This window comes from Stenotrophomonas sp. FR024, assembly GCF_047500745.2.
GTDB lineage: Bacteria > Pseudomonadota > Gammaproteobacteria > Xanthomonadales > Xanthomonadaceae > Stenotrophomonas > Stenotrophomonas maltophilia_A.
Genome location: NZ_JAXAXM020000025.1, coordinates 1 through 54,956 on the forward strand (window position 1 = coordinate 1; position 54,956 = coordinate 54,956).

Annotated in this window: 44 protein-coding genes; 25 read left to right on the plus strand and 19 right to left on the minus strand. The window is 66.0% G+C overall.

Translation table 11 applies throughout. The features are described from left to right. The first annotated feature begins 212 nt into the window (after positions 1–212). From ACMZ91_RS19680 to ACMZ91_RS19690, 3 genes are all read left to right on the plus strand, one after another. The gene (locus ACMZ91_RS19680; RefSeq protein WP_164080550.1) at positions 213–1,133 is read left to right on the plus strand and encodes a DMT family transporter; all 921 of its coding nucleotides are present in this window, start codon (positions 213–215) and stop codon (positions 1,131–1,133) included. Continuing rightward, positions 1,040–1,468 (plus strand): MGMT family protein, encoded by a 429-nt coding sequence (locus ACMZ91_RS19685; protein WP_414578300.1) that lies wholly within the window; start codon positions 1,040–1,042, stop codon positions 1,466–1,468. Before ACMZ91_RS19680 ends, ACMZ91_RS19685 begins: the two co-directional genes overlap by 94 nt. A gap of 93 nt (positions 1,469–1,561) precedes the next feature. Then, complete coding sequence (locus ACMZ91_RS19690) at positions 1,562–2,236, plus strand: rhomboid family intramembrane serine protease (RefSeq protein WP_005410509.1); 675 nt, start codon at positions 1,562–1,564, stop codon at positions 2,234–2,236. Positions 2,237–2,427: 191 nt separating this feature from the next. On the opposite strand, the gene ACMZ91_RS19695 is transcribed toward ACMZ91_RS19690, so the two are convergent. The 8 genes from ACMZ91_RS19695 to ACMZ91_RS19730 all read right to left on the minus strand — a co-directional run bounded on the left by ACMZ91_RS19695 (position 2,428) and on the right by ACMZ91_RS19730 (position 20,425). Continuing rightward, positions 2,428–4,011 (minus strand): phytoene desaturase family protein, encoded by a 1,584-nt coding sequence (locus ACMZ91_RS19695; protein WP_414578298.1) that lies wholly within the window; start codon positions 4,009–4,011, stop codon positions 2,428–2,430. A gap of 77 nt (positions 4,012–4,088) precedes the next feature. After that, on the minus strand, positions 4,089–4,583 hold the full coding sequence (locus ACMZ91_RS19700) for a VOC family protein (protein ID WP_032128230.1): 495 nt from the start codon (positions 4,581–4,583) through the stop codon (positions 4,089–4,091). A gap of 126 nt (positions 4,584–4,709) precedes the next feature. Continuing rightward, positions 4,710–6,716 (minus strand): M13 family metallopeptidase, encoded by a 2,007-nt coding sequence (locus ACMZ91_RS19705; RefSeq protein ID WP_049460715.1) that lies wholly within the window; start codon positions 6,714–6,716, stop codon positions 4,710–4,712. A gap of 241 nt (positions 6,717–6,957) precedes the next feature. Further along, positions 6,958–9,060 carry a M13 family metallopeptidase gene (locus tag ACMZ91_RS19710; protein ID WP_049398732.1) on the minus strand — a complete coding sequence of 701 codons (2,103 nt, stop codon included), beginning with the start codon at positions 9,058–9,060 and terminating at the stop codon, positions 6,958–6,960. 190 nt (positions 9,061–9,250) lie between these two features. Then, the gene (locus ACMZ91_RS19715; RefSeq protein ID WP_071228723.1) at positions 9,251–12,103 is read right to left on the minus strand and encodes a TonB-dependent receptor plug domain-containing protein; all 2,853 of its coding nucleotides are present in this window, start codon (positions 12,101–12,103) and stop codon (positions 9,251–9,253) included. Between the two features lie 186 nt (positions 12,104–12,289). Beyond that, positions 12,290–14,317: an alpha/beta hydrolase family protein gene (locus ACMZ91_RS19720; protein ID WP_107431283.1), complete on the minus strand. Its 2,028-nt coding sequence runs from the start codon at positions 14,315–14,317 to the stop codon at positions 12,290–12,292. Between the two features lie 168 nt (positions 14,318–14,485). Continuing rightward, entirely contained in the window at positions 14,486–17,293 is a 2,808-nt protein-coding gene (locus ACMZ91_RS19725; RefSeq protein ID WP_049460709.1) for a TonB-dependent receptor domain-containing protein, read from the minus strand. Between the two features lie 342 nt (positions 17,294–17,635). Next, a complete protein-coding gene (locus tag ACMZ91_RS19730) occupies positions 17,636–20,425 on the minus strand; it encodes a TonB-dependent receptor plug domain-containing protein (protein WP_049460707.1) in 2,790 nt (929 codons plus the stop codon). A 214-nt stretch (positions 20,426–20,639) separates the two neighbouring features. On the opposite strand from ACMZ91_RS19730, the gene apbC reads away from it, so the two are divergent. Together apbC and dcd are read left to right on the plus strand one after the other, a co-directional pair. After that, positions 20,640–21,494, plus strand: coding sequence for an iron-sulfur cluster carrier protein ApbC (gene apbC, locus ACMZ91_RS19735; protein ID WP_026347084.1), 855 nt, complete (start codon positions 20,640–20,642; stop codon positions 21,492–21,494). Between the two features lie 77 nt (positions 21,495–21,571). Further along, positions 21,572–22,144 (plus strand): dCTP deaminase, encoded by a 573-nt coding sequence (gene dcd, locus ACMZ91_RS19740; protein WP_010483020.1) that lies wholly within the window; start codon positions 21,572–21,574, stop codon positions 22,142–22,144. Positions 22,145–22,240: 96 nt separating this feature from the next. On the opposite strand, the gene ACMZ91_RS19745 is transcribed toward dcd, so the two are convergent. From ACMZ91_RS19745 to ACMZ91_RS19755, 3 genes are read right to left on the minus strand one after another with little or no spacing between them, the layout of a single operon-like run. Then, complete coding sequence (locus ACMZ91_RS19745) at positions 22,241–22,408, minus strand: LiaI-LiaF-like domain-containing protein (protein WP_005418011.1); 168 nt, start codon at positions 22,406–22,408, stop codon at positions 22,241–22,243. A 15-nt stretch (positions 22,409–22,423) separates the two neighbouring features. After that, on the minus strand, positions 22,424–22,846 hold the full coding sequence (locus ACMZ91_RS19750; RefSeq protein WP_414578294.1) for an HIT domain-containing protein: 423 nt from the start codon (positions 22,844–22,846) through the stop codon (positions 22,424–22,426). After that, the gene (locus ACMZ91_RS19755) at positions 22,843–23,514 is read right to left on the minus strand and encodes a dienelactone hydrolase family protein (RefSeq protein ID WP_414578292.1); all 672 of its coding nucleotides are present in this window, start codon (positions 23,512–23,514) and stop codon (positions 22,843–22,845) included. The genes ACMZ91_RS19750 and ACMZ91_RS19755 overlap by 4 nt, the downstream gene beginning before the upstream one ends. Positions 23,515–23,719: 205 nt before the next feature. On the opposite strand from ACMZ91_RS19755, the gene rimO reads away from it, so the two are divergent. After that, positions 23,720–25,081, plus strand: coding sequence for a 30S ribosomal protein S12 methylthiotransferase RimO (gene rimO, locus ACMZ91_RS19760; protein WP_049398716.1), 1,362 nt, complete (start codon positions 23,720–23,722; stop codon positions 25,079–25,081). Further along, positions 25,078–25,914: a DUF3025 domain-containing protein gene (locus ACMZ91_RS19765; RefSeq protein ID WP_414578597.1), complete on the plus strand. Its 837-nt coding sequence runs from the start codon at positions 25,078–25,080 to the stop codon at positions 25,912–25,914. Before rimO ends, ACMZ91_RS19765 begins: the two co-directional genes overlap by 4 nt. 158 nt (positions 25,915–26,072) lie before the next feature. Here ACMZ91_RS19765 and greB read toward each other — a convergent pair whose 3' ends face one another. Together greB and ACMZ91_RS19775 are read right to left on the minus strand one after the other, a co-directional pair. Then, the gene (gene greB, locus ACMZ91_RS19770; protein WP_032128239.1) at positions 26,073–26,579 is read right to left on the minus strand and encodes a transcription elongation factor GreB; all 507 of its coding nucleotides are present in this window, start codon (positions 26,577–26,579) and stop codon (positions 26,073–26,075) included. 78 nt (positions 26,580–26,657) lie between these two features. Beyond that, positions 26,658–28,163, minus strand: a complete 1,506-nt coding sequence (locus ACMZ91_RS19775) for a helicase HerA-like domain-containing protein (RefSeq protein ID WP_279912817.1) — start codon at positions 28,161–28,163, stop codon at positions 26,658–26,660. A 122-nt stretch (positions 28,164–28,285) separates the two neighbouring features. On the opposite strand from ACMZ91_RS19775, the gene ACMZ91_RS19780 reads away from it, so the two are divergent. Both ACMZ91_RS19780 and ACMZ91_RS19785 read left to right on the plus strand, forming a co-directional pair. Further along, the gene (locus tag ACMZ91_RS19780) at positions 28,286–29,890 is read left to right on the plus strand and encodes a transglycosylase SLT domain-containing protein (RefSeq protein WP_414578595.1); all 1,605 of its coding nucleotides are present in this window, start codon (positions 28,286–28,288) and stop codon (positions 29,888–29,890) included. Between the two features lie 22 nt (positions 29,891–29,912). After that, a complete protein-coding gene (locus tag ACMZ91_RS19785) occupies positions 29,913–30,260 on the plus strand; it encodes a ribonuclease E inhibitor RraB (RefSeq protein ID WP_107433337.1) in 348 nt (115 codons plus the stop codon). A 112-nt stretch (positions 30,261–30,372) separates the two neighbouring features. On the opposite strand, the gene asd is transcribed toward ACMZ91_RS19785, so the two are convergent. Continuing rightward, entirely contained in the window at positions 30,373–31,215 is an 843-nt protein-coding gene (gene asd / locus ACMZ91_RS19790) for an archaetidylserine decarboxylase (protein WP_125895651.1), read from the minus strand. Then, positions 31,212–31,862 (minus strand): SCO family protein, encoded by a 651-nt coding sequence (locus tag ACMZ91_RS19795; RefSeq protein WP_006381470.1) that lies wholly within the window; start codon positions 31,860–31,862, stop codon positions 31,212–31,214. Before ACMZ91_RS19795 ends, asd begins: the two co-directional genes overlap by 4 nt. Before the next feature lie 122 nt (positions 31,863–31,984). Between ACMZ91_RS19795 and prmB the strand changes: the two genes are divergently transcribed. The 10 genes from prmB (at position 31,985) to ACMZ91_RS19845 (ending at position 43,062) form a co-directional block, all read left to right on the plus strand. Beyond that, positions 31,985–32,914, plus strand: a complete 930-nt coding sequence (prmB, locus tag ACMZ91_RS19800) for a 50S ribosomal protein L3 N(5)-glutamine methyltransferase (protein WP_414578083.1) — start codon at positions 31,985–31,987, stop codon at positions 32,912–32,914. After that, the gene (aroC, locus tag ACMZ91_RS19805) at positions 32,911–34,014 is read left to right on the plus strand and encodes a chorismate synthase (protein WP_005410486.1); all 1,104 of its coding nucleotides are present in this window, start codon (positions 32,911–32,913) and stop codon (positions 34,012–34,014) included. Before prmB ends, aroC begins: the two co-directional genes overlap by 4 nt. Further along, positions 34,007–35,044 carry a 2-hydroxyacid dehydrogenase gene (locus tag ACMZ91_RS19810; protein WP_049460694.1) on the plus strand — a complete coding sequence of 346 codons (1,038 nt, stop codon included), beginning with the start codon at positions 34,007–34,009 and terminating at the stop codon, positions 35,042–35,044. Before aroC ends, ACMZ91_RS19810 begins: the two co-directional genes overlap by 8 nt. A gap of 93 nt (positions 35,045–35,137) precedes the next feature. After that, positions 35,138–36,166 carry an aspartate-semialdehyde dehydrogenase gene (locus tag ACMZ91_RS19815; protein WP_012511725.1) on the plus strand — a complete coding sequence of 343 codons (1,029 nt, stop codon included), beginning with the start codon at positions 35,138–35,140 and terminating at the stop codon, positions 36,164–36,166. A gap of 148 nt (positions 36,167–36,314) precedes the next feature. Beyond that, entirely contained in the window at positions 36,315–38,369 is a 2,055-nt protein-coding gene (locus tag ACMZ91_RS19820) for a FimV/HubP family polar landmark protein (RefSeq protein WP_414578080.1), read from the plus strand. 26 nt (positions 38,370–38,395) lie between these two features. Then, positions 38,396–38,758, plus strand: coding sequence for a VOC family protein (locus ACMZ91_RS19825; RefSeq protein WP_032128247.1), 363 nt, complete (start codon positions 38,396–38,398; stop codon positions 38,756–38,758). 32 nt (positions 38,759–38,790) lie between these two features. Further along, complete coding sequence (gene truA / locus ACMZ91_RS19830) at positions 38,791–39,561, plus strand: tRNA pseudouridine(38-40) synthase TruA (protein ID WP_049398724.1); 771 nt, start codon at positions 38,791–38,793, stop codon at positions 39,559–39,561. Continuing rightward, entirely contained in the window at positions 39,558–40,214 is a 657-nt protein-coding gene (locus ACMZ91_RS19835) for a phosphoribosylanthranilate isomerase (protein ID WP_019660598.1), read from the plus strand. Before truA ends, ACMZ91_RS19835 begins: the two co-directional genes overlap by 4 nt. A gap of 253 nt (positions 40,215–40,467) precedes the next feature. Next, positions 40,468–41,157, plus strand: coding sequence for a hypothetical protein (locus ACMZ91_RS19840; RefSeq protein ID WP_132810546.1), 690 nt, complete (start codon positions 40,468–40,470; stop codon positions 41,155–41,157). Positions 41,158–41,205: 48 nt separating this feature from the next. Beyond that, positions 41,206–43,062, plus strand: coding sequence for a C40 family peptidase (locus ACMZ91_RS19845; RefSeq protein ID WP_180845121.1), 1,857 nt, complete (start codon positions 41,206–41,208; stop codon positions 43,060–43,062). 48 nt (positions 43,063–43,110) lie between these two features. On the opposite strand, the gene ACMZ91_RS19850 is transcribed toward ACMZ91_RS19845, so the two are convergent. Beyond that, positions 43,111–43,998: a LysR family transcriptional regulator gene (locus ACMZ91_RS19850; protein WP_062606178.1), complete on the minus strand. Its 888-nt coding sequence runs from the start codon at positions 43,996–43,998 to the stop codon at positions 43,111–43,113. 96 nt (positions 43,999–44,094) lie between these two features. Here ACMZ91_RS19850 and trpB point away from each other — a divergent pair, with 96 nt between their 5' ends. The 5 genes from trpB to glmM all read left to right on the plus strand — a co-directional run bounded on the left by trpB (position 44,095) and on the right by glmM (position 49,255). Then, entirely contained in the window at positions 44,095–45,312 is a 1,218-nt protein-coding gene (gene trpB, locus ACMZ91_RS19855; RefSeq protein WP_134951963.1) for a tryptophan synthase subunit beta, read from the plus strand. Continuing rightward, on the plus strand, positions 45,309–45,989 hold the full coding sequence (locus ACMZ91_RS19860; protein ID WP_134951964.1) for a hypothetical protein: 681 nt from the start codon (positions 45,309–45,311) through the stop codon (positions 45,987–45,989). The genes trpB and ACMZ91_RS19860 overlap by 4 nt, the downstream gene beginning before the upstream one ends. A 1-nt stretch (position 45,990) precedes the next feature. After that, a complete protein-coding gene (trpA, locus tag ACMZ91_RS19865; RefSeq protein WP_277779268.1) occupies positions 45,991–46,800 on the plus strand; it encodes a tryptophan synthase subunit alpha in 810 nt (269 codons plus the stop codon). Positions 46,801–47,018: 218 nt separating this feature from the next. Next, a complete protein-coding gene (accD, locus tag ACMZ91_RS19870) occupies positions 47,019–47,894 on the plus strand; it encodes an acetyl-CoA carboxylase, carboxyltransferase subunit beta (RefSeq protein WP_005410473.1) in 876 nt (291 codons plus the stop codon). After that, positions 47,894–49,255, plus strand: a complete 1,362-nt coding sequence (gene glmM, locus ACMZ91_RS19875) for a phosphoglucosamine mutase (RefSeq protein ID WP_414578582.1) — start codon at positions 47,894–47,896, stop codon at positions 49,253–49,255. The genes accD and glmM overlap by 1 nt, the downstream gene beginning before the upstream one ends. An 81-nt stretch (positions 49,256–49,336) precedes the next feature. On the opposite strand, the gene ACMZ91_RS19880 is transcribed toward glmM, so the two are convergent. Genes ACMZ91_RS19880 through ACMZ91_RS19890 form a run of 3 tightly spaced genes read right to left on the minus strand, consistent with a single transcriptional unit; the run spans position 49,337 to position 53,239 of the window. Beyond that, positions 49,337–50,194, minus strand: a complete 858-nt coding sequence (locus ACMZ91_RS19880; RefSeq protein ID WP_032128254.1) for a polysaccharide deacetylase family protein — start codon at positions 50,192–50,194, stop codon at positions 49,337–49,339. Further along, the gene (locus ACMZ91_RS19885) at positions 50,187–51,332 is read right to left on the minus strand and encodes a glycosyltransferase family 4 protein (RefSeq protein WP_032128255.1); all 1,146 of its coding nucleotides are present in this window, start codon (positions 51,330–51,332) and stop codon (positions 50,187–50,189) included. The genes ACMZ91_RS19880 and ACMZ91_RS19885 overlap by 8 nt, the downstream gene beginning before the upstream one ends. Before the next feature lie 20 nt (positions 51,333–51,352). Further along, positions 51,353–53,239 (minus strand): DUF3413 domain-containing protein, encoded by a 1,887-nt coding sequence (locus tag ACMZ91_RS19890; protein WP_414578584.1) that lies wholly within the window; start codon positions 53,237–53,239, stop codon positions 51,353–51,355. A gap of 195 nt (positions 53,240–53,434) precedes the next feature. Between ACMZ91_RS19890 and ACMZ91_RS19895 the strand changes: the two genes are divergently transcribed. Continuing rightward, positions 53,435–54,370 carry a 2-oxoglutarate and iron-dependent oxygenase domain-containing protein gene (locus ACMZ91_RS19895; protein WP_495497673.1) on the plus strand — a complete coding sequence of 312 codons (936 nt, stop codon included), beginning with the start codon at positions 53,435–53,437 and terminating at the stop codon, positions 54,368–54,370. Positions 54,371–54,956 lie beyond the last annotated feature (586 nt).

The following is a 54,956-nucleotide window of genomic DNA, read 5'->3' on the forward strand; positions in this document are numbered from 1 at the left end:
CTAGTATCCGCAGATGCATGCTTGACGGTCCCTCCACCCTGGCTCCTACATACCGCGTAGGAGCCGGGAGGAACATACAAGCCATGCTCGACTGCGGTGGAAAGACAGTCGAGCATGGCTCGACTCTACAAGGCGGGCACCGGACGCCCCCGTGCGACAATGGGCGCCCCCACGCTTTCCCGGGCCGCTCCGAGCGGCCCGCCGTCGTCCTGATGTCCAATCCCGCTTCCCGTATCGCCACCGCCTCCCCACGCATTGCGCTGGGGGGGATCGGCCTGGCCGCGATCGGCGCCATCGCTGCTTCCGGCAAGGCGATCATTGTCAAGCTCGGCCTGCGTCACGGCGTGGATGCCACCACGCTGCTTGCCCTGCGCATGCTGATGGCGCTGCCGCTGTTCGTACTGATGGCGCTGTGGGCCGCGCGCCGGGCCGAACCACTGTCCTGGGCCGACCGTGCCCGCGTGCTGTGGCTGGGTTTCACCGGCTACTACCTGTCCAGCCTGCTCGACTTCCAGGGCCTGCAGTACATCAGCGTGACGCTGGAACGGCTGATCCTGTACTTGAACCCGACCCTGGTGCTGCTGATCAACGTGCTGCTGGCGCGCCAGCGGCCGGGCCGATGGCAGATCGGCGCGCTGGTGCTGAGTTATCTGGGCGTGCTGCTGGCGTTCGGCCATGACCTGCAGCGCGAGGGTGGGCAGATCATCGTTGGCAGCCTGCTGGTGCTGGGCAGTGCGCTCAGCTATGCGCTGTACCTGTTCGGCAGCGGGCAGGTGGTCGCGCGTATCGGAGCGGTGCGGCTGACCGCTTACGCCAGCTGCGTGGCCAGCGTGCTGGTGCTGCTGCATTTCGCGGTGACCCATCCGCTGCCGTTGTTGTGGCAGGCGCCTGCGGCGGTGCAGTGGTTGTCGCTGGTCAATGCCACCGTGTGCACGGTGCTGCCAGTGCTGGCGATCATGCTGGCGGTGCAGCGCGTGGGTTCGTCGCTGGCCGCGCAGGTCGGTATGCTGGGCCCTGTTTCCACCATCGTGATGAGCCTATGGCTGCTCGACGAACCGATGGGGCCGGCGCAGATCGCCGGCACCGTGCTGGTGCTGATCGGCGTTCTGCTGGTAACCCGCCTGCGGCGCTGACGCCTGAGCAGGCGCGCGCGCGCATCCTGGCGGTGATCCGCGCGATCCCGGCGGGGCAGGTGATGGGCTATGGGCAGGTGGCGCTGCGCGCGGGCCTGCCCGGGCGTGCGCGCCTGACCGCGCGCATCCTGGGCCAGAACGACGACCCGGACCTGCCCTGGCATCGCGTGCTGCGCTCGGATGGGCGCATTGCCATGGAGGAAGGTTCGGCTGGTTGGCGCGAGCAGTCACAGCGGTTGCGCGCGGAGGGCGTGGTGGTGGAGAACGGCCGGGTGCGGATGACGGCGACTGATCCGGCGGCAGCACTGGATGCCGCTGTGTGGGGTCCGGGCTGAGCACCGCTGGCGACTGAACAGGCCGCGCCTGCCGGTCGCCAACAAGACACGGTGCTGCGGCTATGATGGAGGCCGTTCCATGCCGGTGCTCCCATGTTCCCGCGACTGCCAACCGTCACCAAGGCCCTGCTGATCGCCAACGCGATCCTGTTCCTGCTGCAGCAGCCGTTCCTGCTCGGCATGCAGACCTTCGAGCCGTTCATGCTGCAACCCCTTCAGCAGGGCTTCGACGCATTCTCGCCGGGCGGCAACTTCCAGCCCTGGCAGCTGCTGACCTACGGCTTCCTGCATGGCAGCTTCGGCCATCTGTTCTTCAACATGCTGGCGGTCTTCATGTTCGGCGCGCCGCTGGAGCAGACCTGGGGCGAGAAGCGCTTCCTGCTGTATTACCTGGTGTGCGTGGCCGGTGCCGGTGTCTGCCAGCTGCTGGTGGGTACGCTGCTGGAAAACCCGGCCACGGTGCTGGGTGCTTCCGGTGGCGTGTTCGGCCTGCTGCTGGCCTACGGCATGCTGTTCCCCAACCAGCGGGTGATGCTGCTGTTCCCGCCGATCCCGATGAAGGCGCGTACCTTCGTGATCCTGTTCGGTGTGGGCGAGCTGGTGCTGGGCATGACCGGCTGGCAGCCCGGCGTGGCCCACTTCGCGCACCTCGGTGGCATGCTGTTCGGCTGGTTGCTGATCCGCTACTGGCGCGGGCAGCCGCCGTTCAACAAGCGCCGCCCGCCTGGCCCGCCGAAGCGCCCCAACCATCTGCGCAGCGTGAAGTGAGGCGCGATGCGCCTCGCTTCACGCGGGTAGGTGCCAACCTTGGTTGGCACGCTTTGAATGGGATCATTTGACGCTGTAGGTGCCGACCGTTGGTCGGCACGCTTTGCTGCCTCGTGCCAACCAAGGTTGGCACCTACCAACAGCAGATGATGCAGGCGACGGGGTACACGCGCCTCCACGATGGCGAGGCTCTACATATCCTGCAACACCACCTGCGCGGCATTGTGCCCGGGCGCACCGGTCACACCGCCACCGGGATGGGTACCCGACCCACACAGATACAACCCCGGAAGGGCGCCGCGGTAGCCGGCCTGGCCGACCATCGGTCGAGCCGAGAACAGCTGGTTGGCACTGAGCGCGCCATGGAAAATGTCGCCGCCGACCAGGCCGAAGGTGCGTTCCAGATCCAGCGGCGACAGCACCTGCCGACCGAGCACGCTGCCGGCAAAGCCGGGCGCATACCGTTCGACGGTGGCAATCATCAGGTCCGCCACAGTCTCGCGGTGATCATCCCAGTTACGCCCGTCGGGCAGTACTGGCGCCACGTGCTGGCAGAACAGGCTGGCCACATGCTGCCCGCGCGGCGCCAGTGAATCATCCAGCGTGCTCGGAATCAGCATCTCTACGATCGGTTCGCGCGACCAGCCTTCGCGGCGCGCATCCAGCCAGGCGCGGTCCATGTAGTCCAGGCTGGGGGCCATGATGATGCCGGCGCTGAGGTGATCGCCGGGGCCGGGCAGGGCACGGAAGTCCGGCAACCGCGACAGCGCCACGTTCATCCGGAAGGTGCCGGAACCGCAGCGCCAGTTCGTCATGCGTTCGCGTGTGGCAGCGGGTACCTGCGTTGGCTCCAGCAGCTGTTCGTACAGCAGCTTCGGATTGACGTTGGCCACCACCGCGCGAGCACGCAGGGTTTCGCCGTTGACCAGTTCCACCCCCACGGCGCGGCCTTGTTCGATCAGTACCTGTTGCACACCGGCATCCACGCGCAGTTCGGCCCCGGCCTCGCGCGCCGCGCTGGCGATGGCCTGGCTGATCGCGCCCATGCCGCCGATCGCGTGGCCCCACGCACCCTTTACGCCATTGCACTGGCCGAATACGTGGTGCAGCAGCACGTAGGCACTGCCCGCTGTATACGGGCTTGCGTAGTTGCCGACGATGCCATCAAAGCCGAACAGCGCCTTGATCGGCTCGCTCTCGAACCAACGGTCCAGGTACTCCGCCGCCGACAGCGTGAACAGGTCCAGCAGTTCCTGCCGCAGTGGCGCATCCAGCGCCGCCAGTTCGCGGCCGAGTTTCCCCATCTGCCATAGTGTGGGCAGCGCACGCCAACCGCCTGCTACACCCAGGTCGGGCGGCGCGCGCAGGGCCCATGCGCGCAATACGTCGGCGAAGATTTCCAAGCGTGCCTCGTACGCGGGCAAGCGCTGCGCATCCCGCTCGGAGAACTTCGCCACCTCGGCCTGAGTGCGGCCAGGAGCCGACAACAGATAGCGGTCGTCGGGCAATGGCAGGAAGTTGTTGGCCGGGCGCGCGACGATGCGCAGCCCATGCGCATGCAGCTGCAGGTCGTCGATCACCTTCGGCTGCAGCAGCGAGACCGTGTACGAGGCGACTGAATTGCGGAAGCCGGGATGGAATTCCTCGGTGACCGCAGCGCCGCCAAGAACGCCGCGACGTTCCAGCACCAGCACCTTCTTTCCGGCACGCGCCAGATAGGCCGCGCAGACCAGGCCGTTGTGGCCACCACCAACGATGATCGCATCCCAGGTCATCTGCACCTCGCGAAAAAGGGGACGGAGGGGATTAAGTCGCAATTCGCATGGGGTCACCGGCAATGGGGAAAAACGACTTAATCCCCTCCGTCCCCTTTTTTGATCGCTGCTTCGATGGTGGCGATGTCGATCTTCTTCATCGGCATCATCGCGTTGAATGCGCGCTTGGCCAGTGCCTTGTCCTGGCTGGTCACCGCTTCGATGAGCATGCGCGGGCTGATCTGCCAGGAGATGCCCCAGCGGTCCTTGCACCAGCCGCATTGGCTCTCCTGGCCACCGTTGCCGACGATCGCATTCCACAGGCGGTCGGTCTCGGCCTGGTCCTCGGTCTGGATCTGGAAGGAAAACGCTTCGCTGTGCTTGAACGCGGTGCCGCCGTTGAGGCCGACGCAGGGGATGCCGCAGACCGTGAATTCAACGGTCAGTACGTTGCCTTCCTTGCCGTCCGGATAGTCACCGGGGGCGTGATGCACGGCGGTCACCGCGCTGTCGGGCAGGATGCTGGCGTAGAAGGTGGCGGCCTCGAGTGCGCCGTTGTCATACCAGACACAGATCGTGTTCTTGTGTGCCATGTCGGGGCTCCACGTTGGACGAAGCCGCAGCGATAGCATGCGCGGTGTTAATCCGGGATCGTGCTGCACCTGCAAAAAAGGAGGGCGCCCGAAGGCGCCCTCTGCATTACCCGTGTGGCAGCTGGATCAGCGCCAGACCTTGATCTGCTCGGCTTCACTGCGCTGCATCGGCTGGCCGGCCTTGCAGCTGAAGGTGGCGCCGAAGGCCGGCAGGTTGGCCAGCGTGCCGTTGCTGCGCCACAGGCCCGGTGCACGGATGTCGGCGGTCAGGCGACGTACGGCCTCGTTCGGCGCCAGCTGCTGCGCCCACAGCGCAGACCAGGCGCGGAAGAAGCCCTGCTGCTGGGCCTGCTTGGCCTTCGGCTCCTGCGCGACATACGCCGCCCAGGCCAGTTCCAGACCGGCGATGTCGGCCAGGTTCTCCTCCTGGGTGAGCGTGCCGTTGACCTTGGCACCCTTCACGCCCGGGAAGTCGTAGGCGCTGTACTGCGCGGCCACGCGGTTACCGAGCAGGGTCCAGGCGGTCTTGTCGGCCGGGGTCCACCAGCTGCGCAGCTCGCCCTTGGCGTCGACCAGCGCGCCCTTGGCATCGATCGCGCGGGTCAGCTCATGGCCGACCAGGCCACCGAAGCTACCGAACTTGTCGGCAGCGTCGGCCTTGGCGTTGAACACCGGGCCCTGCAGGATCGCGGCGGTGACGATCAGGCGGTTCTGGGCCAGATCGTAGGCCAGCGAAGGCTGCTGCGGCAGCACGTCCCAGCGACGGTCGGCGTTGCCCTTGCCGATGCGCTTCATTTCCTCGCGATGGCGCCAGGTCGAAGCAATCAGCATGTTGCCACCGAACGAACCGCGGCCCATCGGCTGCACGCTGTAGTCGAGGTCGCGCAGCGGGGTGCCGATCTCGATCTTCAGCGCAGCCAGCTTGGCCTGCGCTTCGGCCTTGGCTTCGGTGCTCATCCAGCTGCTGTTCTTGACCGCTTCGATCTGCACTTCGCGCACCTTGTCGACGATCCATGCCGCCTGGCGACGATCTTCGGCGGACAGGTAACGGGCGGCGTATTCGCGACCGACCATCGGGCCAGCGGCTACGTTGATCGCCTCCAGCACGTCTTCCCAGCGCTGCGGCGGCAGGGTTTCGCCACGCAGCACGCGGCCGCGGAATTCGAACTCGGCATCGCGGTAGGCCTTGGACAGGTACGGTGCCATCGAGTCGCCCACGCGCCAGCGCAGGTAGGCCTTCCACTGGTCCGGCTTGAGCTTGGTGACCATGCCGTCGAGCTGCTTGAACAGGCCCGGGTCGGCCAGCGAGACCAGGTCGTCATCCACGCCCTGTGCCTTCAGGAAGGCATCCAGCTGCAGGTTGCGGTAGCGGCTGTTGAGCTCCTTGGTGGAGATCGGCGCGTAGTTGTTGAACGGGTTGTTGATGCCGGCCAGCGACTGCGCATTGCGTGCCAGCTCGGTTTCCAGCGCGATCACCGCCTGCGACTCGGCATCCAGCTTGGCCGCCGGGGTGCCGGTCAGCGCCAGGATCTGCTTGACGTAGTTGCGGTAGCGGCCCATCAGCGCCACGGTGTCGGCGTCGGTACGGGTATAGAACGCCGGATCCGGCAGGCCCATGCCGCCCTGCATGAAGTAGCCGATGTGGCGGTCAAGTGCCTTCAGGTCGACGTCCGGGCCGAAGTTGAAGGCCACCGGGATGCCGACCTGGTGCAGTGCGGCGATCGAGGCCGGCACATCCTTGGCCTTCTTGATGGCGTTGATGCGGGTCAGCAGCGGGGCGATCGGGTTGGAGCCGTCTGCTTCCACGGCCGCTTCGTCCAGGCCACTGGCCCAGAAGTCACCCAGCAGCTTCTGCACGTTGCCCTGCGGCGCCTTCATCGCTGCGTCGAGCAGTTCACGCTGCTGCTGGCGGCTGCGGTCGACCAGCTGGCCCAGCGCGGTGGTGGCGCCGGTCTGCGGCACCGGGTTGGCCTTCAGCCAGCCTGCATTGGTGGCGTCGTAGAAGTCGCTGCACTGGGCACTGACAGCCGGGGCACGCGCGGCCTTTTTCTTGGCGGCGAAGGCATCGTGGGTCGGGACCAGAGTCGCCAGGCTGATGCCCAGGGCGATGGCAAGCGGACGGAAATTGGGCATGTGGAACGAATCCGTGATGGATTGAGGGCGCGCGCACTATAGCAAGCCGCGCATGGGCGCGGCATGCACGCATCACGGCGCATCCGCCGTGCCGTGCGCCGACCAAGGTCGGCATCTGCCAATGGCGTGGGCCTGCACAGGCGCAGCAGATCCACGCCATGCGTGGATGACGGGCGCCGCAAAAAACAAAGGCCCGGGAGTTCCCGGGCCTCTGCAGGTCTACCTTGGCATCAGCCAGGGCTTACCAGATCACCACCTGCTGCTCGCCGGCGCGGGCCATCGGCGAACCGGCCTTGCACTGGAAGGCCGCGGCAAAGGTCGGCAGGTTCGACGGCGCACCCATGGCGCGGAACTGCGCCGGCGCGTGCGGGTCAGTGGCCAGGCGGACCTTGGCGTTTTCCGGGGTGTACTTGGTGCGCCACACGGTGGCCCAGTTGAAGAAGAAGCGCTGGTCGCGGGTGAAGCCATCGACCTTTGCATCTTCCTTGCCGGCGGAGGCCTTCTGCAGGGCGTCGTAGGCGGTAGCCAGGCCGCCCAGGTCGGCGATGTTCTCGCCCAGGGTCAGGTGACCGTTCACGGCCTGGCCGTCGACCTTGTACTGGTCGAACTGCTTGACCAGCTTGCCGGTCAAGCCTTCGAAGTTCTTCTTGTCAGCGGCAGTCCACCAGTCTTCCATGTTGCCGGTCGGCCCGAAGCGTGCACCCTGGTCGTCGTAACCGTGGGTCATTTCGTGGCCGATCACCGCACCGATGCCGCCATAGTTCAGTGCGTCGTCGGCCTTCGGATCGAAGAACGGCGGCTGCAGGATGGCGGCCGGGAACACGATCTCGTTCTGCAGCGGGTTGTAGTAGGCGTTGACCGTCTGCGGGGTCATGCCCCACTCGGTCTTGTCCACCGGCTTGCCAATCTTGGACAGGTTGAACTTGTAGTTGAACTCACTGGCTGCGCGCACATTGCCCAGGTAGCTGTCGCGCTGGGTCTGCAGGCCCGCCCAGTCACGCCACTTGTCCGGGTAACCGATCTTCGGGGTGAAGGTTTCCCACTTGGCGATGGCCTTGGCCTTGGTTTCATCGCTCATCCAGCTCAGGCCCTGGATGCGTTCCTTCAGCGAAGCGGCCAGGTTCTTCACCAGCTCTTCCATCTTCGCCTTGGCTTCCGGCGAGAAGGCAACCTTCACGTACAGCTGGCCGAAGGCTTCACCGGCGTCGTTCTCGATGGTGCCCAGCACGCGCTTCCAGCGCGGCTTCTGTTCCTTCTGGCCATTGAGGGTCTTGCCGTAGAACTCGTAGTTCTCCTGCACGAAGGCATCGGCCAGGTACGGCGAGGCGCTGTCCACGGTGTGGAAGCGCAGGTAGGCGCGCCACACCGACGGATCGGTATCGCCCAGCGCCTTGCTCACTTCCTCATGGAAGGCCGGCATGGCCAGCGAGAACTTCTCCGGCGCGGCTACGCCCTGCGACTTGAAGAACTCGGTCCAGCTGAAGTTCGGGGTCAGCTTGTCCGCGTCGGCCAGGGTGACCGGGTTGTAGTACAGCTCGACGTTGCGCGACAGCTCCACGCGCGACTTGGAGGCCTTGGCCAGGCGGGTCTCGAACTTGACCACGTCCTCGGCCTGCTTGGCAGCGTCGGCAGCGGCGACGCCGGACAGCTCCAGCACCTTGGCGACGTGCGCCTGGTAGGCCTTCAGCTTGTCGGCGTTCTTGGCATCGGTGTAGTAGGTGCTGTCCGGCAGGCCCAGGCCGCCCTGGCTGGCGTAGGCCAGGTTGACGGCCGAGTTCTTGAAGTCGGCTTCGGCGCCGAAGCCGAACAGGACGTTGTCACCCTTGGCCGCGCTGCTGCGCAGGTAGTCGGCGATGGCCGCCTTGTCCTGCAGGCCGTCGATCGCGGTCAGGTCGGCCTTCAGCGGCTCGATGCCCTGGGCATTGATCTTGGCTTCGTCCATGCCGGTGGCCCACAGGTCGCCGACGATCTTCTCGATATGGTTCGGGTTCTTGACCTGCGCGACCTGTTCAGCCAGCTGGTGCTGCACGGCCACCGAACGCTCGTCGAGGATGGTGAACGCGCCCCAGCTGGTGCGGTCGCCCGGAATTTCATTGGCGGCCAGCCACTTGCTGTTGACGTAGTCGCCGAAGGCGCCACAGGCGTCCTTGCTGGCATCCAGATCGCTGGGCTGGAAGGCGTTGTAGGCCGGCAGCTTGCTCTCGTCCAGCGTGTAGTTGGTGGCTTCGGCCGCAGCCGGCGTGGAGGCGGTGGCATCCTTGGCCGGGGTTTCGTTCTTGCCGCAGCCGACCAGCGCGGCCGAAACGGCCAGGGTCAGCAGCACGATCTTGGGAGTACGGGTCACTTTGATGGCCTCCAGGCCGAGTGAGTCAGGGAAGGGCCGCGGGGACGGCCGTGGGCCGAACAATACGCCGCCGGCCTGCCCTGCAAGGGTGTCGAAGGTCATGGCCGGGCGCAAGGGGGCCGCTTCGTGGGCCGGAAAAGACAGACCCGGCAAAAGCCGGGTCTGTCGGGGTACTGCGGTCACGCGTGGATCAGAACTTGTACTTCAGACGCACGAACGGGGTGCGGCCGTAGTAGTCGTACTGGGTGGCGAAGGCCGGTACGTTGCCGTAGCGGGAATCGGCGACACCGATGGAAACCAACGGCGGGGTCTTGTTGAAGATGTTGCTGACGCCCACCAGGATTTCCCAATCGGCCTGCGCGTAGCTGACCGAAGCGGTGTGGTAGATGCGCGAGTCGGCCACGATGTCACGATAGGAGTTCGGACGACCCTGGTAGGTGAACACCGGGCTCAGATCGATGTCTTCGGTCTTGTGGATGTAGGTGGTCAGCCAGTTGTACGACCAGTCACCACGGGTCAGGCTCAGCGCCAGGTTGCCCACCACCTTCGGACGGCCGATGTCACCCAGCAGCTCCGAGGATTCCAGGCCGCTTGCAGCTGCGCTGGAGAACACTTCCTGGGTGTCTTCGATCGTGTAGGTGACCTGGGTCTCGGCCGAGAACTTGCCGAACGAGAAATCGTGGTCGAAGTTTGCGGTCAGGTCGTAGCCACGGGTGCGCTGCTTGTTGATGTTGATGAACTTGTTCTGGATCTGGGTCACCGCATACGGCTGGGTAGCACTGGCCGGATTGCGGGTCAGCAGATCGCAGTAGCTGTTCGGGTACACCGTGCCGCCGTAGCAGCCACGCATGACGTTGGTGCTGCCCAGCTGCGCGATTTCATTGCTCACTTCGTAGTCGAAGTAATCGATGGCCACGCTCAGGTTGGCGAAGGTCGGGGTGAACACGATACCGGCGGTCTTCGCACGCGAAGTTTCCGGAATCAGCGAATTACCACCGCCCTGGCGGTACACCGTGCCGCTGCTGCCGCCGCCGGCATAGTCGGCCGGGATACCTGCGGCCGCACAGTTGGCCTGGTAATTGGTATTGGAGCTTTCACCCCAGCGTACGCACGGATCGTTCGCCTGCTGGAAGAAACCAGTCTCGTTGCCAAGGTACAGCTCATACAGGCCCGGCGCGCGGTAGGAGGTGCCGATCGAACCGCGCAGACGCAGCGACGGAATGACCTGCCAGTTCAAGCCGACCTTCCAGACATTGTCCGAATCGGCAACGTTGTCGTACTTGAACACGCGACCCGAGGCGTTCAGGCTCAGCGATTCCACCGCCGGCAGGCCCTTCAGCAGTGGCACGTCGAACTCGACGAAGGCTTCCTTGACCTTGTCGTTGCCCTTGGTCACATCAGCCGAGGACGAGCCCCAGATGTCGCCAGTGCGGGACAGTTCGCTCGGCTGGTCGTTGAGCGAGTAATAGCGGTATTCCAGGCCGCCCGCAAAACCGACCGCACCGGCCGGCATCTCGAACAGGTCGCCGCTGACGACGGCGTTGATGGTAGCCTGCTTGTAAGTGGTCTTGCCCCAGTCCCACGCACCGAGCTTGTCGACCAGCTCGTCGACCTTGCGGCCGCTCAGGTAGTCCGGGTCGAAGTAGTTCACCGCCGGCGGCGCGTCGGTGTAGTCCAGGTCGCCGCTCTTGGAGGCCTGGATGGCCAGATTGCCGTACTTGCCACTGGAGTGGCTGAAGTTCGCGTTGACTTCCCACGCCCAGGTGTCGGTGCCCTTGAACAGGCCGTCAAGCTTGGTGGCGGCGTAGAAGTAATCGACGGTGACATCCTGCTGGGACTTGAACAGCATCACCGGGTTGGCGACGATCTCGGTACCCGGGATGTAGGCATACGGGAAGAACTGGCGCCAGGAGAACGTCTCGGTTTCGCGACGGTTGAACAGGAACTGGGTCTTCCAGTTGACCGAATCGAAGCCGAAGTCGGTGGCCACGTAGGCGGTCTTCCGCTCCTGCTTGTTGATGATGTGGCCCTGGCCCCAGCGCGCGAAGTTCACCGGCTCATCGAAGAAGGCCTGGCCGCGCGCGTAGCTCTGGGTCTTGCGCGGGCGGTAGCCCGGCAGCGGGCCGACAGTGGTGCCATCACCCGACGGCACATAGCGGGTGCTGCCGATGTCGACCACGTTGTGCAGCATGTTGACGCAGTTGGCCAGCGGCGTACCGGCATTGAGCGAACGATCTTCGCGGTCGATGCGGTTGCCGTCGGCGTCCTTGACCAGGTCGTTGCTGCAGTTGAGGAAGTCGCGGTCGCCGCGGGTCAGCTCGTTGTGCTGATACCACTCGACGGCAGCGATGATGCTGCCCTTCTCGAAGTTCCAGCCATTGGCCAGCGACGCCGAGAACACTTCACCGCCGCCTTCGGTCGGGACGCGGCCGGTAACGGTCAGCTCCGGGCGCTCGATGTTCTTCTTGGTGATCAGGTTGACCACACCGGCCACGGCGTCGGAACCATAGATCGAGGACGAACCGTCCTTCACGATCTCGGCACGCTGCAGGATGGCGGTGGGAATGACGTTCAGGTCGAAGGCGCCGACGGCGCCACGGGTACCGGCCGGGCCGGGGCGCTGGCCATCGAGCAGCACCAGGGTGCGGTTGGCGCCCAGGCCGCGAAGCGACACGGTCTGTACGCCGGTGCCGCCGTCCACGACGAAGCCGCCGAACTGGTGGGTGATCTGGGTTTCGGCCGAACCGATGGCCGACTTCTGCAGGAACTCGGCCACGTTGACCTGGCCCTGCTTCGCATTGGTTTCGGCGTTGATGGTGAACACCGGCGACGTGGTCTCGTAGTCCGCACGGCGGATCAGGGAGCCGGTGACCGTAACCTTGTCAAGATCGGTTGCGCGGGTGGAAGCGCTTGAGCTGCTTGACGCCTTTGCTTCCTGCTGGGTGGATTCCTGGGCCAGAGCCGGTGCGACCTGCAGGCAGGCCAGCACAGCAAGAGTCAACGGGACGCGGCTTGGCTTTGATTGGCGGTTGGCGTTGCGCATTTCGTTTTGATCCCCACTTGTTATGCTTCGGTTAATGGAGTGTATGAGTCGCGTAAAGTAAATGCAACATGAATATTAAAATCTCTTAACTTGCTGTTGTTATGGGGAAATTCAGTATTTGGGGCATGAAAAAGCCCCTGCCTGGCCGGCAGGGGCTTGGTGAAAGCGAGGGTGCCCGGGGAGGGATCAGAGGCCGCCGGGGCCGCAATCCTTGCTCAGGTAGTCGGCCATGAGCGTCAATGTCGTCCGGAAGTGCGCGGGGTACCACGGCATGCTGTGCGGCATGTCGGGGATCAGCTCGAACCGGGCTGGGACCTTGCCCTGTACGCCGTTGTAGAAGTTCCTCGCATGGAAGGACGGCGTGCGTACGTCACGGTCGCCGACGAAGGTCAGCAGAGGAATCGTGGCCTTCGCAGTGTTCTGCATCGGGTCCATGCCCTTCACCGTGCGCCCCTGCAGGATGCGTTGCAGGCGGTTCTGGCTCCAGGAGGTGCCCAGCCGGCCAAGATCGGTGACCGGGGCGCCAGCGATGGCGCACTGGTAAGGGGAGGGGCTGCGCACTGTCGCGGCGGCAGCCGCGAAGCCGCCGTAGGAATAGCCGAAGATCGCGATACGGTCCTTGGCGGCGATGCCCTGTGAGACCAGCCAGGCGGCGCCGTCATCCTTGTCGTCCTGCATCTTCTGGCCCCACTCGGCGTCACCTGCCAGCCAGAGCTTGCGGCCAAGGCCGGCGCTGCCGCGGTACTGAGGGCGCAACACGGCGTAGCCGCGCGAAGTGAAGAACGGCACCCAGCCGGATGCATCCCAGCCGGTGTAGTCGCGTGCCCACGGCCCGCCGTGCGGATGAACGAGTGCCGGCAGCGGGCCGTCGCCCTGCTTCCAGCCCGGCGGGAGATCCAGAATCGCTGGAATCTGCAGCCCATCGCGTGCGGTGTAGGTCACCCAGCGTTGTTCACCGATCTGCTTGCTGTCCACCCAGGGGCGCTCGCTGCCCAGCGGCACGACATTCTTGCGATCAGCCAGGATGAAGTAGCTCTTCGGGTTGCGGTTGCTTTCCGTGGTGAACAGGACGCGCGAAAGGTCGTCGTTGTAGCCGGTGATGTAGATGCTCAGGCCGGGATAGGCTTTCTGCAGGCCCTCCTGCAGGGCCTTCATCTGCGGATCCACGTACACGGCCTGTCGCTGCGGACCGTCGATATAGAAGCCGAGGACCTGGTTGAAGTTGCTCTTGCGCGTGCCCAGGATCAGTGAACTGATCGAGAAGGAGGGATGGGCGGCCAGAGGCTCCTTGTCGAACTCCTTTTTGGCAGGATCGTACAGTCGCGCCTGCACCAGATCCGAGAACTGGTCGGTCAGCACGTACAGCTTGCCGCTGTCATCGTCTATGCCGACGACTTCCACCGTATAGCGTTCGCTCAGTCGGGTGGTCAGGGGGGCGTGCACTTCGAACTGGCCGGCGCTGTTCTTGATCAGAATGCGTTGTTCGAAATCGTCGGAGCCGGCGGATTCGACCTGGGTCTGGGTAAGGACTTCACCTGTGCGGGGATGGAACAGGCCGGGTGACGTGCGGGAGCTGCCTTTGAACAGCAGTTCGGTCTGGCCCGTGCGCAGGTTGAAGCGATAGTAGTTGGCCTGCAGCGTGGCCTCATTGAGCTGGCTGATGATGACCCTGTCTGCATCCAGCGGCAGCCCATGGACGAGCGAGGCGGTACCTGCAAGTTCGAGGCAGCGAAGGGTCTCGGGGCTGACCCCGAGCGTGCGGGTGTTGTTGGCGAACGCCTCGTCGAACTTGGTCTGGGTGGCGTCGGTGAGGTAGGCCTTGGTCAGGAAGGTCTTGGTGGCTCCCGTACTGTTGCCTTCACCGCAGCCGCCGAGTTTGCCTGTCCATTCCTGGCGTCCGATGACGAGGTTGCGTCCCGCCTTCAGTGCGCTTGCCGCGATGAACTTCATCCGGTCACCGGATGGCGTGATGGCGACCGGACCGGCGCCGAGGTTATCCAGGTTCCAGTTGGCCAGGGCGGTATCGCTGTTGTCGCTGCCGGGCGCGGCGACGATCGCGACCAGCTGCTTGCCGTCGGCGCTCATGGTGACCGACTGGATGGTGGGGATCTTGGCGAAATCCTCGGCTGGCAGAGGGCTTGCGAGGGCAGGGGCAATGCACAGCGCCGCCAGTGCGGCGGCGCCAAGGCGGGCGGGGGACAAGCGCAGTTCCATGGTCGGCAGGGTCCTTGTGGCGGGCACATCAATATGACCTGAAGATGAACGAAGACGTGAATCCAGTCAACTTGGCGTGAATGCCCGGGCGCGCGTCACGCCCTGGAGGGACGGCCAGCAAAAAAAGACCCCGCCGGGGCGGGGTCTTTGGTGCGGCAAGGGCCTGGATCAGTGATCGCCGAACTCGTACTTGGCCTGCACATAGATGGCACGCCCGTAGGCGTTGTACAGGTAATTGTTGTACGGCTGGCCGCTGGTGCCGGCGAAGCTGAAGCGCTGGTTGTCCGGCATCTTGTTGAACACGTTGTTGACCATCAGCGACAGGGTCAGGTTGTCCAATGCACGGTAGTTCACGCTCAGGTTGTAAGTGGTGTAGGAGCCCCACTTGCCTGCCTTGTAGCCGGAGCTGTGGACGTAGTCGTAGCCATTGCCCACGTACGCCATGTAGTTCGGCGTCTTGCCAATGTAGTTGGCATACAGGGTGGTGGTCCATTTGTCCTTGGCCCAGCCGACCGAACCATCGGCGCGCACCTTGGCGTACGAGTCGTACACCCACATCGCGTACGGGTCACGCAGCAGGTCCAGGAACTCATCGCCCGGCTGCGGCTGCAGTTCGCGCTTGAGCATGTCGGTGTAGTTGCCCGAGAACTGAAGCGAACCGAAGCGGCCCATGTCGTGCACGTACTTGAAGCTGGCGGTCAGCGCTTCCAGGTTCTGGCGGGCGACGTTCATCTTCGGGGTGTAGATCTCGTCCAGCACGCCGGACGCATCGCGGGTGATCCAGTCGTTGACGTTCTGGCAGCTGGCCGAGGTGTTGTTGGCCTGGCCGCCACGGCAGTAGTACTCAGCCAGCAGCAGCTGGTCGGAGCTGAGCGTATCGACCTCGTTCTTGATCTTCCAGTTGTAGTAGTCCACCGACAGCGACAGGTTGTTGATCGGTGCCCACACAACACCTGCATTCCAGACGTCGGCGGTGATCGGTTCCAGGTCCGGGTTGCCGGCGCGGGTGCCGAACACCGAGACGCTGTCATACGGGCAGCCGGTGGTGTTGGCCGGGTCGTAGCCCAACTGGCCGCAGCGGTAGTAGTCGGTGGAGCCGTTGGCGTAGTAGCCGCTACGGCCCTGGAATGCGTCGGACAGGGTCGGAGCGCGGAACGCCGTACCGTACTTGCCGCGGAACAGCAGGCTTTCGATCGGACGGAACTCGACGCCGATGCTGTAGGTGGACTTGTCGACGGTGTTGCTGCCGATCTTGAAGGCGTCGTAGCGACCGGAACCGGTCACCGTCAGCATGTCATGCAGGGGCAGGCGCAGTTCGCCGGTCACCGCATAGTTGCTGCGGTGGCCAGCACCGGAGACCGCCGTGGTGCCCCAGACGCTGCCATCCATCAGGCCCGGATCGGGGCTGTAGTCCCAGCCTTCGCTTCCACCTTCAACGACCACGGCCAGGCCGGCGTCGCCACCGGGCAGCTTGAACAGTGATCCATTGGTGACCTGTGCACGGGCCAGGTTCTGCCAGGTGCGGCTCTGGCTGTAGCTGTAGCCGGTGAAGGTCTGGAAGTCACCGGCCGGCAGCGGCGCGTAGAACGCTTCCCAGTTCGGGCTGTAGATGTCGTAGCCGGTGCTGGTGGTTCCCAGCACCGGGCCGAGCACGCGTTGTTCGAAGTAATCGTTGATCGGGTCATTCCAGCGCACGAAGTTGCGCTCGGTCAGCTTGTACTCGCCGCGGGTGAAGCTGAGGCTGTAGTCCCAGTTGCCGGCCGTGCCGCGGCCGCCCAGCGTCACCTGATAGGCCTTGTTGCGGTCGGTGTTCATGATGTCGCGGTAGCCGGCGCCGCCGATGTCTTCCGGGGCGAACACGCGCTGCAGGTTCATGTACTGGCCGCTGGCCTGGTCGTAGAAGCGGCCCCAACCGGAAGAGGTGCCCCACCAGGTGTAGCCGGAACCCGTCGCGTACTTGACCTCTTCCAGGCTGTACAGCGCATCGCCGAACAGCTGGAAATTGTCATTCACGTCGAAGGTGGCAGAGCTGTAGATCTGCGCGCTTTCCTTGCCGTTCTTGATGGTCTTGTAGCCGGTGCCATAGGTCGAGCCGCATGCCTGGCCGGTGGGGCGGGTGCCGAGCACGGTGGTGCCATCGAACTGCCCGGCGACGTTGGCGCACAGGTTCGGGTCCATCATCGCGTAACGGTTGTTGTTGGCCGGCAGCAGCACCAGGAAATCGTTGGAAACGTACTGCGGGCTGTAGCCGTCGGGGTTGTTGACCTTGGTCAGATCGCGTTGGTAGCCCCAGATCGGGCTGGTCTTTTCGTACTGCACGTTGACCAGCGCGTGGAAGCGGTCATCGACACCATTGAAGCCGCGGGCGCCGCTGAAGCGGAAGCTGTTGCCGCCGCCTTCGCTGTAGGCGCCGCCACGGACGTTGAGGACGCCACCATCCATGCGTTCCTTGAGGATGATGTTGACCACGCCAGCGATCGCATCGGAGCCATACAGTGAGGACTGGCCGCCCGGCAGGATCTCGATGCGCTCGACGATGTCGATCGGAATGCCGCTGATGTTGTTGAACGTATCGCCGCCGTTGTACAGCGCCGGATATGAAAGCATCGGGCGGCCGTTGATGAGGTACTTGGTGTAACCCGGGCTGAGGCCGAACATGCCGGCGGCTTCGGCGCCCTGGGTGAACGAGGCCGAGGTCTGGCCACCCTGCAGGCCGCCAGTGGACAGCGAGGACTGCTGCAGGACATCGGCAACGCTGGTGAAGCCGCGGGTCTGGATGTCCTCGGCGGTCACGGTCAGGACCGGTGTGTGGTTCTCGATCTCGGTCTGCGGAATCAGCGAACCGGTGACCGTCACGCGGTCAAGCTGGGTCGGTGCGTTGCCGCTTTGCGCCAGGGCCGTGCCGGAGGCGAGCAGTGTGCCGAGCAGGGCGAGCGTCAGTGGGTGGCGCGAGAGTGTGGAACGATGGCGAGACATGGAAAATCCCCGTAGTGAGCGATGTCTTGGCTACCGGCTTCCGTGTCGGCTTAACGATCTGTTCAGTTGCATTCCATTCAGCCGGACCGTAACACGCACTTAACGCAGGGAACACACGATCGTCATTTCGTCAATCGGGCTTTTGCCTGAAAAATGGCGGTATATCAATGACTAACGCCAATTGTTTTGGAGTGTTTCAAAAGATGGCGATATGAAAGACATTCTTTCGTAGTGCATTTGCTGCTTCTGCATCAATGCTTTACCGAAGGCTTCCTGGAACCAAAAAAAAGGCCCCGCCGAAGCGGGGCCTGGTCCAGACACGAAGTCCGGAAAACGACGGGATCAGAAGTTGTACTTGACCTGGGCCGAGATCTGGCGGCCGTAGACGCTGTAGAAGCCGTCATTGAACGGGGTCGATTCGTTGCCCGGGTAGTTGTAGCGCTGGCCTTCCGGCAGCTTGTTGAACACGTTGTTGACCATCAGCGACAGGACCAGATCTTCCTGTGCCTGGTAGTTCATGCTCAGGTTGTACGTGGTGTACGAACCCCACTTGCCGGCCTTGGCGCCGGAGGAGTGGACGTAGCCGTAGCTGCGGCCGGTGTAGGCCAGGTAGTTCGGGGTGCTGCCGACGTAGTTGGCGTACACGGTGGTGGTGAACTTGGCGATGTTCCAGGCCACCGACAGATCGCCGCGGACCTTGGCGAAGTTGTCGTAGTACCACATGTTGTACGGATCGCTCAGCAGATCCAGCTTGGCGGCACCCGGCATCGGCTGCACTTCACGCTTCAGCATGTTGGTGTAGTTGCCGGAGAACATCAGCGAGCCGAAGCGGCCGATATCCTGCTGGTACTTGGCCGCCACGGTCACCGCTTCCAGGTTCTGGCTGGCAACGTTGAGCTTCGGCGTGTACACGCGGGTCAGGTTGCCACCGGCATCGCGGGACACCCAGTTGGTCACGTCACCGCAGCTGGCCGAGGTGTTGTTCGGCAGGCCGTTGTGGCACTGGTACTCGGCCAGCAGCAGCTGGTCGCTGCTGAGGGTCTTGACCTCGTTCTTGATCTTCCAGTTGTAGTAGTCGGCCGACAGCGAGAAGTTGCTGACCGGAGCCCACACCACGCCTGCGCTCCAGACGTCGGCGGTGATCGGCTTCAGGTCCGGGTTGCCGGACTTTTCGCTGTACACCGAAGTATTCTTGTAGAACGAGCAGGCCTCGTCACGCAGGCCGTAACCCATCTGGCTGCAGCGGTAGTAGTCGTTCTGGCCGGACGAGTACGAACCGCTCATGCCCTGGAAGGCATCGGACAGGGTCGGTGCGCGGAAAGCGGTACCGTACTTGCCGCGCAGCAGCAGGCTCTCGATCGGACGGAATTCCAGACCGATGCTGTAGGTGGCCTTGTCGACGGTCTTGTCGGCGATCTTGAAGGCGTCATAGCGGCCCGACGCGCTGACGGTCAGCTTGTCGTGCAGCGGCATGCGCAGCTCGCTGGTGACCGCGTAGTTGCTGCGGTGGCCGGCACCGGCGACGGCGGTGGTGCCCCATACGTTGCCCTTGACGAACGCCTGGTCCGGCGAGTAGTCCCAACCTTCGCTGCCACCTTCCAGCACAACGGCCAGGCCGGCGTCACCGCCCGGCAGGCTGAACAGCGAGCCGTTGGTCACCTGCACGCGGCCCAGGTTCTGCCAGGTCTTGCTGCGGTGGGTACCGTAGCCGGTGAAGCTGGCGAACTGGTCCGGAGTGATCGGCGAGTAGAAGGCCGCGTAGTCCGGGTTGTAGATGTCGAAGCCATCAGCGGTGGTGCCCAGCTTGGGGCCCAGCACGTTGTCGCCGAAGAAGCCATCGATCTTGTCCTTCCAGCGCACGAAGCGGTTCTGGTCCAGGCGGTACTCACCACGGGTGAAGCTGGCGCTGTAGTCCCAGTCGCCGACCATGCCCTTGCCGCCCAGGGTGACCTGGTAGGCACGGCTTTCGTCGGAGTTCATGATGTTGTTGTAGTGGCCCGGGCCGATTTCTTCCGGCGCGAAGGCGCGCTGCAGGTTCACGACCTTGCCCAGGCCCTGGTCGTAGAAGCTGCCCAGGCTCGACTTGGTGCCCCACCACAGGGCGCTGGAGCCGGAGGTGAACTCGGTCTTTTCCTTGCTGTACAGCACATCGGCGAACAGCTGGAAGTTGTCGTTCACGTCGAAGGTCATCGACGAGTAGAACTGGCCGCTGTTCTTGCCGTTCTTCAGGGTCTTGTAGCCGGCGCTGTACACCGAACCGCAGGACTCGCCCGACGGGCGCTGGCCGACCACAGTGGTGCCGTCATACAGCCCAGCGACGTTCGCGCAACGGCTCGGGTCCATCATCAGCAGCTTGTTGTCAGCGTTGGTGATGACGGCGAAGTCGTTCGACGGAACCTGCGCGGTGTAGCCGACCGGGTTGTTCTGGCGGGTGATGTCGCGCTGGTAGCCCCAGATCGGGCTGCCGTTCTCGATCTGCACGTTGAACAGTGCATGGAAGCGGTCGTCGAAGGCGTTGATGCCCTTGGCGGCGCTGAAGCGGATGTTGCTGCCACCGCCTTCGGTGTAGGTGCCGCCACGGAGGGTCATGGTGCCGCCGTCCATGCGCTCCTTCAGGATGATGTTGACCACACCGGCGATCGCGTCCGAGCCGTACAGCGAGGACTGGCCGCCCGGCAGCACTTCGATGCGCTCGACGATGTCGATCGGAATGCCGCTGATGTTGTTGAAGGTTTCGCTGCCGTTGTACAGCGCCGGATACGAGAGCATCGGGCGGCCGTTGATCAGGTACTTGGTGTAGCCCGGGTTCAGGCCGAACATGCCGGCAGCTTCGGCGCCCTGGGTGAACGAACCCGAGGTCTGGCCACCCTGCAGGCCGCCGGTGGTCAGCGACGACTGCTGCAGCACTTCAGCAACACTGCTGAAGCCGCGGGTCTGGATGTCTTGGGCGGTGATGGACATCACCGGGGTCTGGGTTTCAACCTGGGTCTGCGGGATCAGCGAACCGGTGACGGTGATCTTGTCCAGGTTGGTCGCCTTGTCCTGGGCCATTGCCGGGGCGGCGGCCATCAGAGCGGAAATCAGGGCGACGGCGAGCGTGTTGCGACGTGCGGTGTTGCTTACGTAGTTCATGTAGTTCCATTGGAGAGCAAAAACAAAAACGGCACTGCGCATGCGCCATCGCGCGGGCTGGAAATGCCAGCTCCGCAGCCCAAAACAGTGCGGGTCGAACGTAACATGAACTTAACAATCTGTGCACGAATCTGTAGCAATCCTGAATTTCAGTCAGGTTACGTCCAGCTTGTATGATGCTCGGTTATTCCCCCTGACCCCGCCGGTGCTCGTTGTGAACAGTTCTCCCCGCCGTCCCCATGCAAGCCAGGTCCAGAAGGGACTTACGCCGCATGCCCGCATCCGCAACGTGATCGCGGTTGGTTCGGGCAAGGGCGGCGTCGGCAAGTCGACCACTGCGGTCAATCTGGCCGTGGCCCTGCAGCAGCTCGGCGCACGCGTGGGCGTGCTTGATGCGGACATCTACGGGCCGAGCGTGCCGGCCATGCTGGGCCTGTCCGGTCGCCCGGAAAGCCCCGACAACAAGAGCATCGAGCCGCTGCGTGCGTTCGGCGTGGACACCATGTCGATCGGCTACCTGATCGAAGAAGACACGCCGATGATCTGGCGTGGACCGATGGCCACCTCGGCGATGACCCAGCTGTTCAATGACACCCTGTGGGATGACCTGGACTACCTGCTGATCGACCTGCCACCGGGCACCGGTGACATCCAGCTGACCCTGACCCAGAAGATCCCGCTGGCCGGCGCGGTGATCGTCACCACCCCGCAGGACATCGCCACGCTGGATGCGAAGAAGGCGCTGAAGATGTTCGAGAAGGTCGAGGTGCCGGTGCTCGGCATCGTCGAGAACATGGCGGTGCATACCTGCAGCAGCTGCGGGCATGTCGAGCACCTGTTCGGCGAGGGCGGCGGCGAGCGCATGGCCGCGCAGTACGGCGTGCCGTTGCTGGGTTCGTTGCCGCTGCAGATCGGCATCCGCGAGCAGGGCGATTCCGGTACCCCGATCACCGTGGCCCAGCCGGATTCGGTCCCGGCCCAGGCCTACCGCCATGCCGCCCAGCGCCTGATCGAGGAGGTTGGCAAGCGTCCGCGTGCCTCGATCCCGATCCTGTCGTCGCTGCTGTAAGTGCCAGGGCAGGGGCCGCCGGCGACGCCCGGCCCCCTGCTAGAATCCTCGCGCCCCCTCGTACCCCAGGACAAAGCATGAGCATCAAGAGTGACCGTTGGATCCGCCGCATGTCCGAGCAGCACGGCATGATCGAGCCGTTCGAGGCCGGGCAGGTCAAGCAGGCCAACGGCGAGCGCATCGTCAGCTATGGCACCTCCAGCTACGGCTACGACGTGCGCTGCTCGCGCGAGTTCAAGGTGTTCACCAACATCAACTCGACCATCGTCGATCCCAAGCACTTCGACCCGGGCAGCTTCGTGGATATCGTCGGCGATGAATGCATCATCCCGCCCAACAGCTTCGCGTTGGCGCGCACCGTGGAGTACTTCCGCATCCCGCGCGACACCCTGGTGGTGTGCCTGGGCAAGAGCACCTACGCGCGCTGCGGCATCATCGTCAACGTGACCCCGCTGGAGCCGGAGTGGGAAGGCCACGTCACCCTGGAATTCAGCAACACCACGCCGCTGCCAGCGCGCATCTACGCCAATGAAGGCGTGGCGCAGATGCTGTTCTTCCAGGCGGCCGCCGATGACATCTGCGAGACGTCGTACCGCGATCGTGGTGGCAAGTACCAGGGCCAGACCGGCGTGACCCTGCCGCGGACCTGAGCGGCGCGCCATCGCATGACGAAAACGCCGGGCATGCCCGGCGTTTTCATGGGTGCGGCCACACGCTGCGCTCGCCGGGCATGGCCCGGCGCCAGCTTATTTCCCGCGACCGAACAGCATCGCGATGCCCACGCCCACCAGTGCCACCGGCCACCAGGTCAACAGCAGCTTGGACAGGTTCAGGTGCGTCCAGCCGAGATTGCTGGCGAGCATGAACAGGCCGATCAGGATCAGCAGGACGGCGGCAACGAGGTTGAATCGCATCGGGTCGGCAAACGCTCAGGACTGGGCTGGATATCCTAGCCGTTCCTTCCAGTAGGCGACATGCTGGTCCAGCGCACCCGGCTCGTAGCGGTGCGCCTGGCCGCTGCCCCAGACCGGGCCCGGCCAGGCCGGATCACCGTCATGGCGGCCGATCACATGGAAGTGCAGCTGGCGCACGATGTTGCCCAACGCCCCGATGTTGATCTTTTCCACCCCGTCGGCGCCCTTCAGGGCCTTGCAGGCGCGGTTGAGCTCGGTGCGCAGCTTGTCCTGCTGCTCGCCGTCCAGCTCGATCCACTCGGTCACCCCGGCCAGGCGCGGTACCAGTACCAGCCAGGGGAATCGTTCGTCGTTCATCAGCCGCACTTGCGACAACGGTCCTTCCGCCACCAGCACGCTATCGGTGGCCAGGCGTGAATCGAGTTCGAATTCGCTCATCCAAGATGCTCCGAGAAGAAGTCCAGGGTGCGTTGCAGCGCCAGGGTGGCGCTGTCTGGATCATACGCATGTCCGACCTCCCGGTTGAAGGCGTGATCGGCCGGATAGACATAGGTGGCCATCTGCGGCAGCTTCTCACGGTGGGCCTGGACCGCTTCCGACGGGATGCTGCGGTCCTGGGCACCGAAGTGGAAGATCACCGGGGCCTTGGGCATTTCGTCGAGGAACTGCACGTTGCGCGCACCGTAGTAGCTGACCGACGGCAGCCCCAGGCGCACTGCGGACAGCATCGCCACCGTGCCGCCCCAGCAGTAGCCGACGGTGCCGACCTTGCCCTGCGGTGCCAGCCGGGTTGCCGCGGCCCGCACCACCTCCAGCGCCCGTTCCATGCCCAGCGCGCCAACCCGTTCCAGGCCCTGTTTCACGCCTTCGGCGTCGTAGGGCAGCGCGTCCGGATCGGCGTCGGGGCCGTCGAGCAGGTCGAAGAACGAGGGCGCCAGCACCGCATAGCCTTCAGCCGCGAAGCGCTCGGCCACGCTGCGGATGTGCGGATTGGCGCCGAAAATTTCCTGCACCACCACCAGGCCGCCGCGCGCGGTGCCTTCCGGCAGGGCCTGCCAGGCCCGTACCGGGCCGTGATGCGTATCCAGGGTGATCCACTCGGCCATCGTCATCTTCTTCGTTGCTGGGAACAGAGCTGCATTGTCGGTGCTGCGCCGGTTAGCGCGGCGTCAGCGGTTGTGCGTGATCGGGCGGCTGGCCGTTCAGAGCGTGGCCGCCAACCCCGGTATACTGGCGCCCTTTCAGGCCCCCGGCCCCCAGGAACCCCTGCCATGCCGGCAGGGGCCCAGGCCCCCAGAGTCCCGCGATTCCATGTCCCAGCTGAACCCCAAAGTCGGCTTCGTCAGCCTTGGCTGCCCGAAGGCCCTCGTCGATTCCGAGCGCATCCTCACCCAGCTCCGCTCGGAAGGCTACGACATCGTCCCGTCCTACGATTCGGCCGACGTGGTGGTGGTCAACACCTGTGGCTTCATCGATTCGGCGGTGACTGAGTCGCTGGATGCCATTGGCGAAGCGATGAACCAGAACGGCAAGGTGATCGTCACCGGTTGCCTGGGCAAGCGCCCGGAGCAGATCCGCGAGGCGTACCCCAACGTGCTGGCGGTATCCGGCCCGCAGGATTACCAGAGCGTGATGGAAGCGGTGCATGAAGCACTGCCGCCCAAGCACGATCCGTTCGTGGACCTGGTGCCCGACTACGGCATCAAGCTGACCCCGCGCCACTACGCCTACCTGAAGATTTCCGAAGGCTGCAACCACAAGTGCAGCTTCTGCATCATTCCGTCGATGCGCGGCAAGCTGGTCTCGCGCCCGGTTGACGAGGTGTTGCGTGAAGCCGAGCGCCTGGTGCGTGGTGGCGTGCGTGAACTGCTGGTGGTTTCGCAGGACACCTCGGCCTACGGCGTGGACGTGAAGTACGCCGAGAAGATGTGGCGCGACAAGGCCTACCAGACCCGTTTGAAGGCGCTGTGCGAAGGCCTGTCCGAGCTGGATGCGTGGGTGCGCATGCACTACGTCTACCCGTACCCGCACGTGGACGAGGTGGTGCCGCTGATGGCCGAAAACCGCATCCTGCCGTACCTGGACATCCCGTTCCAGCACGCCAGCCCGCGCATCCTGCGCCTGATGAAGCGTCCGGGTGCGGTCGAGAAGACCCTGGAGCGCGTGCAGAACTGGCGCCGCATCGCCCCGGACATCACTGTGCGTTCGACCTTCATCGTTGGCTTCCCCGGCGAGACCGAGGCCGAGTTCGAAGAACTGCTGTCGTTCCTGGACGAGGCACAGCTGGATCGCGTCGGTGCGTTTGCCTACTCACCGGTCGAGGGCGCCACCGCCAACGACTTGCCCGATGCCGTGCCGGAAGAAGTGAAGCAGGAGCGCCTGGCCCGTTTCATGGAGAAGCAGGCGCAGATTTCCGCCGCGCGCCTGGAAGCCAAGATCGGCACCGTGCAGCAGTGCCTGGTCGATGCCATCGAAGGTGACATCGCCGTGGCCCGTTCCAAGGCCGATGCGCCGGAGATCGATGGCCTGGTGCACATCCAGAATGCCGACCAGGTGCCGCTGCGCGTGGGTGAGTTCGTCGACGTGGACATCACCGAGAGCGACGAGCACGACCTGTACGGTGACGCGCTGCCGGCCGCCACCCGCCCGGCATTCGATCTCAAGATGCTGTGACCGCGGCGACGGCCGCCGCCGGTGACGGCAGCGGCGCCCGCCGCTTCGTGCCGCCGCCGCGTGCGGCGGTCGATCCACAGGTGTTCGGGCACCCGGTGTTTGCCGGATTGCGCGACGTTCGTGATCTGTTGGAAGGCCCGGAGTGGCCGTCCATTGCAGCGCTCGAGGCACGCCTCGCGCTGCCCGGCAAGCAGCTGGTCGAGCAGGATGCCAGGCTGCTGGCCGACGGCCTGCACTACGAAGCCCGCATCGCACAGGGCCGCATCGCCACCCGCGCCGACAACTGGCATGACCTGTTCAACGCACTGGTGTGGGCCCACTACCCGCAGCTCAAGCAGGCGCTCAATGCGCAGCAGTGCCGGCATATCGAGGCGATGCCGCCGGGTCAGCGCAACCGCGCGCAGGCGGCACTGACCCAGTTCGACGAAACCGGCGTGATCGTGCGTGTGCGCGATCACACGCTGCTGGCTGCCTGGGATGTGCACGACTGGTGTGCGCTGTTCGAATCGAGACACTGGCTGAGCGGTGACATCGCCATCGCTGCGGTATTCGGGCACGCGCTGATGGAGCAGGCGCTGCTGCCGGGCCGCCGGCTGGTGGGCAAGTGCGTGGTGGTGCACGGCAAAGCCGATGACACCTGTGTTGACGCGGTGACCGCGGCCATTGCCGAAGGCAGGGCAGTGACCGATCCCCTGCAGTTGCGTCCGCTGCCGTTGGCTGGAGTTCCGGGCTGGCACGAGAGACAGGACGCCGACTTCTATGCAGATGCCGCGTACTTCCGCCCGTTGCGTGCCGGCCGCCAGTATCCGCCGCCGTTGCACGGGGCTATGTAGAGTCGACTGTCAGTCGACTGCTCTTCGTTCCGAGGCCGTGAACGCCTGACAGATGGCTTCGGCGAGTCATCAACCGCGATTGAGGATCGCGGTGCGTTTGCCGTCCGGCTGCGGAGGTTTGTGCCGCGCTTCGCGCGGTAGTCGACTGACAGTCGACTCTACAACGGCTCGTATTCCACCCCGATTACCGCAAAGGTGAACTGGCCGCCGGGCAGCTCCACCGAGAATTCATCATCCAGCCGCTTCTTCAGCAGTGCACGTGCCAGCGGCGAATCGATGCTGATCCAACCCAGGCCTGCGTCGGTCTCATCCGGGCCGACAATGCGATAGCGGCTGGTGTCGCCACTGTCCACGTTCTCCAGTTCCACCCACGCACCGAAGAACACCGCCTGCGGATCGGTCGGCGTGGTGTCGACCACGCGCAGCGATTCCAGCCGCTTGGTCAGGTAGCGCACGCGGCGGTCGATTTCACCCAGCTGCTTCTTGCGATAGGTGTACTCGGCGTTTTCCGAACGATCGCCTTCCGCTGCAGCAGCGGCCAGCGCCTTCACCACCTCCGGGCGGCGCACGCGCCACAGCTCATCCAGTTCGGCCTTCAACCGGGCGTGGCCGGAGGCGGTGATCAGGGCGGTACTCTTTTCTGCAGGGGGGCGCCAACGCGACATGTGGTGCGACTTCTTTTCAGGGGAACGATGGGGCCGGGTCCTTTCCACAGGAAAGGCCTCCGACCCCGGGAGGGCAGGTCAGCGTTTGCCGCCGAAGATGCCGCCCAGCAGGCCGCGCACGATCTGGTTGCCCAGCTTGGTGCCAACGGTACGCGTGGTCTGCTTGGCCATGGTCTCGATCATGCCCTGGCGGCGCTTGGTGCCGAAGATCGCATCCTTGATCGCCTGGCCGAAACCGCCTTCCTGCGCTTCGTCCTGCTCGCGGCTGCGGGCGGCGGGAGCCTGCGCCTGCTCGACTGTTTTCTGCGCACGCTGGGCCAGCAGCTCGGCGGCCGATTCGCGGTTGATCGCGGTGTCGTAGCGGCTGCCGACCGGGCTGCCGGCACGCACCTGGGCGCGCTCGGCCTCGGTGATCGGCCCCATCCGGCAGCGCGGCGGTGCGATCATCGTCTGCTGCACCGGCATCGGCACGCCCTTGTCCTGCAGCGTGGAGACCAGTGCTTCGCCGGTGCCGAGCTGACTGAGCACCTTGGCCACGTCCAGCTTCGGATTCGGCACGAAGGTCTCGGCAGCGGTCTTCACCGCCTTCTGGTCGCGCGGGGTGAACGCACGCAGTGCGTGCTGCACGCGGTTGCCGAGCTGGCCGAGGATGTTGCCCGGTACGTCGTCGGGGAACTGCGAGCAGAAATACACGCCCACGCCCTTGGAGCGGATCAGGCGCACCACCTGCTCGATGCGCTGCACCAGCGAGGCCGGTGCGTCGTCGAACAGCAGGTGGGCCTCGTCGAAGATGAAGACCAGCTTCGGCTTGTCCAGGTCGCCCACCTCCGGCAGCTGCTCGAACAGCTCCGACAGCAGCCACAGCAGGAAGGTGGAATACAACTTGGGCTTGAGCACCAGCTGGTCGGCGGCGAGGATGCCGATCACGCCGCGGCCGTCGTGATTGACCCGCATGATGTCGGCCAGTTCCAAGGCCGGTTCGCCGAAGAAGTTCTCGCCGCCATCCTGTGCCAGGCGCAACACCGAGCGCTGGATGGCAGCGATCGACTGTGCGCTGACCAGGCCGTACTCGGTGGAGATGTCCTTGCGTTCTTCGGCAACCAGGCCGAGCAGAGCGCGCAGGTCATCCATGTCCAGCAGCAGCAGGCCGCGATCGTCGGCCAGCTTGAATACGATATCGAGCACCCCGGCCTGGGTGTCGTTCAACTCGAGGATGCGTGCCAGCAGGGTCGGGCCCATTTCGCTGACCGTAGTGCGCACCGGGTGGCCGAGCTTGCCGTACAGGTCCCAGAAAATGGTCGGGCTGGCGGCCGGCGCGTAGTCGGCCACGCCGATCTCGGCGGCGCGCTTGAGCAGGTTCTCGGCACCGGTGCCGGGCACGGCCAGGCCGGACACATCGCCCTTCACATCGGCCAGGAACACCGGCACGCCCAGCCGCGAGAAGCCCTCGGCCAGGGTCATCAGGGTCACGGTCTTGCCGGTACCGGTGGCGCCGGCCACCAGGCCGTGGCGGTTGCCGAGTTTCGGCAGCAGGGTGACGGCAATATCGTCGGTGATGCCTTTGCCGAGCAGAATCGGATCCATGGTCCAGCCCTTGTGGTGAATAGCCCAATGTTAACCGCCGGCGGTGACGGGCCGAAGGTCGGCTTGCCCGGACCTTGGCGGCGCCGCTACTCTGCCTGCCTGTTTCGCACACAGTGCCATCAATGCCCGTTCCTGTCCTGATTTCCCGCGGTTGGCCGCTGCTGGCCCTGGCCGGCCTGGTTTCCCTGGCGCCCGACGCCCATGCGCAGCGGGTTTCGGCCCGGGACAAGGTGAAGGTGGATGCGCTGCAGCAGCGCATGACCGCCGCCGAGAAGCGCTACAGCGATGCGCTGCTGCTGGTCGCCAATGCCGACCCCAAGGGCAGCAACGAGGCGGACGCCGCGCTGGAGGACATGGAAGATGTCCTCAACGACTGCGTGAAGCAGAAGGGCTGCCAGATGGGCACCCTGCTGGCCAGCTACAAGCGCCTGCTCAAGCATGATGCTGATGCCGCTGCCAGCGATGACGTGGCCGATGAGGGTGGTGACCGCCTGGAAGCCGACCCCGACCATATCGGCCCGCTTACCGCCGACGTGCCGGAGGCCGCGCGCGCTGCAGCGCTGCTCAACGACAAGCGACATGCCTTCGACACCATGGTCGAGTACAACCCCGCCGTGCAGGCCGGCATCCGCCGCTGGTTGACCGACATGCGCCCGGCGCTGCTGACCAGCTACGAGAACTACCAGAACCTGCGCGCGGTGATGTGGCCGGAGTGGGAAAAGCGTGGTCTGCCGGAGGCGCTGCTGTTCGGCATCATGGCCAAGGAGTCCAACGGCCGTGTGCATGCCTCCTCGCGTGCCGGCGCCGCCGGGCTGATGCAGTTCATGCCGGCCACCGGCCGCCGCTTCGGCCTGGGCCCGGACGGCACCGGCTTCGACACGCGCTTTGACGCACGCAGCGCCGCCGAAGCCAGCGCCAGTTATCTCAACGAGCGCCTGCGCGAACTGAACAACAACGTGGAAATGTCGGTGGCCGCCTACAACGGTGGCGAAGGCCGCGCCGCGCGCGTGTTCAAGCAGAGCGGTGGCCAGAGTTTCTGGACCGACAGCGTCTACAACCAGTTCCCCGGTGAAACCAAGGATTACGTGCCGATGGTGATCGCCGCGGCCTGGATCTTCCTGCACCCGCAGCAGTACGGCGTGGAGCTGCCGAAGATCAGTGCGCAGCCGGCCACGCTGCGCCTGGCCAAGTCCACCACCATCTACGAACTGACCATCTGCCTGGGCAGCCACGGCACCCGTGATGGCTACATGCGCGCGCTGCGCAATCTCAACCCGCGCTATGAGGCCGATGGCTGGATTCCGGCCGGCACGCTGATCAACGCCACCACCCGCATTGCCAGCCTGTACCAGCGCAACTGCGTCAGTGGCCCGCGTGCCGACCTGGCCCGCACGCTGATCACCGCCGATCTGAACGCAGCAATCAAGCGCCCGGCCGCGACCAGCTACACCGGGAGCGTGGCCGTGGGCGGCGTGGTGCCGGTGGCCGATGCGGCCGCGTCCACCAGCGTGCCGACCACGCCGGTTGCTCCGGTGGCCACGCCGCGCCCGGCGGCGCGCCCGAAGCCGGTGCGCAGCCACAAGGTGGGCCGCGGTGAAACCCTGGGTGCCATCGCGGCCAAGTTCCAGTGCGACGTGCCCACCCTGGCCCGCGCCAATGGCCTGAAGGCCCCGGCCTACAGCCTGCGCCACGGCCAGACGCTGAAGCTGCAGGGCTGCGACAAGTAATCCCCCCGACCCTGGAATCCGCATGGACCTCGAAGACACCCGCAACCTGTTCGCCAACCTCCGCGAAAACACCGACTGGGACATCACCGGCCCGTTGCTGTGGGGGTACTTCTTCGTGCACTCCACTGCCGAGCCGTTGCAGGCACTGGCGCAGCACCTGCAGGCGCAGGGTTACACCTTCGTGGAATTGTTCGAACAGGATCCGGAAGAGGGCGACGCGCCGTTCCACGTGCTGCATGTGGAGCGCGTGGAGATCCACGACGAAGCCTCGCTGGACCGCCGCAACCAGGAATTCGCTGCCCTGGCCGCGGAAAAGGGCGTGGAAGACTACGACGGCATGGACGTCGGCCCGGCTCCGGCCCTGCAGTAACGCGCGTACCGGTAGTGCCGGCCGCTGGCCGGCATTCCGTTGTGGAAAAAGGGGACGGAGGGGATTAAGTCGTTTATGCATAAACGACTTAATCCCCTCCGTCCCCTTTTTGTCAGCGCAGCTTCGCCAGCGCCTGGCCCAGCTGCACCGGGCTTTCAGCACCCAGCTGCGGGGCGAACTCGGCCACGCCCGGCGGCAGCAGCACGATCACGGTCGAGCCGTAGTTGAAGCGCGCCATCTCGGCGAAGCGCTCCAGCTGGATGCCCTGGCCGCGGTAGTCCTTGCGGGTGATGCGGTCACCGTAGGCCGGAATTTCTTCGCCGCTCCACACGGTTTCCACACCGGACACCAGCAGCGCACCGACCATCACGCTGACCATCGGGCCGAAGCTGGTGTCGAAATGGCAGACCAGGCGCTCGTTGCGCGCGAACAGGCGCGGCACGCCGTTGACGGCGGCCGGGCCGACGCTGAACAGGCGGCCGGGCACGTGCACGGTTTCGCGCAGGGTGCCGGTCCACGGCATGTGCACGCGGTGGTAGTCGCGCGGCGACAGGTACACGGTGGCGTACAGGCCTTCGTTGTACGGCTTGGCGTCCTCGTCACTGCCCAGCAGTTCGGCGGCGGTGAACGACTGGCCCTTGGCCTGGAAGATGCGGCCGGCTTCGATCCTGCCGAGCTGGCTGATGCGGCCGTCGGCCGGCATCACCAGGCTGCGCGGATCGGCATCGGCCACGCGCGCGCCCGGCTTCAGTGCACGGGTGAAGAACTGGTTGAAGGTGGCATAGCTGCGCGGGTCCGGGTTGGCCGCTTCGTCCAGATTGACGTTGAACTTGCGGGTGACCGTGTCGATCAGCCAGCGCGACACGCGCGGATCGTCCGAGTACGCCAGCGAACGCGCCATCGAGGACAGCAGGCGGTGGGGCAGGGCGTACGTCAGGGCGGTGGTGAGGCTCATGGGGCGGTTTTCTCGGTCAGCTTCTGCAGGTCGCGGGCAATGGCCGGCGCGTTGAACGGGGGCCGCACCAGGCCGGCAAGGCGGCCCTGCGGGTCGAGCACGGCCAGGCTGGCCGAGTGCTCGACGGTGTAATCCTCGGGGTTCTCGTCGAAGTGCTTGCCCGGCACCTTCTGGAACACGAAGCCCAGCGAGGTGGCGAAGCGCTCCAGCGAGGGCACATCGGCGGTGGCGGCCAGAGTGTCCTTGTGGAAGCCGTGCACGTACTCGCCGAGGCGGGTGGCGCTGTCACGGTCCGGGTCGACCGAGATGAACAGCACGCGCGGGCGCAGGCTGTCGGGCAGGGCCTCCCACTGGTTCTGCGCGCCGGCCAGCTCGGCCAGGGTGGTCGGGCAGACGTCCGGGCAGAAGGTGAAGCCCAGGAACACCAGGGTCCAGTGACCCTTCAGTTCGCCCGGGATCAGGCGGGTGCCGTCGGACTGGGCCAGATTGAAGTCGGGCAGTTCGCGCGGCTGCGGGTACAGCGTGATCGCTTCGGTGGCCGGGGCATTGGCCGGCGGCTTCGGCGCGAACACCTGCTGGGCGGCCAGCAGGCCGAGACCCGCCGCCAGGGCGATCAGCAGGATGATGCCGGCGTTGCGATTGAACATGGGAGCCCCCGCGCGAAGTGGGCTCCATCATACCGGCTGCGGCTCGATCGTTTCTGCCGCAACGGATGCCGCCGCGGGCGCCAGCCCCTATAATCGAGGGCCACTTTGCCCGCAGTACCGCCATGACCGCTGAAACGGCCGCCGAACTCCACACGATCATCGATCTGATCCGCTACGGCACCAGCCGTTTCAACGAAGCCGGGCTGACCTTCGGGCACAGCTACGACAACGCGCTGGATGAAGCGACCCAGCTGGTGCTGCACAGCCTGCACCTGCCGCACGATCTGGGGCCGGCCTACGGCCAGGCGCGCCTGCTGCAGGAAGAGAAGGTGCGCGTGCTGGAACTGTTCCAGCGTCGCATCGACGAACGCATCCCGGCCGCCTACCTGACCGGTGAGGCCTGGTTCGCCGGCCTGAGTTTCAAGAGCGACGCGCGCGCCCTGGTGCCGCGCTCTCCGATCGCCGAGCTGATCGAGTGCGGTTTCGAGCCGTGGCTGGCAGGTCGTGACGTGCATCGTGCACTGGACCTGTGCACCGGTTCGGGCTGCATCGCCATCGCCATGGGGCACTACTACCCGAACTGGGAAGTGGACGGTGTCGACCTGAGCGACGACGCGCTGTCGTTGGCCGAGGAGAACAAGGAGCGCCTGCAGGCGCACAACGTGACCCTGCTCAAGTCGGACCTGTTCAACGGCCTGACCGGTCGCCACTACGACCTGATCGTCACCAACCCCCCGTACGTCACCAACGACGAGACCGATGCCCTGCCGCAGGAATACTCCTACGAGCCGGAGATGGGCCTGCGTGCCGGCGACGACGGCCTGGACCTGGTGCTGAAGATCCTGCGCGATGCCCCGCTGCACCTGAGCGAAGACGGTCTGCTGATCTGTGAAGTGGGCGAGTCCGAGCAGCACCTGATCAAGCTGCTGCCGGAAGTCGACTTCGCCTGGATCGAATTCAAGGTTGGCCAGATGGGCATCTTCGCGGTCGAATGCCGCGAGCTGATCGCCCACAGCGCGCGCATCACCGAACTGGCGGCGCAGCGCCCGTGAGTTCCAATTCGTTCGGCAAGCTGTTCACCGTCACCACGTTCGGCGAGTCGCACGGGCCGGCCATCGGCTGCGTGATCGATGGCTGCCCTCCGGGGCTGGCGCTGGACGCGGCCGAATTCGCCCACGACCTGCAGCGTCGCGCTACCGGCAAGAGCCGGCACACCTCAGCGCGCCGCGAGGCGGACGAGGTCGAGATCCTGTCCGGCGTGTACGAGGGCCTGACCACCGGCACGCCGATCGCCCTGCTGATCCGCAACACCGACCAGCGCAGCAAGGACTACGCCAACATCGGCCAGCAGTTCCGGCCGGGCCATGCCGACTACAGCTACTGGCACAAGTACGGCATCCGCGACCCGCGTGGCGGCGGCCGTTCTTCGGCACGCGAGACCACCATGCGCGTGGCCGCCGGCGTAGTCGCCAAGAAATGGCTGGCCGAGCGCTTCGGCGTGACCGTGCGCGGCTACCTGTCGCAGCTGGGCGACATCACCCCGGCCGGTTTCGACTGGTCGGCGGTGGAAGACAATCCCTTCTTCTGGCCGCACGCCGCACAGGTGCCGGAACTGGAGGCGTACATGGATGCCTTGCGCAAGTCCGGTGATTCGGTCGGTGCGCGCGTGGACGTGGTGGCCGACAACGTGCCGCCAGGCTGGGGCGAGCCGATCTACGGCAAGCTCGATGGCGAACTGGCCGCCGCGCTGATGAGCATCAACGCGGTGAAGGGCGTTGAGATCGGCGACGGTTTCGCCAGCGCCGCACAGAAGGGCACCGAACACCGCGACCTGCTGACCCCGCAGGGCTTCGCCAGCAACCATGCCGGCGGCATCCTCGGTGGCATTTCCACCGGCCAGCCGGTGGTCGCGTCGATCGCGTTGAAGCCGACCTCCAGCCTGCGCCTGCCGGGCCCGTCGCTGGACACGGCCGGCAACGTGGTCGAGGTGGTCACCACCGGTCGCCACGATCCCTGCGTCGGCATCCGCGCCACTCCGATCGCCGAGGCGATGGTGGCGATGGTGCTGATGGACCAGGCGCTGCGTCATCGCGCGCAGTGCGGCGATGTCGGCACGATCACCCCGCGCATTCCCGGGCAGATCGATGGCTGACACGCGGCCGACCGTGTGGGTGAGCCAGCCGCTGATCGACGCGGCCATCGCGCCGCTGCGCGATCGCGTGCAGCTGCGCAGCACCGACACCGTCACCGCCTGGTCGCCCGACCAGATCGCCGAACAGCTGGCCAGCGCCGACGGCGCCATCATCACCCTCAACGAGCGCATCGGTGCGGCCCAGGTGGCCGATGCCGCGCAGCTGCAGGTGATCGCCAATGTCGGTGTCGGCTACAACAACCTGGACGTCGACGCGCTCAGCGCGGCCGGCATCCTCGCCAGCAATACCCCGGACGTCCTGACTGAAACCACCGCCGATCTCGGTTTCGCTCTGTTGATGGCCACCGCGCGCCGCATCACTGAATCCGAGCGCTGGCTGCGCGAAGGCCAGTGGCAGCAGTGGTCGTTCCAGACCATGCTCGGTGCCGACATCCACGGCAGCACGCTGGGTATCCTCGGCATGGGCCGCATCGGCCAGGGCATCGCCCGCCGCGGCGCGCATGGTTTCGGCATGAAGGTGCTGTACCACAACCGTTCGCAGCTTCCGGCCGCGATCGAAGCGGAGGTGGGGGCCCGTTACGTTGACCTGGACACGCTGCTGGCGCAGGCCGATCACCTGCTGCTGGTGCTGCCGTATACCCCGGCCTCGCATCACCTGATCGATGCCGCTGCACTGGCGAAGATGAAGCCGTCGGCGACGCTGGTGAACATCGCCCGCGGCGGCCTGGTCGATGAGATCGCGCTGGCCGATGCGCTGGCCAACGGCCGCCTTGCTGCAGCGGGTCTGGATGTGTACGAAGGCGAGCCAAAGGTACGCCCCGAACTGCTGGCGCTGCGCAACGTCGTGCTCACTCCGCACATCGGCAGCGCCTCGCTGGCCACGCGCACGGCGATGGTACAGCTGGCCGTGGATAATCTGGTTGCCGGGCTCGGCCTGGACGGCGGCCCGTCGCGCATGCCGAGCGCGATCAACGCTGACGCGGCGATGGCCGCGCGCGTGACTCTGGGCAAAAAAACCGGGAAACGATAGGGAACCTCCGCGCGCCCCGCTTGAGGAGGTTCCCCGAACCCAGCTGTCGTGCGTGTTTTTTTCCCCATCCCCGTTTTCGTGAGAGTTTCCCCCATGAGCAATGCACAGCGCAGTTTCCACGTCGCCGTCGTCGGTGCCACCGGTGCGGTCGGCGAGACCATGTTGTCGATCCTGGCCGAGCGTGATTTCCCGGTCGGCACCCTGAGCGTTCTCGCTTCCGAGCGTTCGGCCGGCGGCGAGATCGAGTTCAACGGCCAGAAGGTCAAGGTCCAGGACCTGGCCACCTTCGATCCGAGCGGCGTCGAGATCGCCCTGTTCTCGGCCGGCGGCAGCGTGTCCAAGGAATACGCACCGAAGTTCGCCGCAGCGGGTGCGGTGGTGATCGACAACTCCTCGGCCTTCCGTTACGACGATGACGTGCCGCTGGTGGTGTCCGAGGTCAACCCGGAGCAGGTCGCCAACCGTCCGCGCGGCATCATCGCCAACCCGAACTGCTCGACCATGCAGATGCTGGTGGCGTTGGCACCGCTGCACCGCAAGTACGGCATCGAGCGCATCAACGTCTCCACCTACCAGTCGGTGTCCGGCGGTGGCCGTTCGGCAACCGAGGAACTGGGCAAGCAGACCGGCCAGCTGCTGAGTTTCCAGGAAATCGATCCGCAGCGCTTCCCGGTGCAGATCGCCTTCAACCTGATTCCGCACATCGACGACTTCCAGGACAACGGCTTCACCAAGGAAGAGATGAAGCTGATCTGGGAGACCCGCAAGATCCTCGGCGACGACAGCATCCTGGTGAACCCGACTGCGGTGCGCGTGCCGGTGTTCTACGGCCACTCCGAGTCGGTCGCGATCGAGACCCGCGATAAGGTCACCGTGGCCGAAGCACGCGCGCTGCTGGAGCAGTCGCCGGGCATCGAAGTGGTCGATCGTCACGAAGCCGGTGGTTACCCGACCCCGGTCACGCATGCGTCGGGCACCGACGCGGTATACGTCGGCCGCATCCGTGAGGACCTGTCGCACCCGCGCGGCCTGAACCTGTGGATCGTGTCGGATAACGTGCGCAAGGGCGCGGCGTTGAATGCCGTGCAGCTGGCCGAGCTGGTCGCCGCCGAGCAGCGCTGATCACAGCGGTTGCCTCACCGGTAGTGCCGGCCGCTGGCCGGTATTGCCGTGATGGGGGCGTGCGTGTATGCCGGCCAGCGGCCGGCACTACCGAAGGTCTCCCATCGGTGGGTGCGGACCCCGGTCCGCACGCTTTATAGTGTCGCCCATGAATAAACGGGCCAAGGGCGCAAAGCGCCCGCTCACCTATCTGTCCGCCGCACTGCTCGCCCTGGCCAGCAGTTCGGCGCTTGCCCTGGGGTTGGGCGACATCCGGGTCCTGTCCAAGCCGGGCCAGCCCCTGCTGGCCGAAATCCCGGTGGTCTCGGCGGACCCGTCCGAACTGGAAAACCTGCGCGTGGCGCTGGCCTCACCGGTCACCTTCGAACGTGTCGGCCTGCAGCGGCCAACCGGACTGGTCAGTGAACTGCAGTTCGAACTGACCCGCGACACGCAGGGCAGGGCGGTGGTGCGCGTCACCTCGCAGGCGCCGGTGGAGACGCCGTCGCTCAGCTTCCTGATCGAAGCCGACTGGGGCCAGGGCCGCCTGGTGCGTGAGTACTCGGCACTGGTCGATGCGCCGCCCAGTGCGTTGGCCGTGGCCGAGCCGGAAATCGTCGCGCCGGCCGGTACGCTCTCCAATACCATCGTGCGTGAACCTGCACCGGCTTCGGTGCCAGCAGCAGAGACGCCCACGACGCCGCCACCACCGGTGGCGCCAGCACCGGCACGCCCGCGTGCGGCCTCCGCGCCAGTTGCTGCACCGGCGGCCGATGGCAGCATCACCGTGCAGCGCGGGCAGACCCTGTCGGAGATCGCCAGTGCGGTGGCACGTGGCAACCAGGTCAGTCGCGACCGCGCGATGATCGCCCTGCTGCGTGCCAATCCCGAAGCCTTCATCCGCGGCAACGTCAACCTGCTCAAGCAGGGTGCGGTGCTGCGCATGCCCGGCAGTGATGCGCTTGCTGCGGTCGACGCTGCCGAAGCGGCGACGCTCGTGCGCGAGCATGCCGCGCAATGGCGGCAGGCACGTACCGTGCCGCAACCGGTGGGCATGGCCGCACCGGTTGCCAAGGCGGCAGCCACGAACGCTTCTTCCCCGGCTGCGGCCAATGGGGCACGACTTGAGATCGCTCCGGCGCTGGCGTCCGACGCCGCGCACGCGGGCACAACCACCGGCACCGCTGCCGGCAGCGAGGGTGACATGCTGGGCAACGAACAACTGCGCCAGGCGCGTGAGGACATCGCCACCCGCGATGCCGAGATCGGCGAGCTGAAGCAGCGCGTGGCCGACCTGGAAAAGCTCAAGGAACAGCAGCAGTCGCTGATCGCGATGAAGGACAACGACCTGGCCGCCGCGCAGCAGCGCCTGGCGCAGGCACCGGATGCCCGCGATGCGGCAACGCCGTGGTACTGGCTGGGGCTGCCGGTGCTGCTGCTGGCGGCGGGCGCCGCCTGGCTGCTGCGTCGTCGCAAGCCGTCGCCGCTGCCGCCGCTGCGTGAGGAAGACGATGCCGCCGGCCTGGCCGCAGCGGTGCCGGCGGGTGCGGCGCTGGATACGCTGGCCGAGCAGTCCTCGTGGTCATCGGCTGTTGCCGGCAACGGCCGCCAGGAACCGGCGATGCCCGACTGGGCGACCGAAACCGAAGTGCACGACGTAGTGGTCGCCGAACCTGTCGCCGAGCACGCGGTACGGGCCGACTGGCAGGCCGACACGCTGCGCGACGAGGACGCAGTGGCCTTGCCCGAAGCGGTGACCGATCTGCCGCGCTGGGACGATTCCGCAACCACCGCCGACGAGGCTGTCGTCGCCGTGCCGCTGCAGGACGAACGCGTTGTACCGCAGGCGCCGGCCGACGTGGCGGTGCCGGATTACGCACTGCATGCCGAACAGCAGCCGCAGTTCCGCGGCGTGTTCGATCTGCCGGCCGACGCGCATGACAACGAGGCGCCGGCGGATGCCGCTCATCCCGAAGCCATCGACGGCATCGACCATGGCAGCATCGAGGCCTCTCATTCCGACGACATCGCGTCGAGCGCGGCCGCGCCTGCCGGCGACGCCGGCTGGTCGCCACGTGCCGGCCAGGAGCGCCTGGAACTGGCCATTGCCTACCTCGATCTGGGCGACGCGCAGACGGCGCGTACCCTGTTGCTGGAAGTCGCCGAAGGCGGTGACCTGCACAGCCAGGCCCAGGCCCGTGAACTGCTGGCGCGCCTGCCGTGACCGAACCTGCCGACAAGGACCTTGCCATGAGCCGCGAACGCCGCATCGACTACGTTGAATTCGCGTCCAGCGACCCGGCTGCCAGCCGTGCCTTCTTCGAGAAGGTGTTCGGCTGGTCGTTCGTCGACTACGGCAGCGACTACACGGCGTTCGACGATGGCCGCCTGCAGGGCGGCTTCTTCCGTGGCCAGCCGCAGCGGGCCAGCGACAGCGGTGCACCGCTGCTGGTGCTGTATGCCGACGCACTGGCACCGGTCGAGGCCGCCGTGCGCGACGCCGGCGGCGAGATCGTGCGCGCGGTGTTTTCTTTCCCCGGTGGCAGCCGCTTCCAGTTCGTCGAGCCCGGTGGCAACGAACTGGCGGTCTGGTCCGAACGCGATCCGGCCTGAGCGCCGCCCCATCCGCAACATCGAGGTAGCACATGCGTTATGCGCTTGGCGTCGAGTACGACGGCAGCGATTTCAGGGGCTGGCAGAACCTGGGCGAGGGTGGTCCCAGCGTGCAGGCCAGCCTCGAGCAGGCCCTGTCATCGGTGGCTGATGCGCCGCTGCAGGTGGTCTGCGCCGGCCGCACCGATGCCGGCGTGCATGGCCAGTGCCAGGTCGTGCATTTCGATACCGACGTGGTGCGCGATCCGCGCGCCTGGATGCTCGGCACCACCACCCGCCTGCCGCGCTCGATCGCGGTGCGCTGGTGCGTGCCGGTAGCCGATGATTTCCACGCCCGCTTCTCCGCGCGTGCGCGCCGCTATCGCTATCGGCTGCTCAACCGCGAGGTACGGCCGGCGCTGGACCGGCAGACCCTGAGCTGGGAGCGCCGTGCGCTGGACGAGACCCTGATGCATGCCGCCGGCCAGGCATTGCTTGGTGAGAACGACTTCAGCGCGTTCCGTTCGGTGCAGTGCCAGGCGCTGCATGCGCGGCGTGAACTGCAGTCGCTGCAGGTCAGCCGTCATGGCGAAGTGATCGAAGTCGCAGTACGTGGCAATGCATTTCTTCATCACATGGTCCGCAATATCGTCGGATCGTTGATCCTGGTGGGCAGCGGCGAAAAACCGGTGGAATGGATCGCCGAACTGCTGGCCGGGCGCGACCGCACCGTAGCTGGTCCCACCGCACCGCCGCAGGGCCTGGTGTTCCTTGGGCCCCTGTACCCCGACAACTGGCATCTGCCCGCCGAGGTCACGCTATGAGCCGTTCCTACTACCGTACGCGCATCAAGTTCTGTGGAATGACCCGTGCCGGCGACGTCCGCCTGGCCGGTGAGCTGGGCGTGGACGCAGTGGGTTTCATCTTTGCCCGCGAGAGCAGCCGCCGGGTTGCACCGGCCGAGGCCCGCGCGATGCGCCAGGCGATCGCGCCGATGGTCGACGTGGTGGCGCTGTTCCGCAACAACAGCAAGGAGGAAGTGCGCGAGGTGCTGCGTACGGTACGTCCGACCCTGCTGCAGTTCCATGGTGAGGAAGACGAAAGCTTCTGCCGCAGCTTCAACATGCCGTACCTGAAGGCGATCGCCATGGGCGGCCGTGAAGAGGTCAACGCCCGCACCCTGCAGCTGCGCTACCCCAGCGCTGCCGGCTTCCTGTTCGACAGCCACGCCCCGGGTGGCGGTGGCGGCACCGGCGTGGCGTTCGACTGGGGCCGCGTTCCGACCGGGTTGCACCGGCCGTTCCTGCTGGCCGGTGGCCTGAACCCTGAGAACGTCTACGATGCCGTGCTGGCGACGCTGCCGTGGGGCGTGGACGTCTCCAGCGGTATCGAGCTGGAGCCGGGCATCAAGGACGGCTACAAGATGCGCACCTTTGTCGAAGAAGTGCGTCGCGCGGATTGCACCGTTCTGGAGTGATCCGCGTCACCTGAGGGGTCACCCGGAATGTCATCGTCGACGGTGCATTCCGCCGTGCCGTGAAGGCGGGCGAATCCTGAATGCGATGAGTATCACGCTTTCGGGTAATTCAGGTTCCAGCGCCAAAAAGTCGACACCCCCCGAACATCTGATCGGACACAATGCGCCCAGCCTGTCTTGGCTGGGCGCGATGCCGTGTGCGTGTCGCTGGCCGCACCCCTGAGATACGCCCTACCTTTCGAACGAGGACGCAATGGATATGCCCCATCTCTCTTCCCGCCGTATCCGCCTGGCCCGCCTGACGCTCGTGCCCGGCCTGCTGCTTGCCTTGGGCGCGTGTGCGGCCGGTGACTCATCCGCCCCGACCGCATCGGCACCGGCCGCTGCCGCACCGGCAGATGCACCTGCCACAGCACCGGCCACGGTTCCGGCGGCAGCACCGGCAGCCGACGGCCTGACTGCGCTGATCCAGGCCAGTGGCGTGAAATGCAGCAACGCCAGTACGGGCAGCGGCTGCACGGCCGGCGATGTGGACAGCGGTGATTTCTACGATGTCGAACTGTCGCCGGACTGTGGCGACCATGGCTTCTTCGCGGGCGTAGCCGATGCCAAGGGCGTGGAGACGTTGAGTGCGGTGCCATCCACCGGCAGCAAGGCCAGCGTGACCGCGAAGCTGTCGAAGGGGCAACTGGTCTGCGTGCAGGGCATCGGGCGCACCGGACAGAATCCGCTGTTCTATTACGTCGTTGCGGTTCCCGCTGCGACGGTCGGCAAGTGCAAGGGCAACACGTTGTGTGACACCTATGGCGACAGGCCGATCACTGGCCTGGCGACCACGGGGGGCGAGGCCTGCCATGCGGCGGCGCCGGGACGTTACGCCGGGAACTGCGCACAGGGCTGGGTCAGTGCGGACGTGCTCGACGTGTTTTCCAACGGAATGTAATCACCGCCAGGGGAGCGGTCCAATCAACCACTGGCAAAGGAACAGCTCATGTCGGATCCAAAAATCACCCGGCTGGTCAGCAGCGTAGGTACCACACGCACGCTGGAAATGGACGATGGCAGTGTCGTCGAACGATCAGGCGGCAGCGTCTCGTGGCGCAACAACAATCCTGGCAATCTCAAGTTTGAATTCGCCGGCAGCGCGGACAAGACGGTGACCAATCCGCGTACCCGCGAGCAGGCGCTGGAATCGGCGCAGGGGCGCTACAAGGGCGTGGTCGATCTCGACCAATGGGGCAACGCGGTTTTCGAAAGCTATGAAGCCGGCCGGGTAGCGAAGATCCAGCTGCTCGAACGCCGGTTCGGCGACAAGACCGTGGAGGAAATGCTGCCGAGCTACTCCACCAAGGATTACAGCGGCACCACCCACCACAAGGAGCAGGCGGCCACCATCTATGCCGAAGGCGATCGCCAGGGTGTCGACCTGCGCTCGAAGACCGTCGGCCAGATGAGCGTGCGAGAGCGTGAAGTGCTGGCCGACGGCATCCGCCGTTTCGAGGGCTGGCAGCCGGGTGAGGTTGCCACGCAGCAGCCACCCACGCGCACTCCGGCGGCCGCGCCCGTGCAGACCCAGACCCAACCGCAGGTACAGACGCCTTCAGCGGCGGCGCCTGCTGCGGGCCAGGCCGCGGCTGCAGTCGGCAGTGCCGCGCTCTACAACGAGGCCTATCAGCATTTCATGGCCTCAGGCCGCCAGTACGAATACGGGCGCCCGGACCATCCGCGCCCGGGTCGCGACAGCAGCCGGCTGGAGCGTGACCTCGATGGTGACGGACGCTTCGGCGTGGATTGCTCGGCGTTCGTATGGCGAGGCCTGAAGAACGCGGGTTACGACGTGCGTGGCGAGAACGCTGCGGGGTTCACTACGTCGACGCTGTTCAATGGTGCGAACACCACGGCTTACGCACGCGAGCATTTCGATGTGACCTCGGCTGCCGAAGCACGCAAACCGAACGGATCGCTGAAGCAGGGCGACATCCTGATGTTCTCCTCGTCGCAGGGCCAGCATGTCGGCATTTTCAAAGGCTACGACGCGCAGGGAAACATCCAGTTCATCGGTTCACAGGGAAGCACCGGGCCGGCCGAAGTCACCATCCGGCCGGGCGGGTACTGGGATGGCGGAAGCACCCGCATCGTTGGTGCGCTGACACCGAAGCCGGAATTCCAGGTGCGCGCGCCGCTGCACGGCAATGGCGAACCTGCGCTGTCCCGGCCAACCGCCACCGTGCAGCCGGCTGCATCACACGCGGCCGCCAGCGAGGTGATGAAGCAGGGGCAGCGTGGCGCGGACGTGCAGGCGTTGCAGCAGACTCTCAACCAGCTCGGTGTGCGTGATGCGCAGGGCCATCGGTTGTCAGAGGATGGCCGTTTTGGTGATCACACCCGCGAAGCGGTGATCGCGCTGCAGAAACAGCAGGGGCTGGTGGCCGATGGAATTGTCGGTCGCCAGACCGCTGCCGCGCTGGCGGCGGGCCGTGCGCAGGGCCATGAACCTGCAGCGGCTGTACCGAAGGGGCCGTCGCTGAACGATGCATCGCATCCGGACCACGCACTGCACAACGCCGTCCGCAGCAAGCTTCCCAGCGTGTTTTCCGAAGAGGCTGCCGCCAATATCACCCTGCATGCAAAGCAGAACGGAATCGACGCGGCCGACAAGCTGCAGAGCATCACGGTGCAGGATGGCAAGGCGTTCGTGATGGGCACGACGCCGGGCTTCCGCACCGCGGTCGACCTGGCCCAGGCGCCGCCGTCGCTGGAGCAGACCAGTGCCAAGCTGCTGGCAGATCCTTCGCACCAGCAGCAGGTGCATGAGGAGCAGCAGCGGGTCGCGATGGGCGGTCGCTGAGGCCTGTGTTGCCGGCTCCGGGCGGTGAACGCCACCCGGAGCCTTGTCTCATCGCAGCTGTGCTGCTGCCCAGTCGGCCAGGGCGTCCACCCGTGCATCGGCCGGGCCATCCGGCCGCGCCAGCACCCAGAAGCCGCCGGTGGCGGTAAATCCCCACGGTGCGACCAGCCGGCCTGCGGCCAGATCTTCGGCCACCAGCGGCTCCGGTGCGATCGCCGGGCCCAGCCCGGCTACCGCGGCTTCCAGCAGGTAGTAAAGGTGCTCGAAGGCGGTGCCCAGCTGCAGCTTCGACACGTCCAGATCGTGCGCCTGTGCCCATGCCGGCCATGCCTGCGGCCGTGAGCTGGTGTGCAGCAGCGTCTCCTGCAGCAGCGCCGACGGCGGTGCATGCCGCAGGCGCTGCGCGGCCGGATGCGACGGCGCCACCACCACACCGACCCGTTCCGGCGCCAGCTCGCGTACCTGCCAGCCTCGTGGCCACGGGCCCTGCGCCAGCAGCAGCACCGCGTCCAGCGCCGCCTGCGCTTCGGTGAAACTGCCATCCAGTGCCGACCACTGCAGGCGCACGCCGGACAGGGCAGCCTGCAATGCTGGCAGTCGTGGAATCATCCAGCGCGCCAGCACGCTGCCACTGCAGCCCAGTACCAGCGCCGGGGCTGCTGTCGGCCGCCGCAGTTCGCGCACGCAGTCTTCGATGCCGCTGAAGGCCTCGCTGCATGCTGCCTGCAGCCGCGTGCCCGCAGCGGTCAGGCGCAGGCCACGGCCGGCCCGCTGGAACAACGCCAGGCCAAGGTGATCCTCCAGCAGCTTCAACTGCCGGCTGACCGCGCCGTGGGTGACGTGCAGGTCCTGCGCGGCGCGCCCAACGCCGCCAAGGCGGGCCGTCGCTTCGAACGCGCGCAGCGCATTGAGGGGAGGCAGCAGGGAACGGCTCATGTGAGATTTCCTGACGATATGCGCCAGATAATATCCATTTTCCGGTCATGACCCGTGCGCTAGAGTATCCACCTGTCTGAACCACCGGTCGTATCCATGTCTGCCTCCCCCATTGCCGACTATCACGCCTTCCCGGATGCCCAGGGCCACTTCGGCCGCTATGGCGGCAGTTTCGTTGCCGAAACCCTGGTCGGCCCGCTGCAGGAACTGGCCCAGGCCTATGACCAGGCGCGCCAGGATCCCGCATTCCAGCTGGCCTATGACCGCGATCTGGCGCACTACGTGGGCCGGCCGAGCCCGATCTATCACGCCCAGCGCCTGAGCGACCATGTCGGCGGTGCGCAGATCCTGCTCAAGCGCGAGGACCTGAACCACACCGGCGCGCACAAGATCAACAACACCATCGGCCAGGCCTTGCTGGCCGCGCGGATGGGCAAGAAGCGCATCATTGCCGAGACCGGTGCCGGCCAGCATGGCGTGGCCAGTGCCACGGTTGCCGCGCGGCTGGGCCTGGAATGCGTGGTGTACATGGGCGCCACCGACATCGAGCGGCAGAAGATCAATGTTTACCGCATGAAGCTGCTGGGCGCGACGGTGGTGCCGGTCACTTCCGGCTCGGCCACCCTGAAGGACGCACTCAACGAAGCCATGCGCGACTGGGTGACCAACGTGCAGGACACCTTCTACATCATCGGCACCGTGGCCGGCCCGGATCCGTATCCGCGCATGGTCCGTGACTTCAATGCCATCGTCGGCCGCGAAGCGCGTGAGCAGATGCTGGCCGAATACGGCCGCCTGCCCGATGCGATTACTGCCTGCGTGGGCGGCGGCAGCAATGCGATCGGCCTGTTCCATGCCTTCCTCAACGACCGCCAGGTCGAGATCGTCGGCGCCGAAGCCGCCGGTGACGGCATCAACTCCGGCCGCCACGCCGCTTCGATCGCTGCCGGTCGCCCCGGTGTGCTGCACGGCAACCGCACCTATGTGCTGTGCGACGACGACGGCCAGATCATCGAGACCCACTCGGTATCAGCCGGCCTGGACTATCCGGGCGTCGGCCCGGAGCACGCATTCCTGGCCGATACCGGTCGCGCACGCTACCTCGGCATCACCGACGAGGAAGCGCTGCAGGCCTTCCATCTGCTGGCGCATACCGAAGGCATCCTGCCGGCACTGGAGTCCAGCCATGCGTTGGCGCAGGCGATCAAGCTGGCGCGCGAGCGACCGCGTGACCAGATCGTGCTGTGCAACCTGTCCGGCCGTGGCGACAAGGACGTGCACACCATCGCTGCGCGCGAAGGGCTGGTGCTGTGAGCGCGCGGCTGCGGAACAGCGGGGTGCTTCTGCTGGTGCTGGGCCTGGCCGCGTGCCAGCCGCCGGAACCGCCAGTGCTTGCGCCGGCCGCCAAAGCCACCGCGCAGTCCGCACAGCAGCCGGCCGCCAACGATGACCTCGACCCGATGGCGCGTACGCCGATCGTCGATCCGCCGTCTGCGGAAGAGAGCAACGGCGACAACGCCCCCGCCGTCGCCTCGGTGGCACTGGACCATGCCGGCGAAGTGCTGGTCGGCCAGCACATGGGGGACCTGAAGTCACTGGGGCCCTGGAAGGCACAGGGCGCGAAAGAGTTCTTCGAAGGCGACTGCGAGTACTACGACGGCAGGGGGTTGCCGCCGGGCGTGTCGATGATGACCGACGACGACCGCGTGGTCCGTTTTGATCTGAAGCCGGGCGACGACCCGGAACTGCCGGTTGAACAGCCCGGTCCATTCGGCCTGCGCATCGGCATGACCCGTGCCCAGGCCATGGCGCAGTTCCCGAAGCCGCCGGTATCCAGCCCGCATGCCTACGACGGTGACCAGGGCGAGTACCTCACCTGGCAGGACCCGGGTTCGGACCTGGGTATCCGCCTGGAACTGTTTGAAGGGAAGGTCACCCGGATGTACTGGGGAACCAGCGATGCGATTGAACTGATTGAAGGATGTGCCTGAAATGCCCGTATCCCGACTCGATGCCTGTTTCCTGCGTCTGCGCGAACAGCAGCGCAAGGCGCTGATTCCCTTCGTCACCGCCGGTGATCCCTCGCTGGAGGCCACCGTGCCGGTCATGCACGCGCTGGTCGATGCCGGTGCCGATGTGATCGAACTGGGCGTGCCGTTCTCCGACCCGATGGCCGACGGCCCGACCATCCAGCGCAGCTCCGAGCGCGCGCTGGCGCGTGGTGCTGGCAGCCGCTACGTGCTGCAGGCCGTTGCGCAGTTCCGCGAGCGTGACGCTCAGACGCCGGTGGTGCTGATGGGCTACCTGAATCCGGTGGAGATCCATGGCTACGCGGCCTTCGCAACGGCAGCCGTGGAGGCGGGTGTGGACGGCGTTCTGCTGGTCGACCTGCCGCCGGAAGAAGCCGACGAAGCGCAGCAGGCCTTCGATGCAGCGGGCCTGGCACTGGTCCTGCTGGCGTCGCCGACTACCAGCGAGGCTCGCGCCGACAAGCTGCTGGCGCTGGCCCGTGGCTACCTCTACTACGTCAGCTTTGCCGGTGTCACCGGCGCATCCGAGCGCCTGGACAGCGATGCCGCCAGTGCCCGCCTGCAGGCGTTGCGCGCGCGTGCTTCGGTGCCGGTGGTGGCCGGCTTCGGCATCAAGGATGCCGACAGTGCTGCGGCGATGGCCCGCCAGGCCGACGGCGTGGTGGTCGGCAGCGCGTTGGTGGCGGCGCTGGCCGAAGCGGGCTCGGCTGAAGAGGCCGCACAGCGCGCTCGAACCTTCCTGGCTCCGCTGCGGCAGGCGCTGGACGCCTGAGGGGTAGTGCCGGCCGCTGGCCGGCACACGCCTGGGCCGCGTGTGCGACAAGGGGTGCCGGCCAGCGGCTGGCACTTTCCCGCACCTAAACGTACGTCCCAGCATGGTTTTTTCCGGCGGCCCCGTGTCCGGCAAGGGGGTGCACGGGCGGGGAAAGCGGAGCTAGACTGTCCGCCTTTGCGGCCCTTGGGCCGCCCTGAACGGAAGTGTCCTCCCGCATGAGTTGGCTCAGCAAGTTGATGCCGTCCGGCATCCGCACCGACAACACCCCCAGCAAGAAGCGCAGTGTCCCCGAGGGCCTGTGGGAAAAGTGCAGCAACTGCGGCAGCGCGTTGTACCGTCCGGAACTGGAAGAGAACCTGGAGGTCTGCCCGAAGTGCGGCCACCACATGGCGATCCGCGCACGTGCGCGCCTGGCCGCCCTGTTCGACGCCGACAGCACCACCGAGATCGGTGCGCGCCTGGGCCCGACTGACCTGCTCAAGTTCAAGGACCAGAAGAAGTACAGCGAGCGCATCAAGATCGCGCAGAAGAACACCGGCGAATATGACGCGCTGATCGCCATGCGCGGTCTGCTCAAGGGCCGTGCACTGGTGGCCTCGTCCTTCGACTTCGCCTTCATGGGTGGCTCGATGGGCTCGGTGGTGGGTGAGCGTTTCGCGCTGGCCGCCGAAACCGCGGTCGAGATCGGCGCCCCGTACGTGTGCTTCTCGCAGAGTGGCGGTGCGCGCATGCAGGAAGGCCTGTTCTCGCTGATGCAGATGGCCAAGACCTCGGCCGCGCTGGGCAAACTGCGTGAAGCGGGCCTGCCGTACATCTCGGTGCTGACCCACCCGACCACCGGTGGTGTGTCGGCCTCGTTCGCGATGCTGGGCGACATCAACATCGCCGAACCGCAGGCGCTGATCGGCTTCGCCGGCCCGCGCGTGATCGAGCAGACCGTGCGCGAGAAGCTGCCGGAAGGCTTCCAGCGCTCGGAGTTCCTGTTGGAGCACGGTGCCATCGACCAGATCTGCGACCGCCGCGAAATGCGCGACCGCCTGTCCGATCTGCTGGCAATGCTGGGCCGTCAGCCGGCGCCGGAGGTGGCTTGATGGGAGGCCGCAAGTACTTCGGTACTGATGGCATCCGTGGGCGGGTCGGCCAGGGCGTGATCTCGGCCGACTTCGTGCTGCGCCTGGGCAATGCCCTGGGCCGTGTCCTGGTCGCCCAGCGCGGCCAGGACGGGCGCCGGCCGATCGTGGTGATCGGCAAGGACACCCGCATTTCCGGTTACATGTTCGAAGCGGCACTGGAAGCCGGCCTGGTCGCCGCCGGCGCCGACGTACAGCTGCTGGGGCCGATGCCGACCCCGGCGGTGGCGTTCCTGACCCGCACGCTGGGCGTGGACGCCGGCATCGTCATCAGCGCCTCGCACAACCCGCATTACGACAACGGCATCAAGTTCTTCTCGGCCCAGGGCGAGAAGCTCGACGATGCCACCGAACTTGCCCTGGAAGCGGCGCTGGACGTTCCGTTCACCACCGCCGAATCGGAGAAGCTGGGCAAGGCATCGCGTGCGCGTGAAGCGGTCGGCCGCTACATCGAGTTCTGCAAGGCCAGCGTGCCGCGCGCGTTCGACCTGCGTGGCGTGCGCCTGGTGCTGGATTGCGCACACGGCGCCACCTACCAGATCGCACCGCTGCTGTTCCGCGAACTGGGGGCCGAGGTGATCGGCATCGGTGCCGAGCCCAACGGCGTCAACATCAACGCCGGTGTGGGTTCCACCCATATCGACAACCTGGCGGCCAAAGTCCGCGAGACCCGTGCCGATCTCGGCATCGCGTTCGATGGTGATGGCGACCGTGTGCTGATGGCCGACGACCAGGGCAACCCGGTCGACGGTGACGACCTGCTGTACATCCTGGCCCGCGCCTGGAAGGACGAAGGCCGCCTGCGCGGCCCGGTGGTCGGCACGCTGATGAGCAACTACGGCGTGGAGAAAGCTTTCGCCGATCTGCAGATACCGTTCGTGCGCAGCAACGTTGGTGACCGCTACGTGCACCAGGCATTGGTCGAAGGCGGCGGTGTACTCGGTGCTGAAGCGTCGGGCCATCTGCTGTGCCTGGACCGGGCCACCACCGGTGATGGCATCGTCAGCGCTCTGCAGGTGCTGGTCGCGCTGCGCAACAGTGGGCAGACCCTGCGCCAGGCGCTGAAGGGCCTGGTGCGGGTGCCGCAGAAGACCGTCAACGTGCGTCTGGGCAATGTCTCGGCCAAGGCCACGGTGCAGTCTGAAAGCGTGCAGTCCGCGCTGGCTGTGGCGCAGCAGGCCGTAGCCGGCCGTGGCCGCGCGTTCCTGCGGCCGTCCGGTACCGAGCCGGTGGTTCGGGTCACCGTGGAAGCCGATGACGCCACGCTGATGCAGCAGACGCTGGACCGCTTGTCCGCTGCGGTGCGTGAAGCCGCCAGCTGAGGCGACTGCGCATCCGTACAAAGAAAGCGCCCCGGAATTCCGGGGCGTTTTCTTTTGCGGCGGCCCGGGAGGATGGCGTGCTCAGGGCCCCGGCACCATCTTCTTCTGGCGTGCCTTGAACCCATTGAACAGCGGCGCGATCAGCGGGTTGTAACTCAGGCGGATGCGCTTGCGCAGCCAGTTGGCCGGGCGGTTGCGGATCGCGAAACGATAGATGCGTTCCGGGTCGCCACCGATCACGTTGCGGCCGAACGGGTGGGTAGTGTGCAGGTAGCGGAAGCCCTGCTCGCGCGCCACTTCGATGTGATCCTGGTCGAAATCACCGTACGGCCAGCACAAGGTATCGGACACGTCGCCAAGCTTGTCCTGCAGGACTTCGCGCGAGATCGCCAGATCCCGGCTCAGGCCCGCGCGGCGCTGCGCACGGTCCAGATCGTCACGGCGCAGCCAGCGGGTGTGGGTATGGGTGTGGCAATGCACTTCGAAGGTGCCGGCGGCGATGGCCGCACGTGCTTCGCTCCAGCGCATCATCACATCGTCACTGCGGTCCTGCTCGTAGATCGCCGCTTCGCAGCCGCGATGGTCCGGCGTCGAAGGTAGCGTCGCTCCGGCAATGCCGGCATGCGGACGTTCCGGGCCTTCGCCCATCCAGCCGGTGACCACGAACACCACGGCATGCATGCCGTACTTCTGCAGGATCGGATGGGCATACACCCAGTTGTCCAGGTAGCCATCGTCGAAGGTGATGACGATCGACTTGCGCGGCACCGGCTTGCCGGCCAGGAAGCCGGCGTACTGGTCCAGCGTCAGTGAGGTCCAGCCATTGCCTGCCAGCCACGCGATCTGGCTTTCGAAGTTTTCCGGCGACACGGTGATCATGCCCGGCGAAGGGCTGACATGGTGGTGCATCAGCACCGGAACGGTTCGCGCATCAGCCATGTCCCAGCTCCTTCAGCCACTGGTGGTAGTAGTGTTCGGTGGCTTCACCGTGGCCGTCCGGCGTGAAGCGGTGCGCGCCGTGCATCCAGTCCCAGCCAGCGCGGCCCATCTGCCGCCGCCGTTCCGGGTCGTCCACCAGCAGGCGCAAGGCACCTGTCAGGGCGGCATTGTCTCCCAAACGGGTGAGGATCGCATTGCTGCCATCGACCACCATCTCCGGCACGCCACCCACCCGCGTGGCTACGATCGGTACGCCCACATAAGCCGCTTCCAGGAACACGGTGCCGGCCGCTTCCTTGTGCGAGGCCAGCGCGAAGATGTCGAAGCCGGCCATCAGCCGGCAGGCTCCATCGCGGTAGCCGAGCAGGTGCACCTGGCGCTGCAGGCCGTGCTCGGCGCACATCGCCTGCAGTCGTTCCGTCACGGCCTGGCCATCACCGACGATCACCAGGTGCAGGTCCGGGTTGGCCTTGCACAACGGGATCATCGCCTGCAGCAGGTCGGCATGGCCCTTGGGCTCGCGCAGTACCGCCACGCAGCCGACCACGATGTCCTGTTCGCCGAAACCGAGCTCGGCACGCACCTGCGCGCGCGCGTCCTGCAGGCACTGCCAGGGATCGGCCTTGCGGATCTCGCTCCAGCGCGGCGGAACCGCAATCGGCGGCACGATGCCGATGCGCTCGGCCGGAATGCCACGGTCGGCCAGCAGCTGCTTGACGAAACTGCTGACGGTCAAAACCCGGTGCGGAAGCCCGGTATAGGTCAGCAGCGAATTGACCGGGCTCATCAGGTGACGCGAGCGCACCACCAGCGGCGTGCCGCCCAGGCGTGCACCGGCGGCGGCGATCAGCGCATCGCGGCGGCTGGTGGTGTTGACCACGTCGTAGCGTTCGCGACGCACCAGTCGCGATACCGACCACACGCCGCGCAGCAGGCGCGCCAGGCCTCCCATGCGCAGCGTATGCACGGTGAAACCGTCGTCGCGTGCCAGTGTGGCCAGGCGCGCATCGGGCTGGCACAGCAACGACACTTCATGGCCACGCGCGCGCATCACCTGCATGTGCCGGAAGATGTAGATCTCCTGCCCGCCCATTCCCTTGGCGGCTTCGGTATGCAGGATGCGCAGCGGACGGTTCATGCAGGATCGGTCCTTGAAGTTCAGCGGTTGCGGAAGCGGGTCAGCGCTTCCCATGCGGAGCGGATGGCGGCGGCGTCCGGCGCCTGCTGCGGCAGCGGACGGTAGTGCCGGTCGAGCGCGGTGGCGTTGCCGAACTTGTCGAACACGTAGATGGCATCGCCATGGCGTACCGCGCGCTGCGACCAGCTCTCCACCACCAGCGCACGTTCGCTGGTGGTGGGCGCGGCCAGCAGGTCCTGGCCAGTACTGAAGTCGCTCAGGGCGTTCTCGCAGCCCAGTGCGTGGCGCATCAACGTCGGCACCCAGTCCTCATGCGAACTGGTGCGCATCTCATGGCCGCTGGCCTGGCCTGGCCAGTGCAGCACGAACGGCACCTGCAGCTGGTAGTCGGAGAAGTTGCCGTTGTGGCCCCAGTAGTTCAGCTTGAGGTCGTTGAACTCTTCGGCATGGTCACCGGTGACCAGCACGATGGTGTTCTCGGCCAGGCCTTGTGCGCGAAGGTCGTCCAGCAGCGAGCCGACCAGGCTGTCGGCGTAGTGCACGGCGGTGCGGTAGCGGTTGAGCTCCGGCGTCGGGTCGTGGTCCGGGCCGAAGGACAGGAAGTCGATCTCCTTGGCCATCGGCGTGGCCACCGGCGGGTAGCTGGCGGGCAGGTGGTAGCCGGCGTGGGTGGAGTCGAGGAACACGAAGCCGAACCACGGGTGCTGCGCGGCCTGGCTGGTGCGGATGTCGTTCTGCAGCGCGGTGACGATGGCTGCGTCACGCTTGTCGGGTGTCAGGGCGGAGGGGCCCTGGTGCAGCTGGTCGCGTACGTCGGCGAAGGCGGTGCGGTCGAACTCCGGGCTGTACAGCGGCGCGCTGCCGTACAGGTGCAGGTCGTAGCCCTGCTGGCCCAGCACCTGGAACAGCTGCGAGCCGCGCTGTTCGTCCAGCATGCTCTGCCAGTAGCCGCCGGGCAGGCCGTAGAGCAGGCCGAACAGGCCGTAGCGGGTGGCATTGCCGGTGCTGAAATGCTGGTCGTACACGCGCGAAACCTGTGCCAGTGCCGTCGTATTGGGCATCAGCTGCGGCGTCATGGCGTCCTGGCGCAGCGACTCCAGCACCACCATCAGCACATTTGGCCGATGTGGGTTCTGGCAGCGCAGGGGCTGCAGCGGATACAGCAGCTGCGCATGGCGCGGGTCAGGCAGGCCAGCCTGCTGTTCGCTGACAACGCCCAGTTTGCGCATGAAGCTCTTGGCGGTGATCGGCTGCGCCCAGGGAAGGTAGTTCCACTGCGCGATGACGTCGCGGTCGCCGCGGGCATCGTAGTAGGCGGTGGCGACCTGGCCCCCCCCCATCAGCAGAGCGACCACCGCCCAGGCCTGCAGGACCCGGCGGCGGCGGGGCAGGGCGGGCAACAGCTTCCAGCATGCCCAGGCCAGCAGGCCTTCGGCGGCGAAGATGGCGGCGACCAGCAGTCCGGCCTGCAGCCAGGTTTTCCAGGACAACGCGACCTGGTCCTGCAGCGCGCCGCCGAACACCATGTTCACCACCATGGCATTGAGGTGGAACCGATACAGAGTGAAAACCTTCGCATCAACCAGCAGCAGGCACAGCCACAGGCCCTGCAGCAGCACGGCGCTGATGCTCAGCGTGCGCGCGCTGCGCGGCCACAGGCCCAGCAGCAGCGGCAGCAGGCCTGCGAGGGCACCAAAGGCGAGCAGATGCCCCGGCAGAGCGACGGACAGGTAAACCAGGCCGATTGCGCCACCGGGGTTGTCGGCCAGCGGTACGTTGCCGAGCGTGATCGCCATCGCCAGCAGCGCGTTGCCGGCCACGAACAGCGACCACCAGGCCAATCGGCGCCAGTGACGTGCCGGGCCGGAGGGCAGGGAGGTGTTGGCAGAAGGAGCAGCAGGGCGCATGAAGGACGGAGGCGGCAGGTGGAGCAGGGGCGGGAGTCCCGGTTGTGACGGAATCGTTAATCCGCGCGCGGGTTGCGCATTGTATCGGTTTGTTTCTTCGTATCGAGTGGCGTCCCCCGGGCGATCTGTCACAATGTTCAGGTGGGCCATGAATGCGCTGGCCCTTCCAGACCCAACGACAAGCCAGGAACCGCTGTGAGCCAGATCCCCACCCTCGACATCACCCGTTTCGACAGCGACCGCGAGGCCTTCGTGGCCGAGCTGGGCGCGGCCTACCGCCAATGGGGATTCGCGGGCATCCGCAACCACGGCATCCCGCAGGCCGACATCGACGCGGCCTACGATGCCTTCAAGGCCTTCTTCGCCCTGCCGGAGGAGGTCAAGCGCAAGTACCACGTGGCCGGCAGCGGCGGCGCCCGCGGCTACACCCCGTTCGGCGTGGAGACCGCCAAGGGCTCCAAGCATTTCGACCTGAAGGAGTTCTGGCACATCGGTCGCGAGATCGCCGACGACTCCAAGTACCGTGACGTGATGGCGCCGAACCTGTGGCCGACCGAGGTCGAGGGCTTCCGCGAGCGGGGTTACGGCCTGTACCAGGCGCTGGACAACCTGGGGTCGCGCGTACTGTCGGCGCTGGCCCTGCACATCGGCCTGCCGGAAGACTTCTTCGCCGACAAGACCAACTTCGGCAACTCGATCCTGCGCCCGATCCACTACCCGCCGATCACCACCGACGACATCCCGAACGTGCGCACCCGCGCGCATGGCGACATCAACTTCATCACCCTGCTGGTCGGCGCCAGCGCCGCGGGCCTGGAAGTGCAGTCGCACGAGGGCGAGTGGGTGCCGTTCACCTCGGACGCGGACACCATCGTGGTCAACATCGGCGACATGCTGCAGCGCCTGACCAACCACGTGTATCCGTCGACCATCCACCGCGTGGTCAACCCCCCGGGCGAGCTGGCGCGCCAGCCGCGCTACTCGGTGCCGTTCTTCCTGCACCCGAACCCGGACTATCTGATCGACGTGCTGCCGTCCTGCATCACCCCGGAGAACCCGAGCCGGTACCCGGAGGCGATCACCGCCCATGGCTTCCTCGAGGAACGCCTGCGCGAGATCAAGCTGAAGTAATGAGAAGTGAGGCCGCCGAAAGGCGGCCTTTTTCTTTAGCAGGGCTGCGCCCCGCACCCGCGGTAGTGCCGGCCGCTGGCCGGCAAGTCCAAAGCCAAAGCGGCTCTGGGCTTCTGCTGGTTGGGCGGGGCGGTGTGGGTTGGCAGGACACGCCGTAAACCCGTCCCTGGGGGCTCGATGGCGCCATCCATGGCGCCAACGGTCCTGCCAACCCACACCGCCCCACCCCCGACAGTTTCCCGGTGACGGTGGGTAAATCGCGATTCCCGGTAGGTGTCGACCTTGGTCGACACGGTAGATCCACGCCATGCGTGTGGGGTAGGGGTCAGATCCCTTTTCCGCAGGAAAAGGGATCTGACCCCGGCAGCTACCCGCAATGCCGCTTTTGCTTTTGCTCTTCTTATTTCTTTCCGTGGCGGGCGGAGCCGCCAGAATGTGTCAGAGGCCGGGCGGGTGGGGATGGCGGGGGTGTCCGCGGCATGGATGCCGCGGCCAAGCCCCCAGGGATGAAGTGACCCCCGAGACTTGGACGGGGTCAGGCGGCCGATTGGGCCTGCTCCCGGTACTTTACCGGGCTCAGACCTTT

Bases quoted from the DNA above. Each gene is read 5' to 3' on its own strand.
- ACMZ91_RS19680 (WP_164080550.1), top strand. From the start codon at position 213: ATGTCCAATCCCGCTTCCCGTATCGCCACCGCCTCCCCACGCATTGCG.
- ACMZ91_RS19685 (WP_414578300.1), top strand. From the start codon at position 1,040: ATGGCTGCTCGACGAACCGATGGGGCCGGCGCAGATCGCCGGCACCGT.
- ACMZ91_RS19690 (WP_005410509.1), top strand. From the start codon at position 1,562: ATGTTCCCGCGACTGCCAACCGTCACCAAGGCCCTGCTGATCGCCAAC.
- ACMZ91_RS19695 (WP_414578298.1), bottom strand. From the start codon at position 4,011: ATGACCTGGGATGCGATCATCGTTGGTGGTGGCCACAACGGCCTGGTC.
- ACMZ91_RS19700 (WP_032128230.1), bottom strand. From the start codon at position 4,583: ATGGCACACAAGAACACGATCTGTGTCTGGTATGACAACGGCGCACTC.
- ACMZ91_RS19705 (WP_049460715.1), bottom strand. From the start codon at position 6,716: ATGCCCAATTTCCGTCCGCTTGCCATCGCCCTGGGCATCAGCCTGGCG.
- ACMZ91_RS19715 (WP_071228723.1), bottom strand. From the start codon at position 12,103: ATGCGCAACGCCAACCGCCAATCAAAGCCAAGCCGCGTCCCGTTGACT.
- ACMZ91_RS19720 (WP_107431283.1), bottom strand. From the start codon at position 14,317: ATGGAACTGCGCTTGTCCCCCGCCCGCCTTGGCGCCGCCGCACTGGCG.
- ACMZ91_RS19725 (WP_049460709.1), bottom strand. From the start codon at position 17,293: ATGTCTCGCCATCGTTCCACACTCTCGCGCCACCCACTGACGCTCGCC.
- ACMZ91_RS19730 (WP_049460707.1), bottom strand. From the start codon at position 20,425: ATGAACTACGTAAGCAACACCGCACGTCGCAACACGCTCGCCGTCGCC.
- dcd (WP_010483020.1), top strand. From the start codon at position 21,572: ATGAGCATCAAGAGTGACCGTTGGATCCGCCGCATGTCCGAGCAGCAC.
- ACMZ91_RS19745 (WP_005418011.1), bottom strand. From the start codon at position 22,408: ATGCGATTCAACCTCGTTGCCGCCGTCCTGCTGATCCTGATCGGCCTG.
- ACMZ91_RS19750 (WP_414578294.1), bottom strand. From the start codon at position 22,846: ATGAGCGAATTCGAACTCGATTCACGCCTGGCCACCGATAGCGTGCTG.
- ACMZ91_RS19755 (WP_414578292.1), bottom strand. From the start codon at position 23,514: ATGGCCGAGTGGATCACCCTGGATACGCATCACGGCCCGGTACGGGCC.
- rimO (WP_049398716.1), top strand. From the start codon at position 23,720: ATGTCCCAGCTGAACCCCAAAGTCGGCTTCGTCAGCCTTGGCTGCCCG.
- greB (WP_032128239.1), bottom strand. From the start codon at position 26,579: ATGTCGCGTTGGCGCCCCCCTGCAGAAAAGAGTACCGCCCTGATCACC.
- ACMZ91_RS19775 (WP_279912817.1), bottom strand. From the start codon at position 28,163: ATGGATCCGATTCTGCTCGGCAAAGGCATCACCGACGATATTGCCGTC.
- ACMZ91_RS19780 (WP_414578595.1), top strand. From the start codon at position 28,286: ATGCCCGTTCCTGTCCTGATTTCCCGCGGTTGGCCGCTGCTGGCCCTG.
- ACMZ91_RS19785 (WP_107433337.1), top strand. From the start codon at position 29,913: ATGGACCTCGAAGACACCCGCAACCTGTTCGCCAACCTCCGCGAAAAC.
- asd (WP_125895651.1), bottom strand. From the start codon at position 31,215: ATGAGCCTCACCACCGCCCTGACGTACGCCCTGCCCCACCGCCTGCTG.
- ACMZ91_RS19795 (WP_006381470.1), bottom strand. From the start codon at position 31,862: ATGTTCAATCGCAACGCCGGCATCATCCTGCTGATCGCCCTGGCGGCG.
- prmB (WP_414578083.1), top strand. From the start codon at position 31,985: ATGACCGCTGAAACGGCCGCCGAACTCCACACGATCATCGATCTGATC.
- ACMZ91_RS19810 (WP_049460694.1), top strand. From the start codon at position 34,007: ATGGCTGACACGCGGCCGACCGTGTGGGTGAGCCAGCCGCTGATCGAC.
- ACMZ91_RS19815 (WP_012511725.1), top strand. From the start codon at position 35,138: ATGAGCAATGCACAGCGCAGTTTCCACGTCGCCGTCGTCGGTGCCACC.
- ACMZ91_RS19820 (WP_414578080.1), top strand. From the start codon at position 36,315: ATGAATAAACGGGCCAAGGGCGCAAAGCGCCCGCTCACCTATCTGTCC.
- ACMZ91_RS19825 (WP_032128247.1), top strand. From the start codon at position 38,396: ATGAGCCGCGAACGCCGCATCGACTACGTTGAATTCGCGTCCAGCGAC.
- truA (WP_049398724.1), top strand. From the start codon at position 38,791: ATGCGTTATGCGCTTGGCGTCGAGTACGACGGCAGCGATTTCAGGGGC.
- ACMZ91_RS19835 (WP_019660598.1), top strand. From the start codon at position 39,558: ATGAGCCGTTCCTACTACCGTACGCGCATCAAGTTCTGTGGAATGACC.
- ACMZ91_RS19840 (WP_132810546.1), top strand. From the start codon at position 40,468: ATGGATATGCCCCATCTCTCTTCCCGCCGTATCCGCCTGGCCCGCCTG.
- ACMZ91_RS19845 (WP_180845121.1), top strand. From the start codon at position 41,206: ATGTCGGATCCAAAAATCACCCGGCTGGTCAGCAGCGTAGGTACCACA.
- ACMZ91_RS19850 (WP_062606178.1), bottom strand. From the start codon at position 43,998: ATGAGCCGTTCCCTGCTGCCTCCCCTCAATGCGCTGCGCGCGTTCGAA.
- trpB (WP_134951963.1), top strand. From the start codon at position 44,095: ATGTCTGCCTCCCCCATTGCCGACTATCACGCCTTCCCGGATGCCCAG.
- trpA (WP_277779268.1), top strand. From the start codon at position 45,991: ATGCCCGTATCCCGACTCGATGCCTGTTTCCTGCGTCTGCGCGAACAG.
- accD (WP_005410473.1), top strand. From the start codon at position 47,019: ATGAGTTGGCTCAGCAAGTTGATGCCGTCCGGCATCCGCACCGACAAC.
- glmM (WP_414578582.1), top strand. From the start codon at position 47,894: ATGGGAGGCCGCAAGTACTTCGGTACTGATGGCATCCGTGGGCGGGTC.
- ACMZ91_RS19880 (WP_032128254.1), bottom strand. From the start codon at position 50,194: ATGGCTGATGCGCGAACCGTTCCGGTGCTGATGCACCACCATGTCAGC.
- ACMZ91_RS19885 (WP_032128255.1), bottom strand. From the start codon at position 51,332: ATGAACCGTCCGCTGCGCATCCTGCATACCGAAGCCGCCAAGGGAATG.
- ACMZ91_RS19890 (WP_414578584.1), bottom strand. From the start codon at position 53,239: ATGCGCCCTGCTGCTCCTTCTGCCAACACCTCCCTGCCCTCCGGCCCG.